Consider the following 53,399-nt stretch of genomic DNA (forward strand, 5'->3'; position numbering starts at 1 on the left):
AATTGCTGGTTTACTTAATTCTTCTCTGTTTAATTTTCAAAGTTCAATGTGCTGCACGAGACAGCTTATTTATAATACCACCTTTACGCATATGTGTCAACTATTTTTTTGTATTATTTTTTAATTTTGTGCAATAATATATAAATTAACTATTTTCCAACCGCGAATCACTAAATATTTCTAAGGCTTTAAACTTTTTTAATTTCTACAAGCAAAGAATATCATATAATCTTAATAAAGACAAATAACCTAGAAGTTTAAAATCAAGAAAAAGCTTTTTGGCAACATTTAACTTTTATAAATTATAGAACAGAGTAAACTTAAACATTAAAGAAGAAAGGATTTATTAATATTAATAATGGCAAAGTTAAAATCTCATGTGTAGGTCAAATATAGAATGCCATCTATATACAAAGTTTATCTTTATGCGGTGGAATTTTATTTCATCTGTAAAGAAATGTTCTTCAATGTATCAAGTGACTTAACCGTAAAATTTGAAAATTATTTACTCATATGTATAGCAATATTATCTATATTATTAACGTTTATAGGTATAAAAATCCTTAAAAATAAAGCTTTTCCTAACTTTTTTTATAGTTGAATCGCTTGTCTTATTCGTAAAATCAGCCGCTTTTAAAACATTTACCAAAAACAATTTTACCGTATTATAGTTAAAAACCAACCAATTATATTATTTTATGGATATATTTCAAAAATCAATAAATTTTAAAGATTATTAAGTAACTCAAAAAAAACTGTATCATCATTAATTGCTTTGTAAAATAACTTATTTAAACATTCTATTTGATACATTAGTTATATGAATCCTCATACTTTCTTCAGCGCCCAAATAATCTCCACCTTTTATTTGGGATACTATATTTTCATGTTCTTCAATAGCAACTTTTCTATATTTATTTAAGCTTCCAGATAAAATAAGATATCTCTGTATTATTGTATTTACATCCTTGACCATTTCATAAAGCCATTTATTATATGTAAACTTACCTATAGACACATGAAATTCATATTCCATTTTTATAAGTTCTTTATAGGTATTGCCCGCTGCGGCTTCCTTTTCATTTTTAAGTATTTGCTCAAGTATTTTTATTTCCTCTTTTTTTATATTTCCTTCAAGCTGCTTAACTGCAAGAGGTTCTAGTACTTCTCTTACAACAGTTATTTCTTCAACATCTTTTTCACCTATATTCGCCACAATAACATTTCTTGAAGAATTTATATCTACAAGATGTTCATAAGATAACCTTTTTAAAGCCGCTCTTAAAGGTGTTCTACTTATTGCAAGCTGATCTGCTAAACTTTCTTCTATCAGTAATTCTCCTGGCTTAAAAACATTAGTCATAATAGCATCTTTAATTGTTTCATAAGCCTTTTCTGTTAATGAAGTTTTCATTCCTATCTGTGGTAGTTTACTCATTTTATCACCTTAGCCTCAATATTTTCATATTTGTATTTGTACATGTATACTATCATATTAGCATTAAAAATAAAAGATTTAATGCTAAAATAAATTTTCACATTAAATCTTTTATCCAATATTATTCCCTTACAAGTGGAAATGTCATGCAATGTGCTCCTCCACCTTGCTTAAATATTTCCTTTAAATTAACTTCTATCACATCAATTCCATGAGCTCTAAGCTTACCATTGACAATTTTATTATTTTTAAAAGAAATTACTCTGTCTTTTCCAATTGCTTGTACATTACATCCATGTTTAAGTATAGCTTCTTTATCTATATCTATAAGTGTGAAGTTTTTATCTTCTAACGTTTTTATAAATTTTTCTTCAAAAATCTCTTTACATATAATCGCTAATTTTTCAGCTACTACATTAAAACACATATCAAGATGGAGATATTTTTCCGGTGCTTTAACCGATATTATTTCATATCCATACTTTCCTATTTGATGTCTTATGTCTTCTATTCCTTCTTCAGTAGTTCTTGCTATAGTTCCTATTGCAAGAGTCTTATCATCTAAAAACCAAAAATCCCCACCTTCAAAATAGCCTTTTTTACATTTTGCCACACATGGTACTCCGAGTTCTTTTAACTTATTTTCATAAGCTTCAGTTTCTCCCCATCTGATCTTTTCTTTAAACTTTCCTAAAATGTATCCTTCTTTTATACATGCCCCAAAGTCTCTTGCAAAGACTTCATTTGTCAGTTCACTGCAAGGTTCCATCATAACTACTTCTACTCCATTTACTTTGTAAGCCTGAATAAGTTCATTTTGCTCCTTTATACATACATCTCTATTAATTTCGCAGCTTTTACTTATCCATTTTCTTGAAACTTCGTTTATTGGTTGAAGTTTTGCATAAGTAGGTGGACACATAAGTACTTTCTTTAAAACTCCTGTAGAATTCCTAACGAAACATTTATCCATTATATTACCCCCGCAACTATTGTTCCTTTATTCCTTTACTTGCTATGGTACTATACTTATCTATCCAAGTATTTATTTTATTCTCTTTTATAAGTTCATCAATAACCTTGTTTAATCTTTTAACTAAATCTGATTTTCCCTTATTTACAGCTATTGCTGTATCTTTTTCACTCTTTTTAAAATTTATATTAACTATTTTTAAATTGTCATATTTTATAGTATATGGCTTGGCTACTGTATTTTCACATACTAATGCATCTATTTTCTTAGTTCTAAGTTCCATTATTAAGTCAGTAAACACAGGAATTGATACTAAATTTGGATTTGAAATTTCTGTTTGAGCAATTTGCTCTTGAGTACTTGACTTTTGTGCACCTATAGACTTACCTTTTAAATCCTCAACTGTTTTATATTTATTTTCATCTTCTTTTCTTATTAAAACAGACTGTTTTGCCTTGTAATATGGTTCTGAAAAATCAACACTCTTTTTTCTCTCTTCTGTAGGTGCCATTCCTCCAATAACCATATCTACAGTGTTGGTTTTAAGTGCTGGAAGTAATCCATCAAATTTCATATCCTTAATTTCTAGCTTTACTCCAAGATCCTTAGCTACAGCATTAGCTAATTCCATATCAAATCCTGATATTTTTGTGCTTCCATTGTTCTCAGTATAAAATTCATACGGTGGGTAGTCAGCTGCTGTTCCAACAACGAGCTTGCCCGCTTTCTTTATTTTATCAATAGTCGGTGTTGATGATAAAGTAGTAGATGAAGCCGTACTGCTTCCACATCCTGCTGCAGATAATGCTAATATTCCTACTAAAGCAACTAGTAGAGTCTTTTTAAAAAGCTTTTTCATTTCTTTTCCTCCTCATAATTTTTATAATATTAAAAAAATTTTGCAAATTAATTGTTTATAATGTTCATATTTTACCCATCACTCGCTCTTAATCTTTTCTCAAATTTTCTTAAAAGAGTTGTAAGTATACATGTAATGACAAAATAGATTATTGCTATAACTATAAGTGCAGAGAAAGGATCATATGTAATTCCTCTTATAGTATCCGCAACATACATTAAATCAGGAACTCCTATAATTGAAATCATTGATGACTCCTTTATTATAGTTATAAATTCATTTCCAAGAGCAGGAAGAATATTTTTAAGTGCTTGAGGCAAAATAATAAATCTCATAGACATTTTATAATTGAAGCCCAAAGATTCAGCAGCCTCCTTTTGACCACTATCTATTGAAAGTATTCCAGTTCTTATTATTTCACATATGTAAGCTGAAGTATTGACTGAAAAAGCTATAATGCCAGAAGCAAATCTTGAGAAATCAACTCCAGCTATTTGAATACTTGGAAGTTTAAACCCCAACACAGGCAATCCATAAAATACAATGTATATTTGAACTAATAATGGAGTACCTCGTATAATTGAAACGTAAGCTGTAGAAATCCCCTTAATTATTTTACTTTTTGATAATTTCATAAGCGCTAGTATAAGTCCTATAATTATACTTATTAATACAGTAATAATGGATAAAATAATTGTATTTCTAGTACCTTGTATAAATAAATTATAATATTTTAATAATCCCATACTTTTCACCTCGATAAAATGTTTTATGTATTTGAATTTGTATTTGTATACAACTTTAAAATATAGTCACAATAAGATTTTAATTGCCTTTACACTAAAACTTTTCTCAAAAACTCCCTTGTTCTATCATTTTGTGGATTATCAAAAACCTCTTCTGGTGTCCCTTGTTCTACAATATTGCCACCATCCATGAATACAACTTTATCACATACTTCCCTTGCAAAACCCATTTCATGAGACACTACAATCATAGTCATTCCATCTTTGGCAAGTTCCTTCATTACCTGTAAAACCTCTCCTACCATTTCCGGATCAAGAGCTGATGTTGGTTCATCAAACAAAATTACATCTGGCGACATAGCTAAAGTTCTAGCAATAGCAACTCTTTGTTTCTGCCCTCCTGAAAGCCTGCTTGGAAAGCAATTACTTTTATCCTTTAAACCAACTCTCTCAAGTAAAGCAAGTGCTTTCTCCTCAGCCTCCTTGGGAGTTTCCTTTTTTATCTTTACAGGAGCTATAGTAAGATTTTGAAGCACCGTAAGATGAGGGAATAAATTAAAATGTTGAAATACCATACCTATTTTTTGTCTAAGTTCATTTTTTTTCTGTTTCTTAGAAAATACCGATTTACCATCAACTCTAATATCACCACTAGTAACCTGTTCAAGCTGATTTATGCATCTTAAAAGTGTACTTTTTCCTGTACCCGAAGGCCCTATTATTGCAATAACTTCTCCTTTTTCTACGGTTAAATTAATTCCTTTAAGTACCTCATTGCCATTAAAATCCTTCTTTATATCAACCAGGTCAATCATAAAATCCCCTCCTATATATTAAAAATCTTCTAAATCGGCATCGTTCTTTTTCCTATTATTAAAATTATAACATTTTATAATAAAATTTTCAACTTTAATAATAAATAATTATATTTTTTAATAAAGTTGAAAATTAAATAGTTATTTTTAAATCAAATTGTTAATAGCCTTATCTACTATAGAAACAGCTGTATCTATTTCTTCCTTTGAAACAGTTAGTGGTGCTATAAACCTAAGTACATTATGATCTGTACCACATCCCAATAGTATAAGACCATTTTCAACTGCAAACTGTCTTATTTCCGTTACAATTTCTCCATAAGGTTCATTATTTTCTTTACAGAACTCAACACCAATCATCAAACCAATGCCTCTTATATCACCTATAACATCGTATTTATCTTTAAGCTTTAAAAGTTTGTCTTTAAGATACTTACCCATTTTATTTCCATTTTCTAAAGCTCCATTTTCCATTTCCTCTATTGTTGCAAGAGATACAGCACAGGATACAGGATTTCCACCAAAGGTTCCACCATGAGCTCCGGCTGGCCATTTTTCCATAAGTTCCTTTTTCCCTATGACAGCACTTAAAGGAAAACCCGAAGCAATTGCTTTAGCACATGTAAAAATATCCGGTTCAACTCCAAAATGTTCATGTGCAAATAGTTTTCCTGTTCTTCCAAAACCGCATTGAACTTCATCAAAAATAAGGCATATTCCATATTTATCACAAATATCTCTAACAGCTTTTAAAAACCTTTTGGGAGGAACTATGTATCCACCTTCTCCTTGAATTGGTTCCATTATAATAGCTGCAACGCTGTATGGATCTATTAGTTTCTTAAACATATCGTCAAATTGTTTTATACATTCCATGCTGCAAGTTTCTTTATCCTGCTTGTAAGGACATCTAAAGCAATATGGATATTCTGCAAAATAAACGCTTGGAAGAAGTGCTTCATAATTTTTTCTATAAGCTGAACTTGAGCCAGTTATAGAAGCAGTGGCTAATGTTCTTCCATGAAAAGAGCCTTTAAATGATATAATTGCTGGTCTTTTAGTAGTATATTTAGCTAACTTTATAGCCCCTTCATTAGCTTCAGCCCCACTATTACTAAAATAAACCATAGTATTGTTTCCTGTGAGTTCAACTAATTTTTCTGCTAATCTAACATAGGACTCATAATAAACTACGTTATGTCCTCCATGTATAAGCTTGTCTATTTGTTCTTTAGCAGCTTTTACAACAGCCTCATTATTATGTCCTAAATTACATACAGCAACTCCACTCGCAAAATCCAAAACTTTTTTGCCATTCTCTGTGTACAAATAAGAACCCTTACCCTTAACTACTCCTAACTTTGTAGCTCTCCCTGCCACAGGAGGAATAACTTTAAGACTTCTTTCATAAAGACTACTCAATTTAAATCAACTCCTTATTTAAATAATTTTTTAATTGTAAGCATTATTAATTCTGGTAAAACCTCAAAAGAATAAGGTTTATACACTCTCTCTGTCCACTTATGTGCATCCTTACCATAGCAGCCATAATTCACTGCTGATATATTAAGCTTTTTTATTTCTTTAAGTGGAACTCCATAAATTTTATTCCACCCAGGGAAATTTGAAGTTATGCTATAAAGCTCATCAAAATTGTCATCTACTTTAAGATAGCTGCTATCAGAAAGGCTTGGGAAAAATTGCATTATCTTAAACTCTTCATTTATTTCCTCTCTTTCATTTAGTTCATCTGTATAGGCTTTTATCTTATCTATAATTTCTTTTTCCCCATCATTTTCACTTTTCAATGTATTATGAGGACAATATGGAGCAGCAAAGAAAATCACTATACAAGGCTTTTTATTGGTACATATATTGAAAACTTCCTGAACAATCTTAAGTGATATATATCTTGAGTCCACGCTTTCACTTAAAAGTTTCTTTGCGTAATTTTCAATTTTCTTATCTAAATCTCCCTCAAAACTTTTTTCTGCCTCTTTATAAAGTTCTGAATAAGTTATAACCTTTGGTACAAAATTTAATGGTTCATATTCCTGCTTTACCATTTCACAGTATTTTTTATACCTATCTTCATTTTTCTTTATTGCTCTTTCAAAAGCATCCCTTGCAGCCTTTTTAAGCTTTTCTAATGTTTTTTTCGGCGACTCGTTATGAACAGCATAATTAAAATACGCAAATGCAGAGAAAGGAGTTTGAACATTATAATTTTCTTTTAAATCTGTAAACTTCAAAACCGAAGGTGGTAATGTATACTCTCCTTTGTATTCATCACACATTCCCACATTAAGATTAATTTCATTTATGAGTTCTCCTGCAAGATCATCTGGATTTAAGCCTTCAAAACATTGTCCTACATGTGTTTCTTTTCCTACAAAATAAAAGGAAGGAAGAAGCTTGCCTACAGTTCCTGTGTATATATATTTTGCTTTATCGCCTTTATACATAGGACATATATAATCATTATTTATTGCCATAACATACTGAAGCTTATATTTATCTTTTAATTTATTTAGCACGTCTATTGCTTCAATTATCCCAGTATGCTGATTTTCCTCAACTGGATTTGACATAAAAAGTATATTTCCATCTATTTCACTGACCAATTTTGAAATTTCTTTTAATACTACCAAATGGACTGCATCACCACTTTTCATATCCGATGCTCCTCTTCCAAATAGCCAATCTCCACTTTCAAGATCTTCTTTTACTTCATTTGGCAATTCAATTTCCTTTAGTTTCTCCATTAAAGTTTTAGGATCAAAAGCGTACTTAGCTAAATTCCCAAAATCATCTACACCAACAGTATCCATATGCCCATGCAAAATTATTGTTCTACCTGAACTTCCATTTTCTCCTCTTAAAAGTGCAAAAACATTTGATCTCCCCAACTTATCATTTTTTAAAGGCACTTGAAAAATGTAATCTTGATGCTTTTTAAAATACTCAATTTCTTTTAAATAACTGAATATTTTATTACTTAGCTTTCCTTCCCCTTCCGTGCCATTGACACTAGGTATATTAACAAGTTCAATAGTTAATTTTTCTATTTCTTCGCCTATTTTGTTCATTTAATCATCTCCTAAAATAATTCTATATTTTCAAAAGTACAATCGCAGCTGGTATAGTAATTATGGATAAAACTGTTGTTACAAATACTATTTTTGAAGCATACTTAAAATTTTCATTATAGCTTTTGGCGAGTATTGGACAAAGTGTAGCAGCTGGCATTGCTTCGCAAATTACTATTACCCCTATTACAAAATCATCTACTTTAATAAGCTTTAATACACAATAAATAATAAAAGGTATTATAATAAGCCTAAAAATTGAAATATAATAAAGAGACCAATCTTTAAAAATATCTCTAAACTGAATTTCTGTTAATATAGATCCAATTACCACCATTGAAAGCGGTGCTGTCATAGATCCTACAAGGTTACAAGCTGAATTTATAGTATATGGAATTTTTATATAGAGAAACATAAAAAGCATTCCAAAAGCAACAGCCATTATATTGGGATTAAAAAATATTGTTTTGTAATTCAAGTTTCCTTTGCTTTTATCTAAAATCAATACTCCGATAGTCCATACAAACACGTTATAAGCCAAATTAAATATAGAGGTATAAAGTACTCCCTTAGAACCATATATTATTTTTAAAATTGGGAATCCTATAAAGCCACAGTTGGAAAACATTCCAGCAAACATCAGTATATTCCTTTTCCCATATCCAAACTTAAATGAAATCAATTTGCCTAATCCCATGGAAAAAATAAATGTTGCTATCGAAAACACTAAAATTTTTATTATAGTTAAAAAAATCTGTCTAGAATATTGAATATTAAAGGAAGTTAATATCATTAGTGGAAGTGTAATACTAACTATAAAATTTGAAATGCAGCTTGTTGCATTATCATCAAGTATTTTAACCTTAGCTGAATAATACCCAACTCCCATTATTAAAAACAAAACTAAAATTTGCCTAAATACATATAAAGTTTTCATAATTAAAGCCCCATAAATTTATACTTCTATATCCTTTCCTTCATATATGTGTATTAGCATTTTTTTCATTTCTCCTTTTGAAATTGAGACTGGATTTACCTTAGTAGAACCAAGCATAGAATTAGAAACTAAAAGTTCAATATCTCTTTCAAATGTCTCCTTATTTATACCAGCTTCTTTAATAGATACAGGTATATTTAAAACCTTCTTTAAATTTTTTATCTCGTCTATTATGTCTTTACTTCCTATAACTTTAGAAAGGTATTTAAGCTTATCGCTTACTAAAATATTTCTTGAATTATATTGAAGAACATAAGGAAGTACTATGGCATTTGTAAGTCCATGGCCCAAATTATATCTTCCTCCAAAAGCATGAGAAATTCCGTGAACCATGCCAAGTCCAACATTTGCAAAAGCGCATCCAGCCATGCATTGAAAATTATGTACTTTTTCCCTGCTTTCAATATCTTTGTTTTTATACGAAAGTGGAAGATATTTTATTAAACCTTCAATAGCTCCCTTTGCAATACTTTCTGTAAAGTCATCAAGATTATTATTTGTATAACACTCAACCGCATGAGTCAAAGCATCCATTCCTGTTTCTGCTGCTATGTTATCCGGCATACTCATAGTTATTGCTGGATCAAGTATTGCAAGATCTGGTATCAAACTTTCAGCTTTTATCGCAAGTTTAAGACTTTTCTCTCTAAAAGTTATTACCGATACCTGAGTCACTTCAGTTCCAGTTCCAGATGTAGATGGAATCGCTATAAAAGCTGTATTTTTTCTCTTTTTAGGTATTGATATATCAAATACATTACCAAAATTAATTTTCGGATATTCATAAAATAATGTCATAACCTTTGCTGCATCTATTGGAGAACCACCTCCTGCAGCAATTACCACATCAGGTTTAAACTTGTTCATATCCTCTAATCCACTTATTACGCTTTCCGTATCTGGATTTTTAGACACTCCAGCATGTACAAATACCTCTGAGCCCTTATCCTCAAAAATTTTTGTAATTTTATCTATGGTTCCATTTTTAAACATTGACTTTCCACCAGTTACTATAAATACCTTATTAAAATTTTCATTTTTTAAAAATTCTATTGAGTTTCTGCCTGTAACAATTGCATTTCCATGAAAAATTAATTTTTTCAATTTTGCTTCCCCCTTGTATTTGTATTTGTATACAATTGTGTGTAAAATTTATATAGCTGTTTTAATATATTGTTACTTTTTTCTTATACATTTTATTAATATGCTATCATATTTGATATTATTTTGCAATATTAATTTTATATTGTGTGATTTATATAAATCATGTAAAATATTTGTATATAAAGCAAATTAAGAGGGGGATTACTATGCAAGCTACTGCTATGTTCACATTTATTAATCTAATAATTATTCTAGTTTTATTAGTTATGGGAATTTACGGATTCGTACTATTTGTTAAACTCGCCAATCGAGGAATCAAAGCACTTGATATTTACATAAGTGAAAAGTCTAAAAATAATGATAACTAAGAATATCCTGTTACATTAAATTACATCAATAACCCTTACACCTTAAAAATCTTGGTAAAAAAATCGTAAAATACTTAGATATTTCAATCTGTTTGACCGATAGGGAGTTATTGAAATATCTTAGGATTTTACGATTTTTTTACCTTAGATTTATAGAATTTTTTTAATGCTACAAAGTACTGTTACTTCGCAGCATCTTTCATTTCAACTTTATATTTATTCTTAAGCTGATCAATATACCAAGTGTACTTCATGCTTTGCCTTTCCTGCATTAACCTTTTTCTTATAGCTTCTTTTACACTTTCAAAATCTCTTGGTGCTGGTGGTATTTTGTCTTCAACTTTGATTAAGTGATATCCAAATTGAGTTTTTACAGGATTGCCAACTACTCCAACCTCTTGAGAAAATGCTGCTTCTTCAAATTCTGGAACCATTTGTCCCTTTGAAAAAGCTCCAAGATCTCCACCTCTTTCTTTTGATGGACAGCTTGAGTATTCTACAGCTGCATCCTCAAATGTTTTTCCTGCTTCTATTTCCTTCTTTATTTTTAAAGCTTCTTCTTCTGAATTTACAAGTATATGTTTTGCACTTATCTTTTCTGAATCCTGAAATACTTCTTTATTTGCTTCATAATATCTTTCAAGTTCTGATTCTGCAACTGCTACTTCATTCATGACTTTATTTACTGCCATTTGAGTAAGTATCTGTTTCTTAGCTTCTTCTATTTGCTTTTTATAAATTTCATCATTCTCAAGTCCTGCATCCTTTGCATCCTCATAGATAAGTTCAAAAGAAATAACTTCATCTAAAAGTCTCTTTCTACCATCTTCCCCTTCAAAATACTGTTTTCTATCTTGTGGAAATCTTTCTGCAATTTCTTCAAGTTCTCTTTCTGTTATTTCTCTTCCGTTTACTACAGCCAAAATTTTCTCTTCCATTTATTATCTCCTCATAAACATATAATTTAAGTTAAACTAGATTAATAATAACATTATAACCATATCAGTTCAACTGCTAATCCCAAAGTATATGCAATTTCGATTTTTTATCTAACAGAATCTCTTTCAATCAACTCTACTTCCATCATTATGCTTTCTATAGGCTCATCTCTATGGTTAATTCTCCATAATAATCTACGTACAGCTTTCCTTCCCATCAATTCCTTATTTACTTTAACTGTAGTTAGTTTTGGCATCACCATATTGCACAAAACTGTATCATCAAATCCTATAATAGAAACATCTTTTGGAATTTTATATTTCAATGTATTTAATGCATTGCTTAATTGAATTGCCGCACTATCATTGGAACATATAAAGGCTTCTGGCATTTCTTTTATATTAGACAATTTTTCTATTATAGACTTTACATCACTCTTTATTACGAATTCCTCCAAATTCCTTGTTATTGAAAATCTACCTGTATACTCATTTATATTTTTAGCTACCATAAAATCTTTTAATGCTTCATTATATCCAAAATATCTCTCTTTAATACTAATAGAATAATCCAAATCTCCAAAAAAACCTATATTTTTAAACCCCTTATCTATGAGATATTTAGTAGCTTTATATGTTCCAAAACTATTATTGGAAACTATACTATCTACATTTTCCATAAAAGAAGTGTTATCAACTAAAACCATCGGTAAATTCATTTTTTTTAAGTCTGCAATGTATTGATTTGGTATATTGCCCAATGCTATAACCGCTGATGTTTTCTTTTCTTGAACACAAATTGGAATGGAATAATTTTCAGGATCAATAAAATTTACTATTAAAGTAATGCTATTTTTTTTAGCTTCATCTTCTATTCCCTGAATTATTTTAGAATAAAAATATGGATCCTTAAAAAATCTACGTTCCAATAAAAGACATATATTTTTACTAGCAAATGTATTTAGATACTTAGTTTTTCTATCAAAGTATCCCATATCATTTGCCGTCTTTAACACCAGTGATCTTGTTTTCTCACTTACACCACTTTTATTATTTAGCACTAATGAGACTGCATTTATCGATAATTTTAAGCTTTCTGCAATATCTTTCATAGTGACCTTTTTTGACATAATATACATCATCCTTATAACCAATTTATTAGTTCACATTTATAAAATTCAGTACATCTTCTAAATGAAATTCAGCATAAGCCATAGAAGTATCTGATACACCGTAATATAATTTAATAATATTGTCTTCACATATAGCACCACATGTAAATACAACGTTGCCAAAAAATCCATCCGTTTCGTAATTCATCCTTGGTGCCAATATTGGATTATTGCAGCGAGCTATTATCTTACTTGGATCATTTAAATCAAGAAGTAGCGCACCTATACAGTATTTATCACTTTTATCTGCTCCATGGTATAATTCAAGCCAGCCTTTTGAAGTTTTTATAGGAACAGCACCAGCTCCTATTCTTCCATTATCCCATTTATTTTTTCTAAGCCCAATTAAGTGTTTGTGATTACCCCAATATAGCAAATTATCTGACTCAGAAATCCAAATTTCAGGATCTCCAACACTTTTTGATGCCGGTCTATTAAGAGCATAATATTTTCCGTTTATTTTTTCAGGAAATATTACAACATCTTTATTTTCTGGTGAAAATATCATACCACAATTTTCCTTATTTCTAAAGTCTTTTGTTTTGATCATTACTTCACCTATTCCAAATTTTGAAACTCCACTAAAATATATGTAGTAAACATCGCCTATTTGAGACACCCTTGGATCTTCAATTCCAAAAGCTTCAAGTTCACCTTCCGGAAATATGAACGGGAAATCTTCTACCGAAAATTGTTTTCCGTCTTTGCTTCTTGCAATTCTTATATAGGATATTGACGTCAAATATTTAAAGCTTCCATCTTTCTTTATATTATCTTTTATAACTCTTGAGTCAGAAAAATCATAATTCTTATCCTTTTTATCAAATTCTCTAACTTCTATTTTATTGGTTTCAGGGTTCATATATGCAGCTTTTATCTTTTCAGGATTGTTATTTATAGGCTTCTCTGCTACTCTCAAAAGAAGTATAGTTTCATCCTTATATCTAGCAGTTCCTGCATTAAAAGTGCCTATAACTTGGAATCCATCTATATATGGTCTTACATCTTGAGGTTTAATTATTGGGTTTTTTTCATAGCGATATACTTTCATTTCTCTGCCTCCTATAAGGTTATCAGCTCAAATATTAATTTATACATATCTCACAATGTCTTGAAAACATGTGAAAATTAAATTTCAACATGATAACCCTTCAATACGATTGATTCATTTTTATTTATCCTTTTGTTCCTGTAAAACTTATTCCCTCTACAAAATATTTCTGGCATGTAAAGAATAATATAAGCATCGGTAATAAGACCAATAAGGACGCTGCCATTAATGGTCCCCATTCCACTTTTTGTGCTCCATTAAACATAGCTAATCCCAGTTGAAGTGTAAACTTACTACTATCATTTAAATACATAAGAGGTCCAAGTAGATCATTCCATGAACCCTGAAATGACATTATTCCTATAGTTATTAATGCCGGTTTAGATATTGGTAAATAAATTTTATAAAATATTTGAAATTTATTTGCTCCGTCTAAAGTTGCAGCCTCCATCAATTCATTTGGCTGGCACATAAAAAATTGTCTTAGCAAAAATACAAATACAGCTTGGCCTCCAAAAAAGCAAGGAACTGTTAATGGAAGAAATGTATTTATCCAATTTAATCTTGTAAACATATTAAAAACAGGTATTAATGTAACTTCACTTGGAAGCATTATGGTAGATAATAAAATCAAAAACCATATATTTTTTCCCGGAAAATTAAATTTTGCAAATCCATAAGCTACCATTGCAGATACAAAAACCTCTGCAAAAACTCTTATAGCTGTTATAATGGTTGTATTACAAAAATATTTTAAAAAACTTATTTCTGTAACAGCTTTAGCATAATTTTGCCAGTGGAAACTATGTGGAAACCATTCAGGCGGCACCTGAAATATAATATTACTTGATTTTAAGGAAGTCGAAATCATCCACAAAAGTGGCAATATGCACAATATTGAACATATAATTAAAAAAAGGTATATAAAAATATTTCTTATTAATATAGATCTACGCCTTTCTAAATTCCTCTTTACATTTTGCAATTTTTCCTGCCTCCTTCTTTGAATAACTTTTTAGAAAACCTTCTTTTTTTACTTGAACTAACTTCTCCACTATAAAACACCCAAATACTTGATGACTTAAATACCAATGCGGTCAAAATTAAAATTATTAAGAATAATATCCATGCCATAGCAGTGGCATATCCCATTTTGAAATATTTAAATGCATTTTCATATAAATAAATCATATAAAACTTACCCTGGTTTCCAGCGCCACCTATGATATACGCATCATTAAACTTTCTAAAAGCTCCTACTATACCCATTACTAAGTTATAAAATATTATTGGTGATAGCATAGGAACTGTTATTTTTGTAAATTTTTCAAACCAACCTGCGCCGTCTATTTCAGCTGCTTCATAAAGAGTTTTAGGTATGTCTTGAAGTCCTGCAAGATAAGTTAATATTCCTCCACCAGCTCCCCACACAGCTATCAATAAATATGATGGCAGAACCCAATTTGGATCCGAAAGCCAGCCCGGTCCGCTTATACCAATCTTAGCTAATACCATGTTAATAAGTCCAAAGTTTTTATCAAGTATCCATCTCCACAACAAGGCTATGGAAACTCCTGAAACTACGGCCGGTAAATATAAAATTGTCCTAAAAACAGATATTCCTTTAATTTTATTGTTAAGAAACACAGCCAATGTTAGTGATGCCAATATACCTAAAGGGACAGAAAAAATTGCAAATTTAGCAGTTACAGTTAATGCATTTATAAACTGGTTATCGTGAAACAAATCTATATAGTTTTTGAATCCTATAAAGGTAGGTGCAGTAAGTGAATTCCAATCTGTAAATCCAAAATAAAGAGCTTGTACAATAGGAATTAAATTAAAAATTATGAATCCTAAAACCCAAGGTAATATAAATAAAAACCCTGCATATTTTTTTAAAAATTTTTTCATACAGACAACTCCTTTAAAGTTCCTTAAATCTAAAACTTAGCACACAATCCACTTCTAATGTAGCTTGTGCGCTAAAACCTTTTTAATTATTATTCAGTAATAGATTTAATCTTATCTACCGCATCTTTTATCCCCTGCTCTGGTGTCTTTTTATTGTACAAAATTGGTTCATATAATTCATCGCTTAATGCAGTATCGATTTCCGCTTCCTTTTCTTGATTGTTAAAACCTCTTGCATAAGCTGATGATTTCTTAATTACGTCTAAAGCATAAGCCTTTTCAGGTCTTACCTTAATTACATTGCTAAGCCCAGATTTTGTAGGCGAAACTATTTTCCACTTTTGAATAGCATTTGTAAGATCTACTAAAGCTTCATATGCAACATCCTTATTTTTAGTTTGCGATGATATAACAGTAGATGCAATCCAGCTAAATGTACTCTTTTTAGTTTCATACGGTATTTCAGACATACCAACTTTAAATTTTTCATTTACCTGATTTTCTATGTCATCGCCAGCTCCTCCAAAGAACATACCTATTTTCCCAGATTCAAATAACTGAGCATCACCCATGTTTTGAGCTTGTTCTTTATCCGGAGAAATTTTGTCCACATTTATCATTTTAGAAAGCATATTTAATCCTTTAAGTGCCTCTGGAGAGCCTAATTTTATCCTTCCATTTTTATCAATTGTTTCTCCACCATACGTCCATACCCATGTATTTATTGGTGGCCAACCATCTATTACCGTACCCCATTGATCTATTTTTCCATCACCATTTTTATCTTTTGTAAGTTTTTTTGCAGCATTATCAAAGTCTTCCCATTTCCAACTTCCATTTGGTTCTTCTATTCCAGCTTCCTTAAATAAAGCTTTGTTATAATACATAACAACTGGCTGACTTATCCATGGAAGCCCATATAATTTTTCTTTATATTTCGCAGTGTCAAGAGGTCCAGCATAATAATTTTCAAGCTCAACTTTTTTATCTTTTTCAGCTTTATTCGTTATATCCATGATTGCTCCTACCTTGGCATACATAGGTATATATTCCTGAGACAACCACATTAAATCAGGTGCTTGTCTAGCTGATATCATGGTTTGAATTTTTTGATAATAATTTGACGGTATACTTTGAATTACTAATTTGTAATTCTTTGATTTAGCATTTAATTTGTTCACAAGATTTTGATATTCCTTTAATTCACTGGCACCTGCATAAGTTGCTACCTTTAAAGTTACTTTATTGGTATTTTTTTGAAAATCGCCATTTGCTCCACAGCCGTAAAAAGTTGTTGTAATTAAAACTAAAGTTAATAACAATCCTACCTCTTTTATCCATTTACTATTCATAAGAATCCTTCCTTTTCTATTATATTTAATAAGTTTTATCATAAAGCTTATTTTTCATATTGTATAAATGGATCATCAATTTCTATTTCGTGAGCTTCTGCGTCACTTACTCCGCAATAAAGTTCTGCTTTGCCATCATCTCTTCTCACAATTCCTCCACTAAATATTACATCCACCAAATCTTTTCTCTTATAATCACCATCCTCAAAATTTTTCCTTGTAGCTATTATTTTCATTGGTGATGTTTCTCCTGTTGCAACATTAAATGCGAAGCTCGTTGAATAATAATGTCTGTTTCCATCCTTATCAAATTTAGCAATATGCCCTAAAACTCCAATTAATCCATTTGATAATTTATAAATGCCATTAACCCCTCCCCATTCATCCTTAATAAATTGATTTTTAAGAAGCTTTGCTTTTAATATATTCTCTGAATTTAACTCATCTAAAGAATTTAAAATTAAATATCCTATATTTGCACCATCAAATTCATTTTTAGGTCTTGTAAAAACTAAAATCTTTCCGTCATTTAATTGTATAAGTCTTATATCTTTCATAAGTTCTGGGCCTTCTGCAAACCTCTGAAGTCTATTTAAGTTATTACCCTTATAAAAAACTGTTTTATAAAGGATACTATTTTTATCATCTTGTTTGTACCTTATTTCAACCCCACCCAAAATAAACTCATTGCTAACTTTTGTTATAAACGGATCTTGGAGCTTTAAAATAGGCATGTCATCCTTTTTAACCCATATATCATTACCTACACTTTTAAAAAATACTGCTTCTGAATTCTCACTATCTCTTTTTTCAACTCGTCCAACTATTAGAGTATCCTGCCCATATTTAAATGGAGCTGTAATATTATATACGTCATTTTCATTCACACCCTTAAAATTTAACCGCTTAGAATAATAGCTTTGTAAATTCTTATTAGAAAATTCAAGTAAAAGTTCAGTTACATTTTTAACTTTTAAAGTAGTTTCCATTCATAGTCCCCCAATTCATATGTAATATTAACGTTTACATTTAAATGTTAAAACAGTTTTGCTTTAATTTCAATTGCATTTTACTTTAATTTTAAATTTAAAATCAAATTCACCTATTTACCTATCTATTACACCTGTACGTCAGTAAAACACATATTGAATATTTATTCAATGCTCATACTTAACTTCAGAATCTTTTTTAAATATAAGAATGGCTATTCTGCTCACTTTTAAGCACTAATTCAGTTATTACTATTTACTTTATAAGTTACCATAGTATAATATATAAATAATCATTAAAAGATTTTAAAAAAACACACACATTTATTTTATAGGGGAAAGTTTTTTATATATAGGATTAATGCCTCAACTAAAGCTATGCATGTCTCTAATTCCTTGAACATATCATTTTGAAACATGTATAACTTAAGTTTCCGCACGATAATCCTTAAATCAAACAATATTAAAAAGGGTGGTTAAAATGAACAGGCTTATAGTAACAAAATTTGGAGGTAGCTCTCTTGCAGACTCAAATCAATTTAAAAAAGTTAAATCAATAATAGAAGGTAATAGCAGCAGAAAATACGTTGTACCTTCAGCCCCAGGTAAAAGAAACAGTAAAGATTACAAAATTACTGATCTTTTATACCTTTGTCATGCTCATGTACAAAATGGAATACCTTTTGATGATGTATTCAAGCTTATATCTCAAAGATATAAAGAAATTGTGAATGAGCTTAACATAGATGTAAACATAGATACATATCTTGAAAAAGTAAGAAAGGACATAGAAAATGGTGCCTCCAGTGATTATGCTGCCAGCAGAGGAGAATATCTTAACGGTGTAGTACTTGCTAAATATTTAGGTGCCGAATTTATAGATGCAGCAACCGTAATATTTTTTGATGCATCTGGCAATTTTGATGAAAACAAAACATATAAGAGCATAAGAGAAACTGTCTTAAAATATGACAAAGCAGTTATACCTGGCTTCTACGGCTGTGATACAGATGGAAATATAAAAACTTTTTCTCGCGGTGGCTCAGACATAACAGGCTCAATTATTTCTTCAGCAATAGGTGCTGATCTATACGAAAACTGGACAGATGTTTCTGGCTTCTTAATGGCCGACCCTAGAATAGTAGAAAACCCTAAAACAATAGAAAAAGTAACTTACAAGGAGCTTAGAGAACTTTCTTATATGGGGGCCACTGTTTTGCACGAGGAAGCAATATTCCCAGTACGTGATGCTGGTATTCCTATAAATATAAAGAACACAAATAGGCCAGAAGATGTCGGTACTTTAATTGTCAATGATACTGAAGAACCTGCCCGCTTTGGAACTATAACAGGTATTGCAGGAAAAAAAGACTTTACTGTAATTGCAATAGAAAAAGCTCTTTTAAATTCAGAAATTGGATTCTGCAGAAGACTTCTTTCTATACTTGAAATGTATGGGATATCTTTCGAAAACATGCCTTCCGGTGTAGATTCTGTTTCACTTGTAATTGAGGACTCACAACTTAAAAACAAATGTGAAAAAGTAATAGACGAAATAAAAAGACAATGCAGTCCTGACTCAATAGAAGTACATCCTAATATGGCCCTGGTCGCCACAGTTGGGCGCGGTATGGCCAAAAGTACAGGAATAGCGTCAAAAATATTCTCTGCACTTTCGGGTGAAAAAGTAAATATTAGAATGATAGATCAAGGCTCCAGCGAAATAAATGTGACCGTTGGTGTAGAAAATGCTGATTTTGAAAAAGCCGTAAGAGCTATCTACAATACTTTTAACTAATGCTTTGTTAAATAAATGCAAAAATCAACATTCTTTTAAAACATAGCCTTAAATAAAAATAAACTAACTTAAAGAGCCTGTATTAGCGATTTTTAAAATCACTAATAGAGGCTCTTTTTTAGGCAGCTTTTCTTGCAAACTTACCATATTAGATAAAGCCCCCCTTTGGATACGTTGATTTGTTATCATACTAATATAAGTATTGTTTGATAACACACACCATAAATAGTATAATCTTCTTATGCCAAATTTTTAACAAAAATGCGCCTTTTCCCGAGTTTTTGATCAAAAACTGCATTTTTTGTTAAAAAGAAGGCTTACACTAATTTCTTAGTGCAACAACCCCATAAATTAAATTATGTAAGGAGGAAAATTTATGAAAGCTGCTTTATGGTATAAAAGAAAGGACGTAAGAATAGAAGAAACAAAAGAACCAACAGTTTCATCTGACATTGTAAAAATTAAGGTTAAATGGTGTGGAATATGCGGTTCAGACTTGCATGAGTATCTAGCTGGCCCTATATTGATTCCAGTAGAACATCCTCATCCTTTAAGCAAAACTACTGCTCCGGTTATATTAGGCCATGAATTTTCGGGTGAAGTAGTTGAAATAGGTGAAAATGTTAAAAACATAAAAGTCGGTGATAGAGTAGTCGGAGAGCCTATGGTAGTATGCGGCAAATGTCCAGCATGCCTAGAAGGGAAATACAATTTATGCTGGTCTGTTGGAGCATATGGAATTTGCGGCACTGGAGGAGGTTTTGCTGAATATGCCTCACTTCCAGAGAGATTCATACATAAAATTCCAGATGAGCTTTCCTTTGATAAAGCTGCATTAGTAGAACCAATCACAGTAGGAATGCATTCTATAGCTAGAGCAAACTTTAAAATTGGAGAAACTGCCTTAGTCTTAGGTGCCGGTCCTATAGGTCTTGGTACAATAGAATGCCTTAAAGCCGCTGGTGCAAGCTTCGTAGCCTGTCTTCAAAGAAAATCCATAAGACAAGAATATGCTAAAAATGCTGGTGCTGATATAATCTTAGATCCAAATGAAGTTGATATCCCTTCTACAATTAAAAAATTAACTGGAGGTAAAGGCGTTGATGCTGTTTTTGAAACAACTGGTGCCGAATCATGCTTTTTAGCAGGATTAAACAGTTTAAAATCTGACGGAACATTAGTAGTAACAAGCGTCTGGGAAAATGATATTAAATTCAATCCTAATTTGCTAGTATTTACTGAGAAAAAAATTGTTGGAACTATGGGATATAGAAATAACTATCCTTCAACAATTTCACTTATGGGTAACGGAAAAATAAAAGCTAATGGATGGATTACTAAAAAAATTCACCTAGATGATCTTGTAAAAGAAGGGTTTGAAATATTAGCTGGCGCAGAAAAAAAGAAGCATATAAAAATATTAGTCACTCCTGATAAAAACTTGTTATAAATTTTCATAAACTGACGTTATTTGTTTTTATTTATCATTTTTTATTTCTTTAGGAAGGATTTTGTATTTTTGCGCAGAATTATAGTTATGTATAAAAATATACTTAAGTGTAAAGGAGATATATGAGATGAGTAATAATGTAATTGAAAATGTTAATGGTTCTAGTGTAATCAAAGATAAGGAAGGTAAGTACGAACTTAAAGCAGATCCTATAAAAAACAGATTGTATCAGACAACGATCGGGCTATGGAAGGAAGCAGATATTGAAAGATTTACAGAAGATGTAATGGATAAAATGATTCCAGTGTTCAAGGGGCATAAATGGGCATGTATAACAGATTTAAGACAATTTAAAGCATCTGCAATTTCAGAAAAAATGAATAACCTTTTAGAAAATTGTAAAAGTAAAGGTTTTTTTGGAGGCGCTATAATAGTTGATAGTGCTGTTGTTAAGATGCAGTTAAATATGGCTTCTAAAAAATCTGGACTTGCTCAAAAAGCTTTTACAGATACTAAAGAATGCGAAGAATGGTTAAATTCACAAGGATACTAAAAGCTAAAATTTAAAAGAGCTGGTGATTAAATGTTTAGAAATACTTTAATTAAAGGTATCGAAACTTATCTTCCTGGAAATAAAATAGGAAACGAAAAATATATAGAGCATTTTGATAAGCAAGATATCGATATTAGAAATCTTTTAGCCTCAATAAATAGAAAATATAGATACAAAGCTTCCAATGATGAAAATGTGATTACAATGGGAACTAAAGCGTCTTTAGAAGCACTTAAAAATTTTAATGTAAAAGCTGAAGATATAGACATTATAATATTTGCTTCTAATACTCCAGAGTATTTAACTCCATCTAATGCTATAAAAATACATCACGCAGTAGGAGCAAAAAATGATGCATTAGCTTTTGATATTAATGCTGATTGCATGGGTGCTGTACTTGCTATAAACTTAGCAAGTACACTTTTAAAAGGAAATCCAAAATATAAGAAAGCTTTAGTTGTTGCAAGTACACTAATGAGTGCTTTTTCTAGACAAGATGATGCTCTTTCATATGCCACTATGAGCGATGCTGCTGTATCTATTCTTCTAGAAGCTAAAGAAGAAGACTTTGAAAGAGGCATATTATCTACGGAATGCCAAACTGATTCTAGATTTCATGATGCTACTCAAAACCCAATACATGGATTTTCAAGTTACTGGAGATCAGCTTCAACAGATAAAGAAGAAGGCAAATTAAAATCATATCCTTTTGATACATCTGAATATCCAACTATATGGGCAAGCATGATAAAGAATACTATTGCAAATACAAAATATAAAATAGCTGATGTTAAATTCTTTATCATGTCACAGTTTGTTGAAAAAATGATAGTAGATACTTTAGAAAAGCTAAATGTTGAAGATTACAAAAATAAGTATAACTTCCTTACTCCTGAAATAGGATATACAGGTTTATGCTGTGAGATGTTCGCATTAAAAGACGCTCTTGATAAGAAACTTATTAATGAAGGTGATCTCATAGTATTTGGAGGAACCGGAATAGGCAGTAGCAATATGATGATGTCCTATAAGCTATAAGACATATTTAACTTCACAATATTAAGAAAATAGGGTAAATACTTTTATTTTGTCATAGAAGTATTTACCCTATTTTTTATTCGTTCTTTAAAGACTTTAATCTATCCATTATAGGCGCTGGTTCAGTTCCATCAGTTATTAGTTCAATAACACAAGGGCCATCTAAATTAGCAGTGAATTCTTTAATATTAGATATATCTTTTATATCACTTATGCTCATAGCTTTTACACCAGCCGCTTTCATAAATTCAGATATAGAAATTCTTTGTTGTTTAAATACCTCAAGACCTCTTCCATATAAAAACTTGTGTCCATGTTCTACATAGGCAAGCATTGAATTATTTATTATGAAATATATAATTGGAAGCTTATATTCTTTAGCTGTTAAAATCTCCATACCATTCATAAAGAAGGATCCATCACCTGAAAATACTGCAACAGTTCTCCTTTTATTTTGGGATAAATAAGCGCCAATGGCACCAGCAATGCTTGATCCCATAGCAGCATAGTTAAGATTAACTTCAAAATCTCCTTCTGCTGGTACATTTAAATATTTGAACACAAAATTCATAAATTCGCCTAAGTCAGAAAGATACATAGTATCATCTGGCAGTAAGCCTGTAATTTGATCTAAAAATAATCTTAAAGATAAACCTGTATGATTGTTTACATATGGAGAATTTAATTCAGGTCTTTTTATATTAAGTTGATTCTTTGAATCCGTACCTTTTATTAATTCCGGTAAAACACATCTTAAATCTCCATTAATTTTTATATCTTCGTCGAATACCTTTCCTAATTCCTTTGAATCCCAATCTACATGAATTACCTTCTTACCTTTTACAAGTTCCTCATTAAAATTACAAGTAGAAGCTTCTCCAAGGCTTGTACCTAAAATTAAAAGACATTCTATTTCCTTTGAATATGCTAAATTTGAAGCCGCATCAGTACTAGAATATCCAAAGTTTCCATAATTAAGCGCAAAATCTGAAGACACGATTCCTTTACCTTCAGGAGTTGTTACAATTGGCCAATTAAGATGACTACTTAATTCCTTAACTTCATTTTTTACCTTTCTGCATCCATTTCCAACCATTACAATACCAGATTTGCAATTATTAATTACTGAAATGGCATCCTTCACAGCTGCAGCATCGTAATGTAGAACTTTTTTATAGTTATTTATAAATTCCCATTTAAAATCATCCTTACATTCTAACAGTTGGACATCCAATGGAATTGAAACATGAACAGGACCATATGGTGGTGTTAATGCTATTTCTATAGCCTTTTTTACGGCACTAATTACCTGTGTTTCATCAACTACAGTTTTACTATATTTCGTGATAGGCTTTAGTATATCTTCGGTATTTAATTCCTGTAAAGCACCTTTACCTATTTGCCACCTATTAACATACCCAGAAATAACAAGCACAGGAGCCTTTGCTCTATTCGCATCTGCAATACCGTTTATCATATTATTTATTCCTACGGCTCCAGCCACAATACAAACACCTAAATTTCCAGATATACTCGAGTATCTTGCAGCCATATATGCAGCTCCGCCTTCGTTCTTAGCAACAATTGGTTTTATATCTTCATCATTCATTGCATCGTAGAGTGGACTCACAGTTCCAGCTGGTAGTCCAAAAATATATTTGACATCAAGCATCTTCAAATATTTTAAAATCGCATCAGATATTCTCAAAATAATACATCTCCCATTATATTAAGTCTTCATAATTCTTTACTAATTCTAAACATTTATTTATTTGTTCATCAGAAAAATTATGAAGTTTATTAATTGAAACAATACATACTATTCCCTTTATTTGAGCTTTACTTTTGTCATGTACAGGTACAATTAATATACTATCTACACCGAAAAAGAAAAAAGCTTCAGAAGATCTCTTATCTTCTTTCGTATTATCAATATGTATATATTTAGCACCATTAATTATCTGTCTTAGAACCAGTGTTTTATCAATATAAACCGGATTTTCAGCATGTCCTTTTTTCCACTTATCAATTCCTAACACATCTGTATTAGTCTTATGCACTGGATTTAACCTTCCATTTCTTATCTCATGATAAGCTATATCAGTCAATTGTGTAACCTTTCCTATTTTATCAAACAAATCATTAAGTACATCATAGCTCATATTTCTTCCCTCCAAGTATTTAAATTATTTTTCTAGATTACTTTTTAACTTATTTGAATTATCAACAATATATTGTGAAAGTTCATTTATTTCTTTAATTCCAGAAGCTAGTTCATCTACGTTTTCTTTAATTGTTTCAATACCAGCTGTTACCTCCTGCATTCCAGAAGATTCCTGCATAGTTGTAGAAGCTATTTCTGAAATATTTTCATTTAATTCATCCATGTATTTTGCTATACCTTTACTTGATTCATTTTGTAACTTAGTACTTTCAGTGATAGAATTAGAATATTCATAAGTTTTATTTACTACCTCTATTATATTTTCTATAGATGTTCCACTTGCATCTACTAAATTTATTCCTGATTTAAGTTCTGAGAGTCCCTCTCTTGATTTATCTACAGCTTCATTAATTCTATTTTGTATATCTATGATTAATTTGCTTATTCCGTCAGTTGCACTTTTACTTTTATCTGACAATTCTTTTATCGATTTAGCTACTACTGCGAATCCCTTACCATATTCACCTGCTCTAGCAGCTTCTATACTGGCATTTAATCCAAGCATATTAGTTTGGTTTGTTATGCCATTTATCATATATACAATCTTGCCTATCTCTTCTGTAGCCTGACCTAAAGCTGTCATATAATCCACTAAGTCACTTATTTTTGTAGATACATTATTCATTGCATTTATAGCATTCGTTACTACTTTTTTTCCATCCTCGGCAGCACTCTGAGCTTTTTGAGACTCATTTGTCATATTTCCTGAAGCGGCTGCAACTTCTTCAATTGATTCAACAAGTACCTCAACAGAATTTTTTACACTGGTCACAAATTCAGACGATTTTTCTGTATTTTGAGAAGTTTGCTGAACACCACTAGATATCTGTTGAAGTGCAGCAGAAAATTGTTCTATATTTGCTGCTTGGCTATCGCTAAATTCAGATAACTGAGATAGAGCGGCTGATATTTCTTGTCCATAATCATCCAAATTACTACAAAGTTCAGCATTCACCTCACTATTAGTATTTTTTTGAATACTCTTCTTGACCTCTTCATTCCTATGTTCTGATTTGGCATTTTTTCTTTTGATTCTCTCAAAAATTTTCAAATTTCTTCCCCCTAATTTTTATTTATAAATTTAATACAAAGTTATATAAAATCCAGATGAGCCCTATGTAAAACTAAGCAATTTTACAAAGTGATACCACTAAAGATTCCTTTGATATAAATCTACTAACTTTTCACTCTTAGTTCTCTTCTAGAATAATGACTCTATCCCCTTGTTTTTCGGTAAATTTCTTTTATTAATTAGGATAAAAACTCAAAATACTGTAAATAACGACAATAGCTTTTTAAAAAATATATAAAAATATACAAGAATATATATTTATAGGATTTATTTAACATTGTATATAATATTAGTACCAAATTTTTATAATAAAATCAATACTTAATTAAACAATACATAAAAATTCATAAAAGTTTTATAAACCTTAAGCATAAAATATTGCATTATCTAGTATCCTCTTTACTTTTTCTACAAAATTTATATTTCAAAAAGCAATTAAGGGGATGTCACTATTTTTTATATTTAATGCGACAGCCCCTTTTTCATGAATTTTTCAGCTTATCTTTTCTTTCCCGTTATAAAGTCATATATAAAAACTGCAACCGCAGCTACTAGTAACCAGTGTATTAAAAATCCACCTATTCTAAATACAAGTCCTAAGACCCCAAAAAATACTATTATCCCGCCTATAGTTCTAAGAAGCTTCATTTTCTGTTCCTCCTTTTCTTCTCTTATAAGTTTTATGATATTATTATAATACAAAGGTGGTGGATTTTCATGACTAAAATAACAATTGTTGAAGATAATTACGAATTAAGTTTGATTATGAAAGAAAAACTTGAAAACATGGGATTTGACTGTGAAATCATAGAAGACTTTAAAAACATTGAGGATGGAATATATAAAAGCTGTCCTAACTTAATTTTACTAGATATAAACTTACCATACAATGATGGATACTACCTATGCAGAAAATTAAGGAAGACCTCTGATATACCAATTATAATAGTATCTGCTAAAGATAAGGAAATGGAACAGGTCATGGGAATTGAACTTGGCGCAGATGACTATATAACTAAGCCCTTTAGTTTTGAAATACTAGCAGCAAAAATTAGAGCAGTTTTACGGAGAGTTTATGACACAAAAAAAGAAACAAGTTGTGAGTTCTATACCGTAGGAAAACTGCTTTTAAATGAAAGTACTTTTAGACTTACCTACAAAGATAAATTTGTTGAACTTACTAAAAATGAATTTAGACTACTAAAAAATCTAATGCAAAATAAAAATAAAATAGTTACAAGGGAAATCCTTATAAAAGATTTATGGGACACGGGTTCTTTCGTTGATGATAATAATTTGTCTGTAAACATCACACGGGTTAAAAACAAACTTGGAATACTAGGTTTAAAAGAAATTATAAAGACCAAAAGAAGTGTTGGTTATATGCTCAATTCTAACGTAATTGAAGGTGAACAAGATGAATAAAAGTTCTCAAATTTCATGTTTTGTTAAAGACAATCTAATCTCAACAATCTTCTTCTTAAATAGCTCTTTTATAATATTATTTTTTAATCTTTTGAATAAAGAAAAAGCTGAAATACTTTATCCTTTAAGTATTTCTATTTTTCTGTACTTAATTTTTATTTTAATAGAATGGTTTAAATATACTGGCTTTATTGCAAGTCTAAATGACATAATAAAAAATCCTTACTATAATATTTCAACTCGCATCCAACAGCAAAAGTTAACCTTGTACGCAATTAAAGGCCTCCATGAGAATTACATGAGGGAATTAAAAATAACCAAAAGTGATATAAAAAAAGAAAGAGAATTCATATCCCAATGGATCCACAACATAAAAGGAAATTTAAATGTCATAGATTTAATTGCAGAAAAATCAGCTTCACCTATAAAAAGTCAAACTCAAAAAATATATTCAAGCTTAAACAACATACTTACAATGTTCAGACTCAATGAATTTTCTAAAGATTATATACCTACGGAATCAAATCTTGCTCAATCACTGAAAAAAATTATATCCCAAAGAAGTGATGAATTTATATATAACAATGTTTATCCAAAGTTACAGCTTCACTCTGAAGATATATGGATGCTTTCAGATGAAAAATGGAACGAATTTCTCATAGGCCAGATAATATCCAACGCAATAAAATACTCGAAATCACCAAAAGAAACTAAGTATATATATTTTATTACAAAGGAAATTAAGAACAAAATTTATTTAACCATAAAAGATGAAGGTATCGGAATACCTGCCTGGGATTTGAATAGAGTATTTGATGCATTTTTTACAGGAGAAAACGGTCGAAAATGCAAAAATTCAACAGGAATTGGTTTGTACCTTTGCCATACCATATGTGAAAACTTAGGTCACACAATAAGTATAACTTCTGAAATTTCAAAAGGTACTGAAGTTACCATTTCTTATCTTGCAAAAATGAAAGATTAATAAAAACTACTTCAATAGATACTTTTTTAGATATGATTTAATATATATGGTGAAAGTAGGTGAAATCATATTATGAGTATATTAATTACAAATGGCCTTACTAAAGTTTATAGTGAGAAAAACAGCGCAAATGAGGCACATGCACTAGAAGGCGTAAATCTTAAAATCGAGGTTGGAGAGTTTGTTGGTATTATGGGGGCTTCTGGGAGCGGCAAGAGCACACTTTTAAAACTTCTTTCTGGTATAGAAAAGCCATCCTCTGGAACAGTTGAAATTAATAATGAAGACATAAATAAATTAAATGATGACGATTTATCACTTTTTAGAAGACATAAATTAGGTTTCGTTTTTCAAGATTTTAAGCTTATGGACAGCCTATCTTTAAAAGAAAATATTATGCTTCCAATGATTTTAGATAAGAAAGAAGAAAAGCTTTTAAATGATAAATCTGATGAACTAATGAAACTTTTTGATATTTATAATATAAAAAACAAATATCCAAACGAAGTTTCTGGTGGACAAAAGCAAAAAACTGCTGTATGCCGTGCCTTAGTTAACAATCCACTGCTTGTTATGGCAGATGAACCAACTGGAAATCTTGATTCAAAGTCTTCTAATTCAATCATGAATTGTTTTAAGAAAATAAATGAAAATAATAAGAGTACTATAATAATGGTTACTCATGACCCATTCGCCGCAAGCTTTTGCAGTAGAATTATTTTTATTAAAGATGGCATGACAAGCACTGAACTTATAAAAAAACACAATAGAAAAGAATTTTTAGATACAATCCTTGATTATGAAGCTATCTTGGGAGGAGTATCCTATGAATTTTAATCACATCATAATTAAAACCTTCAAAGCAAACTTCAAAAAGTTTTTATCTTATTTTTTATGCTGCAGCTTTTCTATAACTGTATTTTTTATGTATACTACTTTAATTTTAAATAACGATATAAACCGCAGTATAACTAGTTTTGGTAAAGAAGGCACAGCTATTAAAACAATGATATATTCTTCATTAATCGCTCTTATACTATTTTCTATAGTTTTTATGAGCTATTCCCATGTCTCGTTTATTAACTGCAGAAAAAAAGAATTTGAGCTTTATTCAATACTTGGCATGAATAAACATGATATTAAAAAATTAATACTATTTGAAAATTTATTTATTGCTGTTTCTTCTTTGCTCACTGGTTTAATTTCTGGTTCCGTTTTTGGAAGACTTTTTTTTATGATAGTTACTAAAATACTAAATCTCAATGTTTTAGCTTTTAACCTTAGCTACAAAAACTATTTGCTTACTACATGCTCTTTTATAGTTATTTTCGTTGTAGTTCTAATTATAAACAGATTTACTTCAAGTAAAATAAATAATATATGCAAAAGTGCATTTATAAAATCCAAAGGCTCAAACTACGCTTACTTAGCAGTATTGGGATTATGTACCGTGATATTATCATACGTGATAATATACTTTTCAAAAAATAATAGACTTATTTTATCCACAGTATTATGTTTTTCTGGTACTTACTTGTTGATAACTTGCCTTGGAAATCTGACTTTGTGGATAACTAAAAGAAAAAAAAGCTTCTATCATAGAAATCTACTAACCATTACAGAAATAAGTTATAAATTTGATGAAAATAAAAAAATAATATTTATACTTTCTATTTTGAGCTGCATTGCCATTTATTTTATTGGACTTGCCTACTCTTCTTACGTTGAAACTCCAAAAGAAGTAAACATTGAAAATCCATATGATTTAGTGTACATTGAAAATTCTAATTCTCTAGCAAATTTAGTAAATACTAATGACATTTTAATAGAAAAAAAACTGCAATTTATAACGCTTAATTTAAGAAACAAATCCTCAAAAATAAATATAATATCTCAAAGCCAGTTTAATAAATTTGCAAATAAACATATACATGTACCTGACGGACAATTTATAACTCTAACTTCACGCAGCATACCAGAAAGTTCACCTTGGCATAGAGGAAGTATTTTGCTATCTGATGATTTTAATAATAAATATGAATTATCTTATTCCTATGAAATCTGGCAAATTATAATAAACTCTAATGCTTCAAACATGCATATGCTCATTATAAGCGATGATGATTATACCAATATAATAAAAAATAAAAGCCCTAATTTTATAAAAACCTATCATGCTATAAACTTAAAGAATTGGACTATGGGTATGAAATACGAAAAGAAATTAAATAGTTCTGCAAAATCAGTTTCAAAATACAATACCTATGAAATTTTGAAAGCACAAAATCTTTTCTTTTTATTTATAATGCTTTTTATTGGAGTGTTATTTTTTATATCCTGCGGCTGTATTTTAAGTTTTAAGTTATTTTCAGAAATAGACGATACATTGGATACCTATAATAAATTACGTGGAATTGGTATTACCGGTTTAGAGATGAAAAAAATCATATCATTTCAAATTAAACTTATATTTTTTTGTACCAACAATTTTAGGAAGTACTCTTGGATTCTTATACATCCTTCTTCAAATGAAAAGAAATTATTTTAAGGCAGCTTTAGTAGTACACTCTTTAATAATTATATTAATATACTTGTGCTTTCAATTTATTTACTGCTATTTTACTGAGACAAAATATTTTCAAACAATTAAACTGCATTCCAAAAAGTAATTTGAATTGTAATATCAAATTACTTTTTGGAAAAATTATGCCAATTCATCTATTGTTTTTCCTTTATCCGAATCACTTGCAGCTTTACCTTCACCTGTATACCTGTCAATATCGCTCTTATCTTGTTCTTTATTAATTTTATCTCCCAAATCCATCACTTTTTTCTCTAGCTTAGATACCTTACGAGTTACTGAATTTGCACGGGCCTCATCTCCAGCAGCAAGTTTTCTCTTTTTTGCAGCTCCTCTATAATTTCCTAAGCTCTCATCCACATCGGCATCTGACTTAAGTACTGCTGATTCTCCTTTTAAATGTTTTCCTACACTATCTATTTTGCTAATTTCATTATATACACTACCATACATTAATATTGAATCTTCACTCGCACTATTTTCATTATTACCATTTACTTTACTATTATCACTTACATTATTATCATCTGTTTTATCAGTTGTTTTGCTTACTTGCAGTTCTTGAATTTGTGCCTCAATTTCCTCAATTTGCTCCTGTAATGGTTTTATTTTTTCTTGCATATCGCTACCATTACCTGCCTTACCAGAACGTATTTCTGAAATCTGCTTTTTTAATTCATCTGCCTGGCTTTGGAGTGATTTAATCTGGTTGTCAGTGTCATCACTTGATTTATTTTTAGCTGGTATATAACTACTATGACTTACATTAGAAATACCTTGTACCATAATAATCCTATCCCCCCTATTTATGATTAAATTACAATATTATAATCGTACATTGATTAAATTTATTTATACAAATGAATAAACTTCCAAAATTATTTTCAAATAAAAAATAAGCATGATAACACGCCTATTTAAAGCATACGTGATGCCACATAAAGTCCTAAATTGCCACAAGAAAGTACCGGCGTAAGAATGACTGCATTCATAATACTAGCTGCAAATGCAAGTCCAACTATTTCAGTACCTGAAAATGAAAATCCAGCAACCAAAAATATATTTATTATATAATAATGTAATTTTTATACTTATTTTATTTTTATTTAATTTATCACATCTATAATAAAAATAACAAATTAAATGGAGGTAGTGAAAATAATGCGAGGTAACAATAGTACAAGGAAAAAATTCCTCCGGACCTACGGAATTTTAGATGTAAACTTGTACAGTTCATTATATAAATCCTTATATCAAAATAGTGTCATTTATAAGTTTTACATTTTCTGTAGCAAAGCGGAAGAAAATCATCCTTCATTGTGAATTGTGAATTGATTTAGTGTAGCAATCCTATTTTAATAAGTATCCTATTATATAAATGCATCATGACGAAGTACAGCATGAACTCCCTTAACCTCATTAACAACTTGAGTAACTCTTAAATCAACAACTACTGTACTTCCTAATGCAATGGCTTCAACTCTCCTTAAATTAAACCTATTACTAATTAGATTTATTATTCCATCCATTGCCTTGTGCAGCATGTCCTGAATCTACATTTTCTCTTCTTTCAAAAGGTTCCATTCTTTTTCCATCATTTTAGAAATATAAATATATATTGCTATACATAGAGTTCAATGATAGAATATAGGAAACTTATGGATATAACAACTTTATTTTAACAACCTTTTTAAAAGAAAGGAGTTACTTACATGGATAATCTTAAGGGGATAAAAATCATGTTTTTGGGTATAACTTTGATTTTGATAGGTATATATATATCTATACTAGGTTTAAGGGGTGATAATTATGGAATTATCAAAATTAAAAATTCAAGATAATTCTGACTTTAAGCTTGAAGCTATTAAAACCCACTGCACTTATGACATTGATTCCAAAGATGAAGCTAAATCACAGCTTGAAAAAAACATAGAAAAAATGGTAGAACTTCAAGATAAGCTTTATGCAGATGGAAAATACGGGATATTAATAATTTTTCAAGCTATGGATACTGCCGGGAAGGACGGAGCTATAAAACATGTAATGTCTGGACTTAATCCACAAGGCACATCCGTTTTTAACTTTAAGCAGCCTTCAAGTGAAGATCTTAAGCATCACTATCTTCACAGAGCTTTCATGCATCTGCCGCAAAGGGGACAAATTCAAATTTTTAATCGATCTTACTATGAAGAAGTTTTAGTTGTAAGAGTACATAAACTTCTAAAAACAGAAAACATACCCGATGACCTTGTTACGGATAATATATGGCAAAGAAGATATAATGAAATAAACAACTTTGAAAAATACCTTTTAGATAACGGCATAATTCCAATTAAAATATTTCTTCATATATCTAAAGAAGAACAAAAGAAAAGACTTTTAGCTAGAATAGACGACAAATCTAAAAACTGGAAGTTTTCGGAGTCAGATATAAAAGAAAGGCAGCATTGGGAAGAGTATCAAAAGTATTATGAAGAAACTATAGCAAATACAGGAATCAAAAACGCTCCATGGTATGTTATTCCAAGTGATAAAAAGTGGTTCGCCCGCCTTGTAATATCTGAAATCATGGTAAAAACTTTAGAAAATTTAAAGCTTGAATACCCTAAATTAAATGAAGAGGAAATAAAAAATTTAAAAAAATACAAAGAAGAATTGACTAAGTAACAATGCTTCGTCGCGTTAAAAAAATTTGTCTAACCTTGTTTATAGTGTACCTTTCGTAGAGACGCGGGTTGCATAAAGTATTCTTATTGATGGAAACATTAAATATTGATTTTTTGTAATTTCTTTAATTTCAAAACCATTTTCTTTTAAAATATCAGCATATTCCTTTATATTGGCAAGATCTAGAATAGCTATTTTCCCATTTGTTTTGTAACCCTTGCTATTTCTTTTATTGCCTTTTTTCTTTCATCTTTGTTTTCTATGTTATGAATAGCAAGACTTGATATAATCACGTCAAAATAATTGTCTTCAAAAGGCATGCTTCTCATATATCCGTTCACTATTTCAAGCTTATTTTCCGTACCTTCTATAACTGCGTTTTTTAATAACTCTTCTTTACTGTTTCTTGACTGATCTTTTGAGTTCCATATATCTATCTCATAAGCCTTACCACTTTTTAATCTTTGTGCCACTCCATTAATCATTAATCCTCTTCCGCAACCAACATCAAGAACCTTCTCGTCTCCAGTAAGCGCTAGAAAGTTCCTTTTTCCCTATCACTTACTTCAACAGGAGATAGCCGCTTCATTTCTTTAAATTTTGCAATATCAGTGTTGCCATATGAAAGTTTAAATAGCTTATGCCATATTTTACTGAATGAATCTATATATGCTTTATTTTGCTCCATAATTCTCCTCCAATAATTATACGTTTATTCCATTATACAACATTCGTATAAACTGGCTAATTAGAAATTTTGATATCATCTTAGCCGCAACATCAAATCCATGTGTTGCGGTATCAATACCTACAATGAATTCTAAGAATAAAATTGTTGCAGTTCTTTGGGTAGATTTAAAAATAATACCATAATCTAAAGTTTTCTAAAACTTCACATAAGCTATTTTTTAATAAAAAGCACAAGTATAGGAGCAACCGTCGCAATTACTGCTATAATAATTGTTCCTATACTGCCAAGTTTATTATTTTCACTTTTCCATAAATAAATTCCATAAGTTAGTGTATAATAATTTGAGCCTATTATAAATAAAGAAAGCAAATAAAGCATGCTAAATCCACCTTTCAACGTTTTCCCTGATTTGAGAAAATATGCGATGTCCTTGTTCTAATTCCTGTTCTTCTAATATCAACCTTTACACTTAAATTAATCTTTGCTTCTTCGTAATGCTTAAGCCAATTATATTTTTCCCACTCTTGTATTGTAGGGAAATATCCTGCAAATTCCTCTCCAAATGCAAATACGTCTGACTTATACTTTTTTTGAGTCTTTTCTATAGTTTTTCTTATATCCTTTTCTAAATAATTTTCTATCTGACTATTTAAATTTTCAATTAAGTTTAAATCTGCATAATTAACTCTGCTTTGGATGCCTGCAATTTCTCCTTCTAGGTACAAATCTATATTAATTACAGGTTTATTATTTTCAAATTTACATTTTATCTTTGGTTTACGTGCTAATTTCAATTCAAAGGATACAATTTTACTTTCATTCTCCAATCTATCATAAACACCAAATATACCCCTATCAAATTTACCTGTTATCAAAAGTAAATATCGTGTTTCCCAAGGATTTAGTGAACCCACCATTTTATCTCCATTAAAAACCGCAGTTCCTACAAATTCTCTTTTTGCAACTCCAATTCTCGGAAGATTACCTGGCGAATAATCTGGATTTATTATAACAGGCGAGTTTTGCTCAGTACCATTTAGTATAAGCCTATTAAAATTATTCACTCCAGCATAGGTCGCAATTCCTTGACCATAATTATTAAATATACCTTCGTAAAACTCGTAAAATTTTGTATCTGGAAAAAAACCCGTAGTATTTGATTGTGTTTCCATAAGTTCTATGGACTTTGTAATACTGGTGCCTATATTGGACTTATTTTCTTTAATAAAATCTACTGCATTACCATTTGTAATTACTACGGCCATAGCCCTTCTAGGTTCCCTATACCTTGAAAATGGTGCAATGTATTGTGCTACTCCCTCTCTTGCAATTTTTTCAGAAATAACCAGCATTTTAATATGCTTAAGTGAAACCCTTCTTGATATAGCCATATTTAAAAGATTTATTCCCTCTAATACACCTGGAGCCTCAATTGAATGTACATTAGCATCTCCACCGCCGCCTCCTTGTGAAGCACCTCCTCCAGGGCCACCACTTTTGTACGTTGGATATTGTATTGTAATAATAACTTTATTATACGAACCTTTATCTATTCCAACAGTTATAGCATAAATATTATCATCAGTTTCAGAAGAATCACCACAACCTGTAGAAGTTATTAATAATATTATACTAATTATGATACAGCCTATTCTTTTAAACATTGTTTTTTTCACCACCCTTTTTTAAAAGCATAGAAATTACTAACACAATTACTGGTGGCACAAAGGAAAAAAATAGACCATATTGACGAATTATAATCATATTAATGTCAGTTACCTGTGGAAAATTACTAGGAATTAACGCTCCCATAAATCCGAAAAAACAGAATGGAAGTATTAAATTTCTATATCCTTTTATATTAAAACTTTTACAATAAGCGATTATAGAAAAATATAATGAAAGCGCAGCATTTTGAACAGCTGCTAGAACCCATATGAAAAGGAATATAGCTTCAATTCTTTGAAAATATCTATTGTAGTATATCATTCTAGATAATTGATACACTCCTGATATATTTTCTTGCCCAGTGCCGTATCCAAAATCCATAATACAGCAAAGTGCAGTCACGGCAAAAATAACTCCTGATAATACAATTGCAATCAATCCTGTTTTTTTTAAATTTTTAACACCATGTATAGACCTTACAACAAAGCACAACAATGTAACCTCTTGGTATGCAGAACTGCGCAAAAATCCAATAAATGCAGTTTTTTCAAAACCATATCCCAAATATGGTTTAATATAATTAAATTTATAATATGGTATTGCTAAAACTAAGATCAAACATATACCCAACAAAACAGGATAAAATATGAGATATGAAAATCTAGCTATATTTTCAATTCCCTTGTAACAAAGTAAAGCTGAAACCAAAATAAATGTTCCAATAATAACACTAGGAGGTGTATATGGTAAACTGTAGCTTTTTATCATCTCAAGAAATTCTCTTATACTGGAGCTGCAGTAAAACATTAAATACATAGAAAAAATTATTGTTACGAACTTTCCCAAAAACTTTCCTAAAACAGCTTCGTATATTTCAAATATATCCTTTCCAGGAAACCTCATCATAAGCTTATATATTAAAATAAAAAATATTATACTTATAATACATGATATTATAGTCATATACCACGCTGCAGTGCCAACTGTCTTAATCATTGCTGATGTGCTAGTATATAAAATTTTTGCAACCATTGCCATAGTAACTAATGCTACAGTTTCATATGTTCCAAATTTCTCACTTTTGCTTGCCATTATTTTTCCCCCCTTGCTCTCCTTCCCATGTTTTAGACTTCTTGGGCTGTCTTCTTACATTCAATGGATTAAATTGATCTGGTCTAAATTCCTGCTTCCATATTGGATATCTTATAATTTTATCTGAATTTTTATGGACTTTAGGAACGTATATAGACATGAAGGGCACTCCAAAGGATTTCATATCCGTGAGCAGAATAGTTATTACTATCATCATAAGAGTTATACCATAAAACCCTAAGAAACATCCTGCTACTATGAACAGTAGTCTTATTATCCTAATTCCCAAAGCAAAGGAAAAATCCGGTATAGCAAAAGTTCCTAGACCTGTAATTGATATTATAATTATTATTACGGGACTTATTAAATCCGCTTGTACAGCCGCTTGCCCTAATATTATGGCTCCAATTATACCTATAGTACTACCGAGTACTCCTGGTATTCTAATACCTGCTTCACGTATAAGTTCAAAGGACGATTCCATTAATAAAATTTCCACAATAGTAGGAAAAGGAACGTTTTCCCTTGCTTTTGCAATAGCAATTAAAATTTCTGTTGGTATCATCTCCTGGTGAAAATTAGTTGCAGCTATAAATAATCCCGGAAGAAGTGTTGCTACAAATACAGCATATATTCTTACAATTCTATTTAAGGTTCCGTATTGCCATCTTAAAGAAATATCTTCTGGTGTATGGAACAAATCAATTATAGTTATTGGAGCAATTAATGCAAATGGAGAACCATCTACTACAATACACACTTTGCCTTCAAGCATATTAGTGCTTGCCTTATCTGGCCTTTCTGTTGAAAGTATTGTTGGAATTAGGGCCATTGGATGATCTTCAATAAACTGCTCAACCATACCAGAGTTTTCTATTTCACCTGTTTCTATGCCATTTAATCTTCTTTTAACTTCACTTACAATAGCTGGATTTACGAGACCATTAATATAGCAAATAGCACACTGCTTATTATTTTGTTTTCCTATACTCATAAATTCTGTTGTAAAATTTTTATTCTTTATGATTCTTCTAATCAAAGTTACATTTGTACGTAAGTTTTCATTAAAGGCTTCTTGAGGTGCTCTTACAGACCCTTCTATCTTAGGAGCTTCAACTCCTCTTTTGTCATATCCTTTTGTTTCGTTAAAAATATAATAATCACATCCATCAACATAAATCCCCGTATCACCTAAAAGTATCTCAGATATAACTTCATCGTAAGAAAAAACTCTCTTTGTTTGGTTAGTTTCAATTGTATTTTCCAGCATATAGTCCATACCATATTTTTGTTCTTTCTCTGAGAATTCAGTATTCAATAGAGGTCTCAAAATAAAATTATTTATTGTTATTCTATCTACCATTCCATCAATATATACTATGAATGCCCTATACTTACCAAGCGCTTTAAATTCCCTTACTATAATGTCTTTATTTATGGGGTAATTAAACTGTTTTTGCACATAAGCGATATTATCTTCTACATCCTTTGAAATTGGAACTTTTGTATTTTTCTTTTGATCATTAGAATTTTGATTCCCCTCTGTACTTTCATTCACTTCTGGTATAGAAAATTCTTTTTTTTCTTGCTTTTTTTTATATGTGATAAGTCCCAGTACTTTTTTGACAACACTCGTATTGTTTTTCATAAAAACCACCTTATTCTTTTGTATTCAAATTTATTTTTCTCATATTTAATGGCTTTTATGTAGAAAAAAAGAAGTAATATTGCTAGAAGAACATCAAATAAAATTAATAAACCTAAAATTTTATTTGAATTGTCCTTCTAACAATATTACTTTTCTTACTCCAAGGCAGATTAAAAGTAAATCTGCACAAGGGTTGAGTTTTAGTCCTTTATCATCTTCATGTAATTCTTTTCTCCACACTTAGGGCATTTTAAATTAATTTCCCTTTTATAATTTTTTAACTTCAAACTTAAACGCATTATTCCATAAAACTACTATAGCAACAACAATTATGGCAATGTATACCCATATACCAAAGCTTACTCTAGTAGCTAAATAATGAATAACTCCCAATACCGCTGTCAATATCATAAATCCGAATGCAGAACCTGCACTGTATTTGTTTGTAAAGTCTCTTGAAAATGGTAATTCTTTAGGTGAAATTTTAATCGAAACTAAGACAAGCAGTACCAAATTAATCATCATTGCAATAACATCTGGAAGTATTTTGAATCCACATAAAGCAAGAAAAACCAAATTAGTAAGTAGAGTTATTGGGAACATAAGTCTAAGAAAGAAAGCCTTAGCTACTCCCTTATAAACCTGCGACATATCTTCTATTGGAAGCACATCATAAATCCATGCTCCTTTAAACTTTTCACTTCTCCCCATATAAACTATGCTCATAGAAGCACATGCAAGCGTATAGTAAACTCCAAAATAATATTTACCATTAGCAATCTTATCTAGTACGCTCGCCCCGCTGCTTTGAACATTAAAATTAAATACAAATACAAAAGGCAGCACTGCTCCAAAAGCAAGGTACGGATATATAGTTAATTTAAGCCTTCTTTCACTTGAAATCATATTGCTGGCAAATCTAAAAAATTCTTTTTGTATTTTATTTGGGCAAATTATACTCAAAGCCTTGTCACCAAAACCACCGCTTTTTTTTAATTTTTTATTTCCTTTATCTGAGTTTATAAGCTTAGATAAATTTCTTTCAAAGTATACAGATATATATTTTGTATAAACAATAAATGCAATTGCTGAAATCACTACACTTGTTAATGCTAGTACAACATATGCTATTTGATGCTGTCCTTCAACAATGACACTAAAAACTGCTGCAAACCAAGAGCTTGGTATAAAATACATCCATGCTTTAAGCTCATGATATCCACCTACAGTTGAAATATTCATTATTCTTCCCATAAGCTGATACAATACAAGCATAACAACCGTCAAAACTATTTGAATATAATTTATTATATCCTTTAATTTTTCTCCATCAAAAAAGCGTAATATGACGAAATACAGTATTGATGTAAAAAACAAAATAAATCCCATCATAAGTACATCTTCTACTAAAAAGATAACTAAAAATAGTGGTCCATATTTTATAGTTCCAAAAATCATAGGAAAAATGGATATAGAAAAAGTAACCTTGATCAAATAATAAGCTATATGTATTACTTTCGCAGTATTTATAGTTTTAGAATTAACTGATCTTGGGCTTAAAATATTTTTATCTTTTACATCTAAGAGCACACTTGAAAAATCCGCTATAAGCGAAGTCATTACCATAAACAAAATAATTCCCGTTAAAATATTGGTCTTTATAAAAATACTTGCATTAGTAAACATTAAGGTAGAAAACATTAGTCCAAAAAAACCATATAGAAACAATGTATAATCAGTATTTTTATCTTGACTTTTTTTCCTTCGCCCTTGAAATAAATTACTTGGTCTTCTTGTATCTAAAGTTAGCTTTATTTGGACAAGTCTTCTCATGGTTTTATAGTCAATTCCCGACTTATTAAAAATGGAGCTAAATATATCTAAAAATCTTAAAAATATAAATTCTTTCAAATTCACACCTCCTCAATTGTGGAGACAAACTCTTCTGCCAGTTCCTTATAACTATTAAATCCAGTTAACTGATTAAATATTTCCTCCAATGAACCTTCTTTTGATTTAGTTTTAAGCTCCTCAAAGCTGCCATCTGCTGCTATTGTCCCATTATTTAGAAGCAAAATTCTTGTGCTTATCTTTTCAACTACGTCCATTATATGAGATGAGTAAAATATAGTTTTACCTTGATTAGAAAGCTCGGTCAATATTTCCTTAAATATCATTACACTATTTGCATCTAATCCACTTAGAGGCTCATCTAAAAACAAAATGTCTGGATTATGTATTAAACTTGCTATTATAAGTACCTTTTGTTTCATCCCCTTTGAAAAAGAAGAAATTCTTGAATCATATGCATCCTGTATTTGAAATAATCCCATAAGTTCTTGCGCCTTTTTATCAGCTTTTTCATATTCAAGTCCATAAACTTCTCCTATAAAAGTCAAATACTCTCGTGCAGTTAGATTGTCATAAATATCGGCAACTTCCGGTATATATCCTATTCTTTTTTTATAATCCATATCGCTTTGTTTAATATCCTTGCCAAATATTTTAACTGTTCCAGTGTACTCAGGAATTATTCCAAGAAGCGTCTTAACTGTAGTACTCTTGCCAGCTCCATTAGTTCCAATATATCCTATTATTTGTCCACCATAAGCCTCCAAGTTAATGCCCTTTAGAACCTCATGGTCACCGTAACTTACTCTTAAATCTTTTATTAATATTATAGGCTTGTTATTATCCATAAATTCCCCTCCCAGTTATCTTAGCTATATGTATATATTACCAAATCATTCTAAACTTTACTATATGTATAATATCCAAAATACTAGTTAAATTTTCAGGCTTCACGTTGTCTATCTATAATAAAATAAGTATATACTTTAAATTATAAATATATGATATAATACTGCTATAAAATTGATTTTCTGATGATTGAGAAAATCATAAATTTAATGCTTACATAACCTTTAAGCACTAGGAGAATTACAATGATAAAATACATTCAAATTTCAAATGATATACGCAATAAAATACTAGACGGCACCTTTAAAGCAAATGAACAATTACCTTTTGAAAAAGAGCTTTGCAGCGAATATTCTGCAAGCAAAATGACTGTAAAAAAGGCTTTAGATAATCTTGTAAACGAAGGTTTAATTGTAAAAAGAAGAGGCTCCGGAACATTTGTAAAAGACATGAGTCCTCAAGATATATCTCATTTATCTGTTGCTAATCAGTTTAGAGGTCTCACAGCAGAAAACAGCTTTAAAAATATATTAAGCGAAATTCTCGAATTTAATGTTGTTTCGAGTGATGATAGAATAGAAAAAAACTTAAATTTATCTAAAGAAGAGTTCGTTTATAATATATTGAGAGTTAGAAGCGTAGATAGCATTCCAAGAGTAATTGAGCATACCTATATGCCTATAAATTTAATAACCGGATTAACCAAGAAACATTGCTTGTCATCAATTTATGAATATATAGAAGAAAATCTAAAACTCAAGATACAAAGTGCTAATAGAACCATAACTGTAAGAAAATGTACCGAATTTGAACGAAAGCATTTAGAGCTTCTAGAAGGTGACCCTGTAGCGGTTGTAACTCAAACCGGTTTTTTAGAAAATGGACGTGCATTTGAATATTCCACTTGTGTGCATTCATACAAGTTCTTTCAATTTAAAACAGTAATATTTAGGTAAACTCAATTTATAGTTAAGAATTAACCATAAATAAAATACACCGTATTACTTGTTTTCTGATAATTTACAGATAATAAAATGGAGCTATCATATCATTTTTAGTGCAACAGCCCCTTCTCTATACTCTAATAAAAAATTAATTACACAACTACATTAATTACAATTTAAAGCTTCACTGCAATCTACCTTATATATTTTTTAAAACCCATTATTTTTTGTCAACTCTTTAAACCAGTATCCTGATTCCTTTATAGTTTTCTTCTGTGTTTTCAAATCCAAAGCAATAAATCCGTATCTATTTTTATATGCATTACTCCAGGACCAACAATCAATAGGCGTCCACAAATGATACCCAAGGCAGTTGCTTCCCTCTTCGATACCTTTATGCAAGTATTCAAGATGCTCTTTTATAAAATCAGTTCTGTATTTGTCTTCTACCATACCGTCTTTATTCATGAATTTTTCTTCTCCCTCAACACCCATACCATTCTCAGATATATACCAGGGAATATTGTTATAATTTTTCTTTATATTAATTGCTATATCGTACATTGCTTTAGGGTATATTTCCCATCCTCTATATGTGTTCATTCTTCTTCCGGGCATGATATAATTATCAAAGTGTTTATCTGGAAGCCAGCCTTTTGAATTATCAAACGCTTCTTCTTTAGCTTTAATTCTTCTTGGTTGATAATAGTTTATTCCAAGGTAATCAACAGTGCTCTTGCTTATTAAATCTAGTTCTTCTTCCGTGCTATCCCATATAACAGAATTAACCTTTAATATTTCCACTAATTTTTCTGGGAATTTTCCTTTTACTGCTGTATCTAAAAACATTCTATTGAAAAACAAATCTGCAAAATCTGCTGCTTCCACATCCTTCTTTTCATTTGATCTAGGATAGGAAGGTGTTAAGTTAAGAACTATACCTATTCTTCCTCCAGCTTTATCAAAACCGCCATCTTTAAATTCTTTGATAGCTTTAGCAGAAGCGAGATTTAAATTATATCCAACCTGAACAGCCCTTTTACCATCTGTAATTTTGGGGTAATGAAAATTATACAAATATCCTCCCTCCACTACTACTATTGGTTCATTGAATGTAATCCAATTCTTAACCCTATCTGCAAATAGCTCAAAACATTTTTTTGCAAATTTTGCATAGAGATCTACTACATATTTTGACTCCCAGCCACCATACTCTTTATAAAGATCATATGGAAGATCAAAGTGATGAAGATTCATGACAGGGGTTATTCCGAGCTTTAATGATTCATCAATAACGTTGTTATAAAAATTTAAACCGTCTTCATTTACTGATGCAGTTTCAAAATCATCTATTAATCTTGACCATTGAATTGATGTTCTAAAGGAATTGAACCCCAAATTTTTCATCATAGCCAAGTCCTCTTTATAACTGTGATAAAAATTTGATGTTACTTCTGGTCCTACTTTATCGAAAAATGCTTCTGGCTCTATTTCATACCAATAATTAAACATATTTTTATGTGGTTTATTGAAGCTGCCTTCTGCTTGTGGTCCGGAAGTAGCTGCTCCCCACCAAAAATTTTTAGGAAATTCATATTTCATTGATATCCCTCCACGGTTTATTTAGTATAACATAATTATATATACATTTAACTCATAAGTCTATACTTTTATAATTTATTATATAAATATTCACAAATTTTAAGCTGAGGTGCTAAAAATTTAGAACCTCAGCTTTTTTCAAAACTAATATCATATATTTAATTCATCATAATTTACTATTGTTAATTGAAGAATATCGAATTGATTTTCTATTCCTTAAATCTTTTACTATGTCATATGGTATAGCCTATTTTTCTAATTAATATCTATTTTTGACATTGTTTTAAACCATAGCCTAAAAAATATATTGGAGCTTCACCTTCTAGCTTTAGAAAAAACAATAGACTATTGAAATAGAGGAAGCTACATTATAAATGCAACGCCCTCTTTTAAGAAACAATATTATTTACTTAAAACCTTCTCAGCTTTACGAATGACATTATCAACGGTAAAGCCATAGTGTTCAAATAGCACTTCTGCTTTTCCCGAGGCTCCAAAGTCATTCATTGCAATTATATCTCCATCAAGTCCTATATATTTATACCAGCCCATAGGCGATGCTGCTTCTACTGCAAGTCTCTTTCTTACTGCCTTTGGAAGTACACTTTCTTTGTATTCTTCGCTTTGAGCTTCAAAGAGTTCAAAGGATGGCATACTTACTACTCTTGCATCTATTCCTTTTTTCTTTAATGCTTCATGAGCCTTGTATATAAGCTCTACTTCTGAACCTGATGCCATTAATATTATATCTGGTACTTTTTTCTCTGAATCCTTTAAGATATAAGCGCCTTTTAGTGCAGCTTTTCCGGTTTCCTCATATAAAGGAAGATCCTGTCTTGTAAGAACAAGAGAAGTTGGGTTTTTCTTTGAAGTTACTGCATAATACCAGGCTGCTGCTGTTTCCTTTGAATCCGCTGGTCTGAACACTATCATGTGTGGAATACTTCTAAGTGCCGCAAGCTGTTCTATTGGCTCATGAGTAGGTCCATCTTCTCCAACACCTATACTATCATGAGTAAGTACATAAGTTACTGGTATTCCAGCAAGTGCAGATATTCTCATGGCTCCCTTCATGTAATCGCTAAATACAAAGAAAGTCGAGCAGAAAGGTTTAAGTCCACCATGTACAGCAATACCATTTGAAATAGCTGCCATAGCATGCTCTCTAACTCCAAAGTGAAGGTTAGAACCACTTCTATCTTCTTTAGAGAAGTCTCCTCTTCCATTCATATAGGTTTTGTTTGAAGGTGCAAGGTCTGCAGAACCTCCTATTAAGTTTGGAACTATATCCTTTAATCTGTTTATTACAGCATAAGAAGAAATTCTAGTTGCCATTTTCTTATCAAAGCCCCAGAATTCACTGCTGCTTAGTGCTTCTTCATCTACTTTTCCACTAAACCAAAGTTCATATTCCTTGGCTTCACTTGGATATTCTTTACTGTAATTTGCAAATAATTCTTTCCAAGCTTGCTCTGTTTTTACACCATTTTCAATATACTCATTTACATTGTCGTATACTTCTTTTGGTACATAGAAAGGTTCAATTGACCATCCGAATTCTTCTTTCATGATCTTTATGTTTTCTTCTCCAAGTGGAGAACCGTGAACTCCTGCTGTTCCTTGTTTTGATGTACATCCGAAGCCGATTATGTTTTTAACAACAATTAAGCTAGGCTTTGAAGTTTCTTTTTTGGCTTCATCTATAGCAGCACTTACTTTATCGGTGTCATTTCCATCATCAACTTTAAGTACTTGCCAACCATAAGCTTCATATCTTTTAGCAACATCTTCTCTGAAGGCAATGTCTGTATTTCCTTCAATAGAAATATTGTTAGAATCATATAAAACTATTAATTTTCCAAGTCCAAGAGTTCCAGCGAGAGATGATGCTTCACCAGATACGCCTTCCATTAGACAGCCGTCTCCTGCTATAGCATAAGTATAGTGATTTACTATGTTAAAATTAGGCTTGTTGAATTTGTTTGCAAGATAAGCTTCTGCAATTGCCATTCCAACTGCATTACATATTCCCTGGCCAAGAGGTCCTGTTGTTATTTCAACTCCAGCGGTATGACCGTATTCAGGATGTCCAGGAGTTTTGCTTCCTACTTGTCTGAATTCTTTTATATCATCCATTGTGATTCCGTATCCAAATAAGTGAAGAAGACAATATTCAAGCATTGAACCGTGTCCTGCTGATAATACAAATCTATCTCTGTTATCCCACTTTGAATTTTTTCCGTTGTGTTTCATTTTTGTCCATAAAGTATATGCCATAGGAGCGCATCCAAGAGGTAATCCTGGATGTCCTGATTTTGCTCTTTCTATAGCTTCTGCAGAAATTACTCTTATCGCTTTAATAGATAAAGCATCTAATTCTTTACTCATTATTTGCAGCACCTCACATATTATTTTCCGAAAGTATTTGCCCAATCTTTCTTGAACTTTTCAATTCCTTGATCTGTTAATGGGTGTTTAACCATCTGCATGATAACTGCAAATGGTATCGTTGCAATATCAGCACCAGCTTTAGCTGCATCTATAACGTGAAGAGGCCCTCTTATGCTTGCAGCAATTATTTCTGTTTCTATGCCATATATATCAAAAATTTCTGCTATGTCACTTACAAGTGTCATTCCTTCTGCACCTATATCGTCTAATCTTCCAAGGAATGGACTTACATAAGTTGCTCCTGCATTAGCTGCTAAAAGAGCCTGTCCTACAGAGAATATTAAAGTTACATTTGTTTTAACTCCCTCTTCTGAAAGAACTTTAACTGCCTTAAGTCCAGCAGCAGTCATAGGAATTTTAACAACCATATTAGGATGAATATCTGCTATTTCCCTTCCTTCTGCTATCATCTTTTCTGCATCTTCGCTGCTTTCAGTATTAACTTCACCGCTAATTGGTCCATCTACTATTTCTGCTATTTCAGCTACAGTTTTCTTAAAGTCTCTTCCTTCCTTTGCAATTAAAGATGGGTTTGTTGTAACCCCGCATATTACTCCCATATTGTTAGCTTCTTTGATTTCGTTTACGTTAGCAGTGTCTAAAAAAAACTTCATAATAAATTCCTCCTAAAAATTATTTGTTTCCCTGACCATAATAAGCATTTGGTCCATGCTTTCTCATATAGTGTTTATCAAGAAGATAACTGTTTACTCTCTCTACATTTGTTTTCAAAGTCATCGTGTTATATGCAAGCTGTGCTACTTTATCCAAAACAACTGCATTATATACAGCGTTAGCGGCTGATTTGCCCCATGCAAAAGGTCCATGATTCTTAACAAGTATTGCAGGAATATCAAGTGGTTTTATATTTCTCTTTTTTAAAGTTTCTACTATAACATTACCTGTTTCCTTCTCGTATTCTCCATGTACTTCAGCTTCTGTAAGTTCTCTAGCACATGGAATATCTCCATAAAAATAATCTGCATGTGTAGTTCCAAATGCAGGTATATCCATTCCAGCTTGTGCAAATGTAGTAGCCCAATCTGAATGAGTATGCACAACCCCGCCAATTTCAGAATACTCTTTATAAAGTACAATATGTGTTGGTGTATCAGAGGAAGGTCTATAATGTCCTTCTACTACATTTCCTTCTAAATCAACTACTACCATATCATCAGATGTCATAGTATCGTAATCAACTCCGCTTGGCTTAATTACGAAAAGTCCACTTTCTCTATCTATTCCACTTACATTTCCCCAAGTATAAATTACAAGTCCCTTTTTTACTAATTCTATATTAGCATCAAATACTTCTTTTTTTAAGGTCTCTAACATGTTATTATTTGCCCTCCTTCAAATAGATAATCATTAATAACTCCTTATTTGTATGAAGTTACAGTCCTTGTAAGTTCCTTTCCGCCAGTTATATCAACAACTATTGCTGTTCCAGATTGTATTCCATAATAGATTTCTATTAAATATCTTTATTTAACAAAATATCGCCTTCTAATTTTAGAAGCTAAGATAAACATTATTTTTTAGTACAAGAATCTCGTACTATAAGTTCCGCATCAAAAATGTATTGAGGTCTATTAAGCCTTCCTTCTACCATTCCTAATATATACTTAGCCGCTTGCATACCCATTTGCTTTTTAGGATGAATAATAGTGGTAAGCTTAACTTCTGATGCAACTGCAAGGCTAGAATCATCGAATCCAACTACAGATATATCTTTTGGAACTTGCAGTCCACCTTTTCTTAATGCTTCTATGCACTTTAATGCAATATCGTCATTGTAACAAAAAATAGCGCTTGGCATTTCCTTCATTTTTAAAATTTCTCTCAAAAACATATCTATATACATTTCTTTTGTATCTGTTGTATATTCTCCAATTATAGATTCATCGGCCTTCAGCCCGTTTTCTTTAAGAGCATTCAGATATCCAACTTTTCTTTTTTGACCTTGAATATCATCCTCTTTAAGAATTGCTGCTATTTTTTTATGTCCAAGCTCTATTAGGTACTTTGTAAGCCTATAACCACCCTGTTCATCATTCAATACAATATAGGCAGGATTAAGATCCTCATAATAAGCATTTATCATTATATATTTGATATTCTTTTCATCAAATTTTTCAAAGTACTTTTTATCCATGTTATTTATTGAACTTTGGGCAGGCTCAATGATAACTCCAGAAATATCTTGGCTTTCTATACTTTTAAGACAATTTATCTCGTTTTCGATATCATTGTTGCTATTAAAAAGAAGTAAGTTATATCCATTTTGTCTTAAAACTTCCTCAACTCCTTCAGTTATTTTAGGAAATATATAATTAGAAATATAGGTTGTAAGAAGCGCAATGTTCTTGGATTTCTTTTCTTCTTTTCCACTGCTTATACAAAATGTTCCCTTGCCTTTTTCTTTCATAATAAGCCCATACTGTGATAGCCTTTCAAGCGCTTGCCTAACTGTATGTCTACTTACGTTAAACTGACTGGCAATCTCATTTTCCGATGGCAATTGATCTCCAATGTTTATTGTTTCATTTTTAATAAGTTCTATAAAATAGTTTTCAATAATTTCATGTTTAGTTTCATCTTTTTTCATAGGTATCAGCATTACTCCTTACTTTTAAAAGTATACACATGTATAAGTACATTTTATACTTCATGATAACTAACTTCAAGCTTCATGTAACAACAGTATATGTGCAATTTTAATATTTTGCTGACACATAAAATTATAACAATAGTTGTATGTAATTTTAGTCTTAATGTACGTACATCTTTTTTTAATTATATACTCGCTGTTCTATTTTATCAATACCTTATTGAAACTTTTACTTATATATTTATTATACCAATTAAGCTATTTATAAAATAACCTAAAAATATTTTTTTTAATTATTACAGCAATTCCTTATTTACAGCCATTTTATCATCTACACAAAAAAAATTATTATTGCAACTTATATTTTTTAGTTGTACGTACATATTTTAAGTATTATAATATAATTAAAATACAAAGTAAAATAAATATAATAATTTAGGAGGAACCTATATGTTAAATTTAAAACCTTATGAATTCTGGTTCATTACTGGAAGTCAGCATTTATATGGACCAGAGGCTTTAAAACAAGTTGATGAGGATTCACAAAAAATTGTAGAAGGATTAAACAATAGTTCCATCGCATATAAAATTGTATACAAACCTGTAGTCACAACTTCTGAAAGTATAAGGAAAGTTTGCAATGAAGCAAATCAAGATGGAAACTGCGCAGGTATTATAACATGGATGCATACGTTTTCTCCAGCAAAAATGTGGATTACTGGTTTATCAGAATTAAGAAAGCCTTTACTTCACTTGCATACACAATTCAATCAAAACATACCATGGAGCACTATGGACATGAATTTCATGAATTTAAATCAATCTGCTCATGGAGATAGAGAATATGGTTATATATGTACAAGAATGAACATTCCAAGAAAAGTTATTGTAGGTTATTGGAAAGATGAAGATTTAGTCAAAAAATTAGGAAGCTGGATGGGAGCCGCTGCTGCTTTTGTTCAAGGACCAAACATTAAAGTTGCTCGTTTCGGAGATAACATGAGAAACGTAGCTGTAACAGATGGTGACAAAATAGAAGCTCAAATAAAACTTGGATGGTCTGTAAGTTATTATGGCATAGGTGACTTAGTTGAAGTTATGAATAAAGTGACAGAAGAAGAAACGGACAAACTTATGGCTGAATATAAAGAAGAATATGACGTAGATCCTAAGGCCCCTGTTGAATCAATCCGTGAACAAGCTCGTATTGAGATTGCTCTTGAAAAATTCTTAAAAGCAAATGACTGCACTGCATTTACAACAAACTTCGAAGATCTTCATGGAATGAGACAACTTCCAGGACTTGCTGTACAGCACTTAATGGAAAAGGGTTATGGTTTTGGAGCTGAAGGAGACTGGAAGACTGCTGCTTTATTAAGAGCTATGAAAATAATGGCACAAGGAAAGTATACAGCTCTTATGGAAGATTACACTTATAATCTTGATCCAAATAACGGACTTATCTTAGGTGCTCATATGCTTGAAGTTTGTCCTACTGTAGCTGGTACAAAGCCTAGAATTGAAGTTCACCCACTTGATATAGGCGGTAAAGAAGATCCTGCTAGACTTGTATTTGATGGCATGGAAGGTCATGCTGTTGCAGCTTCACTTATTGACCTAGGAAATAGATTTAGACTTATCGTCAATGAAGTAAATGCAGTAAAAGGTGAAAAACCATTACCAAAACTTCCTGTTGCACGTGTTATATGGAAGCCAGAACCTTCACTTAAAGAAGCTGCTGAAGCATGGATACTTGCAGGAGGAGCACATCATACTAGCTTATCCTTTGCAATTACAGCAGAACAATTAATGGATTATGCTGAAATGGTAGGTATCGAATGTGTACTTATAAACAAAGATACTAATGTTACAAACTTTAGAAATGAACTTAAATGGAGCGACATAGCTTGGAAACTTAAATAAAAAAAAGAAAAGTCCTATATTACCAAGGCTTTTCTTTTTTACACACAACTATGAACGTCCTCGCTCATTACAAATTAATCATGATTTTATTTGGACGCAATTTCAACTATTTTATTAATACCAACTTCATCAAAAGCTTCTACTATTATATTAGCCTTAGACAAATCCTGATTACCGGAATTTAAGTTTCTAAAGCCAACACATTTCATTCCTGCTGCTCTAGCTCCTGTAATTCCATTGTTTGAATCTTCTACCACAGTACAATCACAAGCTTTAGCATTAAACTTCTCTGCTGCCTTTAAAAATATATCCGGATTTGGTTTACCATTTTCTACATCCTCGCCACTAACAATATATTCAAAGTATTCTATAAGATTAATTCTATTTAAAATCACTTCTATATTTTTTTTAGGAGATGATGAAGCCATAGCTATGTTGAATCCCCTATTTTTAAGAGAAGAAAGAAGTTTTTCTATACCCCTTATTGGAATTATTTTCGAATCACTCTTTGAAAGATATTCATATTTTCTATTTTTTGAAGTTTCCATAAGTTCTTCAACTGATTGCTCTAAATTAGCCTTACTCTTTATCTTAGTCCATATTATTCTTGAACCATTACCTACAAAACTGAACTGTTCTTCTAATGTTATTTCTGCACCTAATTCTTTATACAATTGTTCATTTATCTCTCTGTATACTGGCTCTGTATCCACTATTACTCCATCCATATCAAATATAACTACTTTATTCAAACAATTACCTCCAATTATGTATTACAATTATTAATTATCTTCAGGCACTTCATACTCTACTCCTTGTATTACTATGGAATTCTCTTTAGAAAGTTCTAGTATAGAATCTACGCTCTCACTATTTTTACTATAAACAATTTTAACATCAGGCCTTAAAGGCATTTCAGAATAAACTTTAGTTACGACTGCTATATCTTGATTACTTAATCTTATTAATGAACCTTCAGGGTAAGGTATTACAACTTTAGAAAATGCCTGAACAACCTTATAATCAAACTTTGTGCCACCATTGGCCATTATATATTCTAAAACTTCATTTGGAGATAATGCTTTTCTATACACTCTTGTAGATGTCATAGCATCATATACATCTGCAACTGCTACTATTTTAGCAAGTATACTTATTCTTTCCCCTTCTCTACCTTCTGGATAGCCTTGTCCACCTATTCGTTCATGATGTTGAAGAACTATTATTCTAGCCGGCACCGATACATCATAACTGCCTTTTAAATATTCATAACCACTTTCAGGATGCCCTTCAATTACTTTCCTTTCTTCTTCTGTAAGCTTACCAGGTTTATTTAATATTTCGCTTGGAACAAAAACCTTACCTATATCGTGTAAAAGAGCGCCTATGCATAAATCAAAAAGTTCATATTTATGAAAATTCATCTTAATTCCTAATACAAGAGCTATAACAGCCACATTAACAGAGTGCTGATATGTATAGTCATCAAAACTCTTTATATCAACCAACCCTATCATTACATTTTTTCTAGATAAGATTTCTTCTATAAGCTCCCTTGCAACATATTGAACTGATTGAAAATCTTTTTCATTTTTTTTATAAAGGTTTTGTCCCTCATAATTGTTTGGATTTTTATTATAATGTTCTAAATTGTAAAAAACATCTCTAATTTTTTTTATAGATTTCTGCCTTATTTCAGGTTTTATCATATCTTCTATAACAGTATTGCTATATTTATCATTTATGTAAATAGTGTAAATATTTAAGAATTCTATTTTTTTAATAACCGCATCTTTAAGTTCAGTTCCTTCTTTTAAGAGAACTCTTCCTTCGCCATCATATATAGTCTTTGCTAAAATACTTCCTTCTTTCACACTTTGTATGGGAACTAACCTCATAAATCTAACACCCCGTAATTCTTCTTAGATATTTTTATTATACTACACCATATATAAAAAAGTATAGTTTTATTATCTTATTGATTTGAAAATTTAGTGTCAGCATTTTGTCATTCACATATTATGTTATTAGGAGGCGATAATGATGAGCAGAAAATGCAAGCAAATGGAGAACATCAGAAGAGTATTAAGAAGACACAGAGGTAGAAAAGTTACATTACTTCTTGAACAATGCAAGAAGTTGGAAAACGTAAAAATTAAAAAAGTATGTAGAGATGTAGTTTTAGTAAAACATCACGGCGAATGCATTTATGTAAGAATATGCTGCATCTGTGCAGTTACTCCTGAATGCGAATGTTGCCACCACCATCATCATCACGATGATGACTGTGGATGCGAGCAGGATCATTGCTAGAAAATTTTTATAAATAATCTTCTTACTACTAAAAACTTAATATTTGTAACATCAAAAAAGCAGATATATTCATATCTGCTTTTGGTGGCTTATCGGGGAATCGAACCCCGGACACCATGATTAAAAGTCATGTGCTCTACCAACTGAGCTAATAAACC

50 protein-coding genes, 1 tRNA gene and 2 pseudogenes are annotated in these 53,399 nt (G+C 30.8%); 14 read left to right on the forward strand and 39 right to left on the reverse strand.

What is annotated here, in order from left to right; all coding sequences use genetic code 11:
- Positions 1 to 787: 787 nt before the first annotated feature.
- The 9 genes from LQK79_RS14815 to LQK79_RS14855 form a co-directional block, all read right to left on the reverse strand.
- Positions 788 to 1,438 (reverse strand): GntR family transcriptional regulator, encoded by a 651-nt coding sequence (locus LQK79_RS14815; protein WP_053241582.1) that lies wholly within the window; start codon positions 1,436 to 1,438, stop codon positions 788 to 790.
- Between the two features lie 121 nt (positions 1,439 to 1,559).
- Positions 1,560 to 2,411 (reverse strand): dimethylarginine dimethylaminohydrolase family protein, encoded by an 852-nt coding sequence (locus LQK79_RS14820; RefSeq protein WP_053241583.1) that lies wholly within the window; start codon positions 2,409 to 2,411, stop codon positions 1,560 to 1,562.
- A gap of 16 nt (positions 2,412 to 2,427) precedes the next feature.
- Positions 2,428 to 3,270: a transporter substrate-binding domain-containing protein gene (locus LQK79_RS14825; RefSeq protein ID WP_231017057.1), complete on the reverse strand. Its 843-nt coding sequence runs from the start codon at positions 3,268 to 3,270 to the stop codon at positions 2,428 to 2,430.
- A 71-nt stretch (positions 3,271 to 3,341) separates the two neighbouring features.
- A complete protein-coding gene (locus LQK79_RS14830; RefSeq protein ID WP_231017058.1) occupies positions 3,342 to 4,016 on the reverse strand; it encodes an amino acid ABC transporter permease in 675 nt (224 codons plus the stop codon).
- 89 nt (positions 4,017 to 4,105) lie between these two features.
- Complete coding sequence (locus tag LQK79_RS14835) at positions 4,106 to 4,831, reverse strand: amino acid ABC transporter ATP-binding protein (protein ID WP_053241585.1); 726 nt, start codon at positions 4,829 to 4,831, stop codon at positions 4,106 to 4,108.
- Between the two features lie 147 nt (positions 4,832 to 4,978).
- The gene (locus LQK79_RS14840) at positions 4,979 to 6,253 is read right to left on the reverse strand and encodes an aspartate aminotransferase family protein (protein ID WP_231017059.1); all 1,275 of its coding nucleotides are present in this window, start codon (positions 6,251 to 6,253) and stop codon (positions 4,979 to 4,981) included.
- 14 nt (positions 6,254 to 6,267) lie between these two features.
- Complete coding sequence (locus tag LQK79_RS14845) at positions 6,268 to 7,920, reverse strand: M20/M25/M40 family metallo-hydrolase (RefSeq protein WP_231017060.1); 1,653 nt, start codon at positions 7,918 to 7,920, stop codon at positions 6,268 to 6,270.
- Between the two features lie 22 nt (positions 7,921 to 7,942).
- A complete protein-coding gene (locus tag LQK79_RS14850; RefSeq protein WP_231017061.1) occupies positions 7,943 to 8,857 on the reverse strand; it encodes an AEC family transporter in 915 nt (304 codons plus the stop codon).
- 18 nt (positions 8,858 to 8,875) lie between these two features.
- Positions 8,876 to 10,021 carry an iron-containing alcohol dehydrogenase gene (locus LQK79_RS14855; RefSeq protein ID WP_231017062.1) on the reverse strand — a complete coding sequence of 382 codons (1,146 nt, stop codon included), beginning with the start codon at positions 10,019 to 10,021 and terminating at the stop codon, positions 8,876 to 8,878.
- Positions 10,022 to 10,227: 206 nt separating this feature from the next.
- On the opposite strand from LQK79_RS14855, the gene LQK79_RS14860 reads away from it, so the two are divergent.
- Entirely contained in the window at positions 10,228 to 10,389 is a 162-nt protein-coding gene (locus tag LQK79_RS14860; protein WP_198149953.1) for a hypothetical protein, read from the forward strand.
- A gap of 182 nt (positions 10,390 to 10,571) precedes the next feature.
- On the opposite strand, the gene LQK79_RS14865 is transcribed toward LQK79_RS14860, so the two are convergent.
- From LQK79_RS14865 to LQK79_RS14895, 7 genes are all read right to left on the reverse strand, one after another.
- A complete protein-coding gene (locus LQK79_RS14865) occupies positions 10,572 to 11,327 on the reverse strand; it encodes a peptidylprolyl isomerase (RefSeq protein WP_053241587.1) in 756 nt (251 codons plus the stop codon).
- 107 nt (positions 11,328 to 11,434) lie between these two features.
- A complete protein-coding gene (locus LQK79_RS14870) occupies positions 11,435 to 12,457 on the reverse strand; it encodes a LacI family DNA-binding transcriptional regulator (RefSeq protein WP_231017063.1) in 1,023 nt (340 codons plus the stop codon).
- A 28-nt stretch (positions 12,458 to 12,485) separates the two neighbouring features.
- A complete protein-coding gene (locus tag LQK79_RS14875) occupies positions 12,486 to 13,550 on the reverse strand; it encodes a BtaManbiosPhlase (RefSeq protein ID WP_053241588.1) in 1,065 nt (354 codons plus the stop codon).
- 124 nt (positions 13,551 to 13,674) lie between these two features.
- Positions 13,675 to 14,535 carry a carbohydrate ABC transporter permease gene (locus LQK79_RS14880; RefSeq protein WP_053241589.1) on the reverse strand — a complete coding sequence of 287 codons (861 nt, stop codon included), beginning with the start codon at positions 14,533 to 14,535 and terminating at the stop codon, positions 13,675 to 13,677.
- On the reverse strand, positions 14,523 to 15,464 hold the full coding sequence (locus tag LQK79_RS14885; RefSeq protein ID WP_231017064.1) for a carbohydrate ABC transporter permease: 942 nt from the start codon (positions 15,462 to 15,464) through the stop codon (positions 14,523 to 14,525). Before LQK79_RS14885 ends, LQK79_RS14880 begins: the two co-directional genes overlap by 13 nt.
- Positions 15,465 to 15,553: 89 nt before the next feature.
- Positions 15,554 to 16,816, reverse strand: a complete 1,263-nt coding sequence (locus LQK79_RS14890) for an ABC transporter substrate-binding protein (protein ID WP_231017065.1) — start codon at positions 16,814 to 16,816, stop codon at positions 15,554 to 15,556.
- 47 nt (positions 16,817 to 16,863) lie between these two features.
- Positions 16,864 to 17,805: a DUF1861 family protein gene (locus LQK79_RS14895; protein WP_231017066.1), complete on the reverse strand. Its 942-nt coding sequence runs from the start codon at positions 17,803 to 17,805 to the stop codon at positions 16,864 to 16,866.
- 481 nt (positions 17,806 to 18,286) lie between these two features.
- On the opposite strand from LQK79_RS14895, the gene LQK79_RS14900 reads away from it, so the two are divergent.
- The 4 genes from LQK79_RS14900 to LQK79_RS14915 all read left to right on the forward strand — a co-directional run bounded on the left by LQK79_RS14900 (position 18,287) and on the right by LQK79_RS14915 (position 22,644).
- Entirely contained in the window at positions 18,287 to 19,603 is a 1,317-nt protein-coding gene (locus tag LQK79_RS14900) for an aspartate kinase (protein ID WP_053241594.1), read from the forward strand.
- Positions 19,604 to 19,979: 376 nt separating this feature from the next.
- Entirely contained in the window at positions 19,980 to 21,053 is a 1,074-nt protein-coding gene (locus LQK79_RS14905) for a 2,3-butanediol dehydrogenase (protein ID WP_231017067.1), read from the forward strand.
- A gap of 127 nt (positions 21,054 to 21,180) precedes the next feature.
- Positions 21,181 to 21,606 carry a hypothetical protein gene (locus LQK79_RS14910; protein WP_053241596.1) on the forward strand — a complete coding sequence of 142 codons (426 nt, stop codon included), beginning with the start codon at positions 21,181 to 21,183 and terminating at the stop codon, positions 21,604 to 21,606.
- A gap of 30 nt (positions 21,607 to 21,636) precedes the next feature.
- Positions 21,637 to 22,644 carry a 3-oxoacyl-[acyl-carrier-protein] synthase III C-terminal domain-containing protein gene (locus tag LQK79_RS14915; protein WP_053241597.1) on the forward strand — a complete coding sequence of 336 codons (1,008 nt, stop codon included), beginning with the start codon at positions 21,637 to 21,639 and terminating at the stop codon, positions 22,642 to 22,644.
- 76 nt (positions 22,645 to 22,720) lie between these two features.
- Here LQK79_RS14915 and LQK79_RS14920 read toward each other — a convergent pair whose 3' ends face one another.
- The 4 genes from LQK79_RS14920 to LQK79_RS14935 form a co-directional block, all read right to left on the reverse strand.
- A complete protein-coding gene (locus LQK79_RS14920; RefSeq protein WP_231017068.1) occupies positions 22,721 to 24,352 on the reverse strand; it encodes a thiamine pyrophosphate-binding protein in 1,632 nt (543 codons plus the stop codon).
- A 16-nt stretch (positions 24,353 to 24,368) separates the two neighbouring features.
- Entirely contained in the window at positions 24,369 to 24,806 is a 438-nt protein-coding gene (locus LQK79_RS14925) for a hypothetical protein (RefSeq protein ID WP_053241598.1), read from the reverse strand.
- A gap of 24 nt (positions 24,807 to 24,830) precedes the next feature.
- The gene (locus LQK79_RS14930; RefSeq protein ID WP_231017069.1) at positions 24,831 to 25,919 is read right to left on the reverse strand and encodes a methyl-accepting chemotaxis protein; all 1,089 of its coding nucleotides are present in this window, start codon (positions 25,917 to 25,919) and stop codon (positions 24,831 to 24,833) included.
- Positions 25,920 to 26,438: 519 nt separating this feature from the next.
- Positions 26,439 to 26,588 (reverse strand): lmo0937 family membrane protein, encoded by a 150-nt coding sequence (locus LQK79_RS14935; RefSeq protein ID WP_231017070.1) that lies wholly within the window; start codon positions 26,586 to 26,588, stop codon positions 26,439 to 26,441.
- 69 nt (positions 26,589 to 26,657) lie between these two features.
- Here LQK79_RS14935 and LQK79_RS14940 point away from each other — a divergent pair, with 69 nt between their 5' ends.
- The 4 genes from LQK79_RS14940 to LQK79_RS14955 all read left to right on the forward strand — a co-directional run bounded on the left by LQK79_RS14940 (position 26,658) and on the right by LQK79_RS14955 (position 30,898).
- Positions 26,658 to 27,365, forward strand: a complete 708-nt coding sequence (locus LQK79_RS14940; RefSeq protein WP_053241600.1) for a response regulator transcription factor — start codon at positions 26,658 to 26,660, stop codon at positions 27,363 to 27,365.
- A complete protein-coding gene (locus LQK79_RS14945) occupies positions 27,358 to 28,350 on the forward strand; it encodes a sensor histidine kinase (protein WP_231017071.1) in 993 nt (330 codons plus the stop codon). Before LQK79_RS14940 ends, LQK79_RS14945 begins: the two co-directional genes overlap by 8 nt.
- A gap of 72 nt (positions 28,351 to 28,422) precedes the next feature.
- Positions 28,423 to 29,187: an ABC transporter ATP-binding protein gene (locus tag LQK79_RS14950; protein ID WP_053241602.1), complete on the forward strand. Its 765-nt coding sequence runs from the start codon at positions 28,423 to 28,425 to the stop codon at positions 29,185 to 29,187.
- Positions 29,177 to 30,898 (forward strand): FtsX-like permease family protein, encoded by a 1,722-nt coding sequence (locus LQK79_RS14955; protein WP_231017072.1) that lies wholly within the window; start codon positions 29,177 to 29,179, stop codon positions 30,896 to 30,898. Before LQK79_RS14950 ends, LQK79_RS14955 begins: the two co-directional genes overlap by 11 nt.
- 156 nt (positions 30,899 to 31,054) lie before the next feature.
- Here the strand turns inward: LQK79_RS14955 and LQK79_RS14960 are convergent, their stop codons facing one another.
- The 3 genes and pseudogenes from LQK79_RS14960 to LQK79_RS14970 form a co-directional block, all read right to left on the reverse strand.
- Complete coding sequence (locus LQK79_RS14960; protein ID WP_231017073.1) at positions 31,055 to 31,717, reverse strand: FlxA-like family protein; 663 nt, start codon at positions 31,715 to 31,717, stop codon at positions 31,055 to 31,057.
- Between the two features lie 134 nt (positions 31,718 to 31,851).
- A pseudogene (locus LQK79_RS21220) lies at positions 31,852 to 32,001 on the reverse strand (hypothetical protein); the annotation flags it as partial.
- Positions 32,002 to 32,301: 300 nt separating this feature from the next.
- The gene (locus tag LQK79_RS14970; RefSeq protein WP_231017074.1) at positions 32,302 to 32,475 is read right to left on the reverse strand and encodes a hypothetical protein; all 174 of its coding nucleotides are present in this window, start codon (positions 32,473 to 32,475) and stop codon (positions 32,302 to 32,304) included.
- 168 nt (positions 32,476 to 32,643) lie between these two features.
- On the opposite strand from LQK79_RS14970, the gene LQK79_RS20930 reads away from it, so the two are divergent.
- A complete protein-coding gene (locus LQK79_RS20930) occupies positions 32,644 to 32,772 on the forward strand; it encodes a hypothetical protein (RefSeq protein ID WP_269144173.1) in 129 nt (42 codons plus the stop codon).
- Positions 32,741 to 33,598, forward strand: coding sequence for a polyphosphate kinase 2 family protein (locus LQK79_RS14975; protein ID WP_231017075.1), 858 nt, complete (start codon positions 32,741 to 32,743; stop codon positions 33,596 to 33,598). Before LQK79_RS20930 ends, LQK79_RS14975 begins: the two co-directional genes overlap by 32 nt.
- A 191-nt stretch (positions 33,599 to 33,789) precedes the next feature.
- Here LQK79_RS14975 and LQK79_RS14980 read toward each other — a convergent pair.
- The 8 genes and pseudogenes from LQK79_RS14980 to LQK79_RS15015 form a co-directional block, all read right to left on the reverse strand.
- Positions 33,790 to 34,119 (reverse strand): annotated as a pseudogene (locus LQK79_RS14980) (class I SAM-dependent methyltransferase); the annotation flags it as partial.
- A gap of 14 nt (positions 34,120 to 34,133) precedes the next feature.
- Positions 34,134 to 34,286, reverse strand: a complete 153-nt coding sequence (locus LQK79_RS14985; protein WP_157055693.1) for a hypothetical protein — start codon at positions 34,284 to 34,286, stop codon at positions 34,134 to 34,136.
- Positions 34,287 to 34,499: 213 nt separating this feature from the next.
- Complete coding sequence (locus LQK79_RS14990; protein ID WP_157055694.1) at positions 34,500 to 34,667, reverse strand: hypothetical protein; 168 nt, start codon at positions 34,665 to 34,667, stop codon at positions 34,500 to 34,502.
- Between the two features lie 14 nt (positions 34,668 to 34,681).
- Positions 34,682 to 35,953, reverse strand: coding sequence for a Ger(x)C family spore germination protein (locus LQK79_RS14995; protein WP_231017076.1), 1,272 nt, complete (start codon positions 35,951 to 35,953; stop codon positions 34,682 to 34,684).
- The gene (locus tag LQK79_RS15000; protein WP_231017077.1) at positions 35,946 to 37,049 is read right to left on the reverse strand and encodes a GerAB/ArcD/ProY family transporter; all 1,104 of its coding nucleotides are present in this window, start codon (positions 37,047 to 37,049) and stop codon (positions 35,946 to 35,948) included. The genes LQK79_RS14995 and LQK79_RS15000 overlap by 8 nt, the downstream gene beginning before the upstream one ends.
- Positions 37,033 to 38,697 carry a spore germination protein gene (locus LQK79_RS15005; RefSeq protein ID WP_053241608.1) on the reverse strand — a complete coding sequence of 555 codons (1,665 nt, stop codon included), beginning with the start codon at positions 38,695 to 38,697 and terminating at the stop codon, positions 37,033 to 37,035. Before LQK79_RS15005 ends, LQK79_RS15000 begins: the two co-directional genes overlap by 17 nt.
- A gap of 267 nt (positions 38,698 to 38,964) precedes the next feature.
- Positions 38,965 to 40,608 (reverse strand): hypothetical protein, encoded by a 1,644-nt coding sequence (locus LQK79_RS15010; protein ID WP_053241609.1) that lies wholly within the window; start codon positions 40,606 to 40,608, stop codon positions 38,965 to 38,967.
- A gap of 2 nt (positions 40,609 to 40,610) precedes the next feature.
- Positions 40,611 to 41,396 (reverse strand): ABC transporter ATP-binding protein, encoded by a 786-nt coding sequence (locus tag LQK79_RS15015; RefSeq protein ID WP_053241610.1) that lies wholly within the window; start codon positions 41,394 to 41,396, stop codon positions 40,611 to 40,613.
- 246 nt (positions 41,397 to 41,642) lie between these two features.
- On the opposite strand from LQK79_RS15015, the gene LQK79_RS15020 reads away from it, so the two are divergent.
- Complete coding sequence (locus LQK79_RS15020; RefSeq protein ID WP_231017078.1) at positions 41,643 to 42,353, forward strand: GntR family transcriptional regulator; 711 nt, start codon at positions 41,643 to 41,645, stop codon at positions 42,351 to 42,353.
- Between the two features lie 198 nt (positions 42,354 to 42,551).
- On the opposite strand, the gene LQK79_RS15025 is transcribed toward LQK79_RS15020, so the two are convergent.
- The 5 genes from LQK79_RS15025 to LQK79_RS15045 all read right to left on the reverse strand — a co-directional run bounded on the left by LQK79_RS15025 (position 42,552) and on the right by LQK79_RS15045 (position 49,002).
- Positions 42,552 to 43,943 (reverse strand): glycoside hydrolase family 1 protein, encoded by a 1,392-nt coding sequence (locus LQK79_RS15025; RefSeq protein ID WP_231017079.1) that lies wholly within the window; start codon positions 43,941 to 43,943, stop codon positions 42,552 to 42,554.
- A 402-nt stretch (positions 43,944 to 44,345) separates the two neighbouring features.
- Positions 44,346 to 46,331: a transketolase gene (gene tkt, locus LQK79_RS15030; protein ID WP_231017080.1), complete on the reverse strand. Its 1,986-nt coding sequence runs from the start codon at positions 46,329 to 46,331 to the stop codon at positions 44,346 to 44,348.
- A 20-nt stretch (positions 46,332 to 46,351) separates the two neighbouring features.
- Positions 46,352 to 47,008 (reverse strand): fructose-6-phosphate aldolase, encoded by a 657-nt coding sequence (gene fsa, locus LQK79_RS15035; protein ID WP_053241612.1) that lies wholly within the window; start codon positions 47,006 to 47,008, stop codon positions 46,352 to 46,354.
- 19 nt (positions 47,009 to 47,027) lie between these two features.
- Positions 47,028 to 47,729 (reverse strand): L-ribulose-5-phosphate 4-epimerase, encoded by a 702-nt coding sequence (locus LQK79_RS15040; RefSeq protein ID WP_053241613.1) that lies wholly within the window; start codon positions 47,727 to 47,729, stop codon positions 47,028 to 47,030.
- Between the two features lie 196 nt (positions 47,730 to 47,925).
- Positions 47,926 to 49,002: a GntR family transcriptional regulator gene (locus tag LQK79_RS15045; RefSeq protein WP_231017081.1), complete on the reverse strand. Its 1,077-nt coding sequence runs from the start codon at positions 49,000 to 49,002 to the stop codon at positions 47,926 to 47,928.
- A gap of 453 nt (positions 49,003 to 49,455) precedes the next feature.
- On the opposite strand from LQK79_RS15045, the gene araA reads away from it, so the two are divergent.
- Entirely contained in the window at positions 49,456 to 50,928 is a 1,473-nt protein-coding gene (gene araA, locus LQK79_RS15050) for an L-arabinose isomerase (RefSeq protein WP_053241615.1), read from the forward strand.
- A gap of 86 nt (positions 50,929 to 51,014) precedes the next feature.
- Here araA and LQK79_RS15055 read toward each other — a convergent pair whose 3' ends face one another.
- Positions 51,015 to 51,680, reverse strand: a complete 666-nt coding sequence (locus LQK79_RS15055) for an HAD family hydrolase (protein ID WP_053241616.1) — start codon at positions 51,678 to 51,680, stop codon at positions 51,015 to 51,017.
- A gap of 30 nt (positions 51,681 to 51,710) precedes the next feature.
- A complete protein-coding gene (locus LQK79_RS15060) occupies positions 51,711 to 52,826 on the reverse strand; it encodes an HD-GYP domain-containing protein (protein ID WP_053241617.1) in 1,116 nt (371 codons plus the stop codon).
- Between the two features lie 145 nt (positions 52,827 to 52,971).
- Between LQK79_RS15060 and LQK79_RS15065 the strand changes: the two genes are divergently transcribed.
- Positions 52,972 to 53,241, forward strand: coding sequence for a hypothetical protein (locus LQK79_RS15065; RefSeq protein ID WP_053241618.1), 270 nt, complete (start codon positions 52,972 to 52,974; stop codon positions 53,239 to 53,241).
- A gap of 82 nt (positions 53,242 to 53,323) precedes the next feature.
- Here LQK79_RS15065 and LQK79_RS15070 read toward each other — a convergent pair.
- A tRNA-Lys gene (locus LQK79_RS15070) sits at positions 53,324 to 53,399 on the reverse strand.

It is taken from the genome of Clostridium guangxiense, from assembly GCF_021043395.1.
Lineage (GTDB): Bacteria > Bacillota > Clostridia > Clostridiales > Clostridiaceae > Clostridium_S > Clostridium_S guangxiense.

Coding starts and splice junctions, on each gene's coding strand:
- LQK79_RS14815 (WP_053241582.1), bottom strand. CDS start 1,438: ATGAGTAAACTACCACAGATAGGAATGAAAACTTCATTAACAGAAAAG.
- LQK79_RS14820 (WP_053241583.1), bottom strand. CDS start 2,411: ATGGATAAATGTTTCGTTAGGAATTCTACAGGAGTTTTAAAGAAAGTA.
- LQK79_RS14825 (WP_231017057.1), bottom strand. CDS start 3,270: ATGAAAAAGCTTTTTAAAAAGACTCTACTAGTTGCTTTAGTAGGAATA.
- LQK79_RS14830 (WP_231017058.1), bottom strand. CDS start 4,016: ATGGGATTATTAAAATATTATAATTTATTTATACAAGGTACTAGAAAT.
- LQK79_RS14835 (WP_053241585.1), bottom strand. CDS start 4,831: ATGATTGACCTGGTTGATATAAAGAAGGATTTTAATGGCAATGAGGTA.
- LQK79_RS14845 (WP_231017060.1), bottom strand. CDS start 7,920: ATGAACAAAATAGGCGAAGAAATAGAAAAATTAACTATTGAACTTGTT.
- LQK79_RS14850 (WP_231017061.1), bottom strand. CDS start 8,857: ATGAAAACTTTATATGTATTTAGGCAAATTTTAGTTTTGTTTTTAATA.
- LQK79_RS14860 (WP_198149953.1), top strand. CDS start 10,228: ATGCAAGCTACTGCTATGTTCACATTTATTAATCTAATAATTATTCTA.
- LQK79_RS14865 (WP_053241587.1), bottom strand. CDS start 11,327: ATGGAAGAGAAAATTTTGGCTGTAGTAAACGGAAGAGAAATAACAGAA.
- LQK79_RS14870 (WP_231017063.1), bottom strand. CDS start 12,457: ATGTCAAAAAAGGTCACTATGAAAGATATTGCAGAAAGCTTAAAATTA.
- LQK79_RS14875 (WP_053241588.1), bottom strand. CDS start 13,550: ATGAAAGTATATCGCTATGAAAAAAACCCAATAATTAAACCTCAAGAT.
- LQK79_RS14885 (WP_231017064.1), bottom strand. CDS start 15,464: ATGAAAAAATTTTTAAAAAAATATGCAGGGTTTTTATTTATATTACCT.
- LQK79_RS14890 (WP_231017065.1), bottom strand. CDS start 16,816: ATGAATAGTAAATGGATAAAAGAGGTAGGATTGTTATTAACTTTAGTT.
- LQK79_RS14895 (WP_231017066.1), bottom strand. CDS start 17,805: ATGGAAACTACTTTAAAAGTTAAAAATGTAACTGAACTTTTACTTGAA.
- LQK79_RS14900 (WP_053241594.1), top strand. CDS start 18,287: ATGAACAGGCTTATAGTAACAAAATTTGGAGGTAGCTCTCTTGCAGAC.
- LQK79_RS14905 (WP_231017067.1), top strand. CDS start 19,980: ATGAAAGCTGCTTTATGGTATAAAAGAAAGGACGTAAGAATAGAAGAA.
- LQK79_RS14910 (WP_053241596.1), top strand. CDS start 21,181: ATGAGTAATAATGTAATTGAAAATGTTAATGGTTCTAGTGTAATCAAA.
- LQK79_RS14915 (WP_053241597.1), top strand. CDS start 21,637: ATGTTTAGAAATACTTTAATTAAAGGTATCGAAACTTATCTTCCTGGA.
- LQK79_RS14925 (WP_053241598.1), bottom strand. CDS start 24,806: ATGAGCTATGATGTACTTAATGATTTGTTTGATAAAATAGGAAAGGTT.
- LQK79_RS14935 (WP_231017070.1), bottom strand. CDS start 26,588: ATGAAGCTTCTTAGAACTATAGGCGGGATAATAGTATTTTTTGGGGTC.
- LQK79_RS14940 (WP_053241600.1), top strand. CDS start 26,658: ATGACTAAAATAACAATTGTTGAAGATAATTACGAATTAAGTTTGATT.
- LQK79_RS14945 (WP_231017071.1), top strand. CDS start 27,358: ATGAATAAAAGTTCTCAAATTTCATGTTTTGTTAAAGACAATCTAATC.
- LQK79_RS14950 (WP_053241602.1), top strand. CDS start 28,423: ATGAGTATATTAATTACAAATGGCCTTACTAAAGTTTATAGTGAGAAA.
- LQK79_RS14955 (WP_231017072.1), top strand. CDS start 29,177: ATGAATTTTAATCACATCATAATTAAAACCTTCAAAGCAAACTTCAAA.
- LQK79_RS14960 (WP_231017073.1), bottom strand. CDS start 31,717: ATGGTACAAGGTATTTCTAATGTAAGTCATAGTAGTTATATACCAGCT.
- LQK79_RS14970 (WP_231017074.1), bottom strand. CDS start 32,475: ATGCTGCACAAGGCAATGGATGGAATAATAAATCTAATTAGTAATAGG.
- LQK79_RS20930 (WP_269144173.1), top strand. CDS start 32,644: ATGGATAATCTTAAGGGGATAAAAATCATGTTTTTGGGTATAACTTTG.
- LQK79_RS14975 (WP_231017075.1), top strand. CDS start 32,741: ATGGAATTATCAAAATTAAAAATTCAAGATAATTCTGACTTTAAGCTT.
- LQK79_RS14985 (WP_157055693.1), bottom strand. CDS start 34,286: ATGGAGCAAAATAAAGCATATATAGATTCATTCAGTAAAATATGGCAT.
- LQK79_RS14990 (WP_157055694.1), bottom strand. CDS start 34,667: ATGCTTTATTTGCTTTCTTTATTTATAATAGGCTCAAATTATTATACA.
- LQK79_RS14995 (WP_231017076.1), bottom strand. CDS start 35,953: ATGTTTAAAAGAATAGGCTGTATCATAATTAGTATAATATTATTAATA.
- LQK79_RS15000 (WP_231017077.1), bottom strand. CDS start 37,049: ATGGCAAGCAAAAGTGAGAAATTTGGAACATATGAAACTGTAGCATTA.
- LQK79_RS15005 (WP_053241608.1), bottom strand. CDS start 38,697: ATGAAAAACAATACGAGTGTTGTCAAAAAAGTACTGGGACTTATCACA.
- LQK79_RS15015 (WP_053241610.1), bottom strand. CDS start 41,396: ATGGATAATAACAAGCCTATAATATTAATAAAAGATTTAAGAGTAAGT.
- LQK79_RS15020 (WP_231017078.1), top strand. CDS start 41,643: ATGATAAAATACATTCAAATTTCAAATGATATACGCAATAAAATACTA.
- LQK79_RS15025 (WP_231017079.1), bottom strand. CDS start 43,943: ATGAAATATGAATTTCCTAAAAATTTTTGGTGGGGAGCAGCTACTTCC.
- tkt (WP_231017080.1), bottom strand. CDS start 46,331: ATGAGTAAAGAATTAGATGCTTTATCTATTAAAGCGATAAGAGTAATT.
- fsa (WP_053241612.1), bottom strand. CDS start 47,008: ATGAAGTTTTTTTTAGACACTGCTAACGTAAACGAAATCAAAGAAGCT.
- LQK79_RS15040 (WP_053241613.1), bottom strand. CDS start 47,729: ATGTTAGAGACCTTAAAAAAAGAAGTATTTGATGCTAATATAGAATTA.
- LQK79_RS15045 (WP_231017081.1), bottom strand. CDS start 49,002: ATGAAAAAAGATGAAACTAAACATGAAATTATTGAAAACTATTTTATA.
- araA (WP_053241615.1), top strand. CDS start 49,456: ATGTTAAATTTAAAACCTTATGAATTCTGGTTCATTACTGGAAGTCAG.
- LQK79_RS15060 (WP_053241617.1), bottom strand. CDS start 52,826: ATGAGGTTAGTTCCCATACAAAGTGTGAAAGAAGGAAGTATTTTAGCA.
- LQK79_RS15065 (WP_053241618.1), top strand. CDS start 52,972: ATGAGCAGAAAATGCAAGCAAATGGAGAACATCAGAAGAGTATTAAGA.